49 protein-coding genes, 4 tRNA genes, 3 rRNA genes, 2 pseudogenes and 1 riboswitch (2 of these 59 cut by a window edge) are annotated in these 57671 nt (G+C 45.7%); of the genes and pseudogenes, 22 read left to right on the plus strand and 36 right to left on the minus strand.

The window, feature by feature from the left end:
- Nucleotides 1-992, plus strand: partial view of a glycoside hydrolase family 1 protein gene (locus P4S59_RS16030; protein WP_337168674.1) — the 3' portion only. The gene continues 373 nt to the left of window position 1, outside the view; the window shows 992 of its 1365 coding nt (coding positions 374-1365); its start codon lies beyond the left edge, outside the window; the stop codon is at nt 990-992.
- Between the two features lie 99 nt (nt 993-1091).
- On the opposite strand, the gene P4S59_RS16035 is transcribed toward P4S59_RS16030, so the two are convergent.
- Nucleotides 1092-3128 (minus strand): PhoX family protein, encoded by a 2037-nt coding sequence (locus P4S59_RS16035; protein ID WP_258642634.1) that lies wholly within the window; start codon nt 3126-3128, stop codon nt 1092-1094.
- A 266-nt stretch (nt 3129-3394) separates the two neighbouring features.
- Here P4S59_RS16035 and P4S59_RS16040 point away from each other — a divergent pair, with 266 nt between their 5' ends.
- Nucleotides 3395-3733, plus strand: a complete 339-nt coding sequence (locus tag P4S59_RS16040) for a YggL family protein (RefSeq protein ID WP_005393599.1) — start codon at nt 3395-3397, stop codon at nt 3731-3733.
- Nucleotides 3734-4364: 631 nt separating this feature from the next.
- Here P4S59_RS16040 and P4S59_RS16045 read toward each other — a convergent pair.
- Nucleotides 4365-5231: a helix-turn-helix transcriptional regulator gene (locus tag P4S59_RS16045; RefSeq protein WP_109168829.1), complete on the minus strand. Its 867-nt coding sequence runs from the start codon at nt 5229-5231 to the stop codon at nt 4365-4367.
- 167 nt (nt 5232-5398) lie between these two features.
- On the opposite strand from P4S59_RS16045, the gene P4S59_RS16050 reads away from it, so the two are divergent.
- The 4 genes from P4S59_RS16050 to P4S59_RS16065 all read left to right on the plus strand — a co-directional run bounded on the left by P4S59_RS16050 (nt 5399) and on the right by P4S59_RS16065 (nt 8780).
- Entirely contained in the window at nt 5399-5644 is a 246-nt protein-coding gene (locus P4S59_RS16050) for a hypothetical protein (RefSeq protein WP_337168675.1), read from the plus strand.
- Nucleotides 5645-6173: 529 nt separating this feature from the next.
- On the plus strand, nt 6174-7082 hold the full coding sequence (locus P4S59_RS16055; RefSeq protein WP_065645588.1) for a LysR family transcriptional regulator: 909 nt from the start codon (nt 6174-6176) through the stop codon (nt 7080-7082).
- Between the two features lie 301 nt (nt 7083-7383).
- The gene (gene rimK, locus P4S59_RS16060; RefSeq protein WP_005393586.1) at nt 7384-8289 is read left to right on the plus strand and encodes a 30S ribosomal protein S6--L-glutamate ligase; all 906 of its coding nucleotides are present in this window, start codon (nt 7384-7386) and stop codon (nt 8287-8289) included.
- Between the two features lie 62 nt (nt 8290-8351).
- A complete protein-coding gene (locus P4S59_RS16065; RefSeq protein WP_005393584.1) occupies nt 8352-8780 on the plus strand; it encodes an ATP-dependent zinc protease family protein in 429 nt (142 codons plus the stop codon).
- 56 nt (nt 8781-8836) lie between these two features.
- On the opposite strand, the gene P4S59_RS16070 is transcribed toward P4S59_RS16065, so the two are convergent.
- Nucleotides 8837-9571, minus strand: a complete 735-nt coding sequence (locus P4S59_RS16070) for an MBL fold metallo-hydrolase (protein ID WP_337169191.1) — start codon at nt 9569-9571, stop codon at nt 8837-8839.
- A 323-nt stretch (nt 9572-9894) separates the two neighbouring features.
- On the opposite strand from P4S59_RS16070, the gene speA reads away from it, so the two are divergent.
- The 4 genes from speA to P4S59_RS16090 all read left to right on the plus strand — a co-directional run bounded on the left by speA (nt 9895) and on the right by P4S59_RS16090 (nt 16819).
- Entirely contained in the window at nt 9895-11805 is a 1911-nt protein-coding gene (gene speA / locus P4S59_RS16075) for an arginine decarboxylase (protein ID WP_258646842.1), read from the plus strand.
- Nucleotide 11806: 1 nt separating this feature from the next.
- On the plus strand, nt 11807-12727 hold the full coding sequence (gene speB, locus P4S59_RS16080) for an agmatinase (protein WP_005393578.1): 921 nt from the start codon (nt 11807-11809) through the stop codon (nt 12725-12727).
- 410 nt (nt 12728-13137) lie between these two features.
- Entirely contained in the window at nt 13138-14343 is a 1206-nt protein-coding gene (emrD, locus tag P4S59_RS16085) for a multidrug efflux MFS transporter EmrD (protein ID WP_005393574.1), read from the plus strand.
- A gap of 310 nt (nt 14344-14653) precedes the next feature.
- Nucleotides 14654-16819 carry a S9 family peptidase gene (locus P4S59_RS16090; RefSeq protein ID WP_337168676.1) on the plus strand — a complete coding sequence of 722 codons (2166 nt, stop codon included), beginning with the start codon at nt 14654-14656 and terminating at the stop codon, nt 16817-16819.
- Between the two features lie 218 nt (nt 16820-17037).
- Here P4S59_RS16090 and P4S59_RS16095 read toward each other — a convergent pair whose 3' ends face one another.
- From P4S59_RS16095 to P4S59_RS16140, 10 genes and pseudogenes are all read right to left on the minus strand, one after another.
- Nucleotides 17038-18060 (minus strand): porin, encoded by a 1023-nt coding sequence (locus P4S59_RS16095; RefSeq protein ID WP_256950178.1) that lies wholly within the window; start codon nt 18058-18060, stop codon nt 17038-17040.
- A gap of 215 nt (nt 18061-18275) precedes the next feature.
- Nucleotides 18276-19145 carry a metal ABC transporter solute-binding protein, Zn/Mn family gene (locus tag P4S59_RS16100; RefSeq protein ID WP_104972217.1) on the minus strand — a complete coding sequence of 290 codons (870 nt, stop codon included), beginning with the start codon at nt 19143-19145 and terminating at the stop codon, nt 18276-18278.
- 22 nt (nt 19146-19167) lie between these two features.
- Entirely contained in the window at nt 19168-20043 is an 876-nt protein-coding gene (locus P4S59_RS16105) for a metal ABC transporter permease (protein ID WP_104972216.1), read from the minus strand.
- Nucleotides 20043-20771, minus strand: coding sequence for a metal ABC transporter ATP-binding protein (locus P4S59_RS16110; RefSeq protein ID WP_053807975.1), 729 nt, complete (start codon nt 20769-20771; stop codon nt 20043-20045). Before P4S59_RS16110 ends, P4S59_RS16105 begins: the two co-directional genes overlap by 1 nt.
- The gene (locus P4S59_RS16115; protein WP_256950177.1) at nt 20771-21697 is read right to left on the minus strand and encodes a metal ABC transporter solute-binding protein, Zn/Mn family; all 927 of its coding nucleotides are present in this window, start codon (nt 21695-21697) and stop codon (nt 20771-20773) included. The genes P4S59_RS16110 and P4S59_RS16115 overlap by 1 nt, the downstream gene beginning before the upstream one ends.
- A 22-nt stretch (nt 21698-21719) precedes the next feature.
- Complete coding sequence (locus tag P4S59_RS16120) at nt 21720-22274, minus strand: DUF6162 family protein (RefSeq protein ID WP_046873903.1); 555 nt, start codon at nt 22272-22274, stop codon at nt 21720-21722.
- A pseudogene (locus tag P4S59_RS16125) lies at nt 22271-22590 on the minus strand (hypothetical protein). The gene P4S59_RS16120 and the pseudogene P4S59_RS16125 overlap by 4 nt, the downstream one beginning before the upstream one ends.
- Nucleotides 22591-22632: 42 nt before the next feature.
- Nucleotides 22633-23463 carry a DUF4198 domain-containing protein gene (locus tag P4S59_RS16130; RefSeq protein ID WP_256950176.1) on the minus strand — a complete coding sequence of 277 codons (831 nt, stop codon included), beginning with the start codon at nt 23461-23463 and terminating at the stop codon, nt 22633-22635.
- A gap of 15 nt (nt 23464-23478) precedes the next feature.
- Nucleotides 23479-24018: a DUF2271 domain-containing protein gene (locus tag P4S59_RS16135; RefSeq protein ID WP_006741224.1), complete on the minus strand. Its 540-nt coding sequence runs from the start codon at nt 24016-24018 to the stop codon at nt 23479-23481.
- A gap of 21 nt (nt 24019-24039) precedes the next feature.
- Complete coding sequence (locus P4S59_RS16140) at nt 24040-24669, minus strand: PepSY-associated TM helix domain-containing protein (RefSeq protein ID WP_256950174.1); 630 nt, start codon at nt 24667-24669, stop codon at nt 24040-24042.
- A 379-nt stretch (nt 24670-25048) separates the two neighbouring features.
- Here P4S59_RS16140 and P4S59_RS16145 point away from each other — a divergent pair, with 379 nt between their 5' ends.
- On the plus strand, nt 25049-25537 hold the full coding sequence (locus tag P4S59_RS16145) for a hypothetical protein (RefSeq protein WP_139060114.1): 489 nt from the start codon (nt 25049-25051) through the stop codon (nt 25535-25537).
- A 67-nt stretch (nt 25538-25604) separates the two neighbouring features.
- Here the strand turns inward: P4S59_RS16145 and P4S59_RS16150 are convergent, their stop codons facing one another.
- The 10 genes from P4S59_RS16150 to P4S59_RS16195 form a co-directional block, all read right to left on the minus strand.
- Nucleotides 25605-26777 carry a tetratricopeptide repeat protein gene (locus P4S59_RS16150; RefSeq protein WP_337168677.1) on the minus strand — a complete coding sequence of 391 codons (1173 nt, stop codon included), beginning with the start codon at nt 26775-26777 and terminating at the stop codon, nt 25605-25607.
- Entirely contained in the window at nt 26774-27394 is a 621-nt protein-coding gene (locus P4S59_RS16155; protein WP_006741220.1) for an energy transducer TonB, read from the minus strand. The genes P4S59_RS16150 and P4S59_RS16155 overlap by 4 nt, the downstream gene beginning before the upstream one ends.
- A complete protein-coding gene (locus P4S59_RS16160; protein ID WP_005374257.1) occupies nt 27394-27798 on the minus strand; it encodes an ExbD/TolR family protein in 405 nt (134 codons plus the stop codon). The genes P4S59_RS16155 and P4S59_RS16160 overlap by 1 nt, the downstream gene beginning before the upstream one ends.
- Nucleotides 27795-28349: a MotA/TolQ/ExbB proton channel family protein gene (locus P4S59_RS16165; RefSeq protein WP_006741219.1), complete on the minus strand. Its 555-nt coding sequence runs from the start codon at nt 28347-28349 to the stop codon at nt 27795-27797. The genes P4S59_RS16160 and P4S59_RS16165 overlap by 4 nt, the downstream gene beginning before the upstream one ends.
- The gene (locus tag P4S59_RS16170) at nt 28349-29716 is read right to left on the minus strand and encodes a MotA/TolQ/ExbB proton channel family protein (protein WP_048624654.1); all 1368 of its coding nucleotides are present in this window, start codon (nt 29714-29716) and stop codon (nt 28349-28351) included. Before P4S59_RS16170 ends, P4S59_RS16165 begins: the two co-directional genes overlap by 1 nt.
- Nucleotides 29717-30484: a DUF3450 domain-containing protein gene (locus tag P4S59_RS16175; protein ID WP_256893946.1), complete on the minus strand. Its 768-nt coding sequence runs from the start codon at nt 30482-30484 to the stop codon at nt 29717-29719.
- A gap of 74 nt (nt 30485-30558) precedes the next feature.
- Nucleotides 30559-32658 carry a TonB-dependent siderophore receptor gene (locus tag P4S59_RS16180; RefSeq protein WP_139060112.1) on the minus strand — a complete coding sequence of 700 codons (2100 nt, stop codon included), beginning with the start codon at nt 32656-32658 and terminating at the stop codon, nt 30559-30561.
- Nucleotides 32659-32865: 207 nt separating this feature from the next.
- Nucleotides 32866-34239, minus strand: a complete 1374-nt coding sequence (locus tag P4S59_RS16185; protein WP_337168678.1) for a histidine kinase sensor domain-containing protein — start codon at nt 34237-34239, stop codon at nt 32866-32868.
- On the minus strand, nt 34239-34904 hold the full coding sequence (locus P4S59_RS16190; protein ID WP_046873911.1) for a response regulator transcription factor: 666 nt from the start codon (nt 34902-34904) through the stop codon (nt 34239-34241). The genes P4S59_RS16185 and P4S59_RS16190 overlap by 1 nt, the downstream gene beginning before the upstream one ends.
- Nucleotides 34905-35051: 147 nt before the next feature.
- A complete protein-coding gene (locus P4S59_RS16195; protein WP_005393528.1) occupies nt 35052-36005 on the minus strand; it encodes a lactate/malate family dehydrogenase in 954 nt (317 codons plus the stop codon).
- A gap of 239 nt (nt 36006-36244) precedes the next feature.
- Between P4S59_RS16195 and P4S59_RS16200 the strand changes: the two genes are divergently transcribed.
- Complete coding sequence (locus tag P4S59_RS16200; protein ID WP_337168679.1) at nt 36245-36955, plus strand: glycerophosphodiester phosphodiesterase family protein; 711 nt, start codon at nt 36245-36247, stop codon at nt 36953-36955.
- Between the two features lie 35 nt (nt 36956-36990).
- On the opposite strand, the gene P4S59_RS16205 is transcribed toward P4S59_RS16200, so the two are convergent.
- On the minus strand, nt 36991-37473 hold the full coding sequence (locus P4S59_RS16205) for a L,D-transpeptidase family protein (RefSeq protein ID WP_048624649.1): 483 nt from the start codon (nt 37471-37473) through the stop codon (nt 36991-36993).
- Between the two features lie 289 nt (nt 37474-37762).
- Between P4S59_RS16205 and P4S59_RS16210 the strand changes: the two genes are divergently transcribed.
- Complete coding sequence (locus P4S59_RS16210) at nt 37763-38758, plus strand: 2-hydroxyacid dehydrogenase (RefSeq protein ID WP_054866878.1); 996 nt, start codon at nt 37763-37765, stop codon at nt 38756-38758.
- A gap of 85 nt (nt 38759-38843) precedes the next feature.
- Complete coding sequence (locus P4S59_RS16215; RefSeq protein WP_005374274.1) at nt 38844-39200, plus strand: YibL family ribosome-associated protein; 357 nt, start codon at nt 38844-38846, stop codon at nt 39198-39200.
- A 163-nt stretch (nt 39201-39363) separates the two neighbouring features.
- Here P4S59_RS16215 and P4S59_RS16220 read toward each other — a convergent pair whose 3' ends face one another.
- The 10 genes from P4S59_RS16220 to P4S59_RS16265 form a co-directional block, all read right to left on the minus strand.
- Nucleotides 39364-40395, minus strand: coding sequence for a cytosolic protein (locus P4S59_RS16220; protein WP_074189713.1), 1032 nt, complete (start codon nt 40393-40395; stop codon nt 39364-39366).
- 103 nt (nt 40396-40498) lie between these two features.
- A complete protein-coding gene (locus tag P4S59_RS16225; RefSeq protein WP_337168680.1) occupies nt 40499-41260 on the minus strand; it encodes a cytosolic protein in 762 nt (253 codons plus the stop codon).
- A 277-nt stretch (nt 41261-41537) separates the two neighbouring features.
- Nucleotides 41538-41628: transfer RNA gene (locus tag P4S59_RS16230), tRNA-Ser, on the minus strand.
- Nucleotides 41629-41729: 101 nt separating this feature from the next.
- Nucleotides 41730-41846 (minus strand): 5S ribosomal RNA (gene rrf, locus P4S59_RS16235).
- Nucleotides 41847-41939: 93 nt separating this feature from the next.
- A 23S ribosomal RNA gene (locus P4S59_RS16240) occupies nt 41940-44828 on the minus strand.
- A gap of 351 nt (nt 44829-45179) precedes the next feature.
- Nucleotides 45180-45255 (minus strand) — tRNA-Val (locus tag P4S59_RS16245).
- A 28-nt stretch (nt 45256-45283) separates the two neighbouring features.
- Nucleotides 45284-45359, minus strand: a tRNA-Lys gene (locus tag P4S59_RS16250).
- Nucleotides 45360-45361: 2 nt separating this feature from the next.
- A tRNA-Glu gene (locus tag P4S59_RS16255) sits at nt 45362-45437 on the minus strand.
- Nucleotides 45438-45527: 90 nt separating this feature from the next.
- Nucleotides 45528-47079 (minus strand): 16S ribosomal RNA (locus P4S59_RS16260).
- Together the 16S, 23S and 5S rRNA genes with 4 tRNA genes alongside form the textbook arrangement of a ribosomal RNA operon.
- Before the next feature lie 482 nt (nt 47080-47561).
- A complete protein-coding gene (locus P4S59_RS16265) occupies nt 47562-48086 on the minus strand; it encodes a DUF3087 domain-containing protein (RefSeq protein ID WP_005391841.1) in 525 nt (174 codons plus the stop codon).
- A 160-nt stretch (nt 48087-48246) separates the two neighbouring features.
- Between P4S59_RS16265 and trmY the strand changes: the two genes are divergently transcribed.
- On the plus strand, nt 48247-48846 hold the full coding sequence (gene trmY / locus P4S59_RS16270; protein WP_005459965.1) for a tRNA (pseudouridine(54)-N(1))-methyltransferase TrmY: 600 nt from the start codon (nt 48247-48249) through the stop codon (nt 48844-48846).
- An 80-nt stretch (nt 48847-48926) separates the two neighbouring features.
- On the opposite strand, the gene P4S59_RS16275 is transcribed toward trmY, so the two are convergent.
- Together P4S59_RS16275 and P4S59_RS16280 are read right to left on the minus strand one after the other, a co-directional pair.
- Nucleotides 48927-50270, minus strand: a complete 1344-nt coding sequence (locus P4S59_RS16275; RefSeq protein WP_258507681.1) for a TldD/PmbA family protein — start codon at nt 50268-50270, stop codon at nt 48927-48929.
- The gene (locus P4S59_RS16280; protein ID WP_337168681.1) at nt 50270-51655 is read right to left on the minus strand and encodes a TldD/PmbA family protein; all 1386 of its coding nucleotides are present in this window, start codon (nt 51653-51655) and stop codon (nt 50270-50272) included. The genes P4S59_RS16275 and P4S59_RS16280 overlap by 1 nt, the downstream gene beginning before the upstream one ends.
- Nucleotides 51656-51967: 312 nt before the next feature.
- Nucleotides 51968-52075, plus strand: a riboswitch (TPP riboswitch).
- Between the two features lie 96 nt (nt 52076-52171).
- On the opposite strand from P4S59_RS16280, the pseudogene thiD reads away from it, so the two are divergent.
- The 7 genes and pseudogenes from thiD to thiE all read left to right on the plus strand — a co-directional run.
- Nucleotides 52172-53031, plus strand: a pseudogene (thiD, locus tag P4S59_RS16285) (bifunctional hydroxymethylpyrimidine kinase/phosphomethylpyrimidine kinase).
- Nucleotides 53021-53779: an ABC transporter ATP-binding protein gene (locus P4S59_RS16290; protein ID WP_248380525.1), complete on the plus strand. Its 759-nt coding sequence runs from the start codon at nt 53021-53023 to the stop codon at nt 53777-53779. Before thiD ends, P4S59_RS16290 begins: the two are co-directional and overlap by 11 nt.
- Nucleotides 53772-54572, plus strand: a complete 801-nt coding sequence (locus P4S59_RS16295; RefSeq protein ID WP_074190220.1) for an ABC transporter permease — start codon at nt 53772-53774, stop codon at nt 54570-54572. Before P4S59_RS16290 ends, P4S59_RS16295 begins: the two co-directional genes overlap by 8 nt.
- Before the next feature lie 22 nt (nt 54573-54594).
- A complete protein-coding gene (locus tag P4S59_RS16300) occupies nt 54595-55545 on the plus strand; it encodes an ABC transporter substrate-binding protein (RefSeq protein ID WP_256950577.1) in 951 nt (316 codons plus the stop codon).
- An 18-nt stretch (nt 55546-55563) separates the two neighbouring features.
- Nucleotides 55564-56226 (plus strand): thiaminase II, encoded by a 663-nt coding sequence (gene tenA, locus P4S59_RS16305; protein ID WP_006740999.1) that lies wholly within the window; start codon nt 55564-55566, stop codon nt 56224-56226.
- A gap of 18 nt (nt 56227-56244) precedes the next feature.
- On the plus strand, nt 56245-57036 hold the full coding sequence (thiM, locus tag P4S59_RS16310; protein ID WP_005482855.1) for a hydroxyethylthiazole kinase: 792 nt from the start codon (nt 56245-56247) through the stop codon (nt 57034-57036).
- A 63-nt stretch (nt 57037-57099) separates the two neighbouring features.
- Nucleotides 57100-57671: the 5' portion of a thiamine phosphate synthase gene (gene thiE, locus P4S59_RS16315; protein WP_005459945.1), read on the plus strand. 43 nt of this gene lie beyond the right edge of the window; 572 of the gene's 615 nt are visible here — the first part of the coding sequence; the start codon lies at nt 57100-57102; its stop codon lies off the right edge, out of view.

Below are 57671 nucleotides of genomic sequence, written 5' to 3' on the forward strand. Positions count from 1 at the left end.
TTGAGAATTATGGTGGTTGGGGCGATCGTCGAGTGATCGAGTTTTTCGAGCGTTACGCTCGCACCGTGCTTGAACGCTACAAAGACAAAGTGAAGCTGTGGCTTACCTTTAACGAAATCAACATGTCACTTCATGCGCCATTTACGGGAGTGGGCTTGCAAGAAGACGCCAGTGAACAAGACATCTATCAAGCGATTCACCACCAGCTTGTAGCAAACGCGAAAGCGGTAAAACTGTGTCAGCAAATCGTACCAAACGGCAAGATTGGTAACATGCTGCTTGGCGCAATCAACTACCCATACACCTGCAACCCTGATGATGTGCTTGCTGCTATGCATGAAAATAATAAGTGGTTGTTCTTCGGTGATGTGCAGACTCGTGGTCAGTACCCAGGCTACATGAAACGTTACTTCCGTGAAAACGGCATTGAAATACAAATGGAAGCTGGCGACTTAGAAGAAATTGCATCGGCAAGTGTCGATTTTATTTCCTTCAGCTACTACGCAAGTGGCTGTGCGAGTGCCGATCCGAAACAGAAAGAAGTGGGTAACATCGTCGATAGCGTACCAAATCCATACCTTGAAAAGAGCCAATGGGGCTGGTTGATCGATCCAAAAGGCCTGCGCGTTTTGCTTAACTTCCTTCACGATCGTTACCAAAAGCCGCTATTTATCGTCGAGAATGGCTTAGGCGCTCGTGATGAATTCGATGAAAACGGGGAAATCCAAGACGATTATCGAATCTCATACCTTAATGATCATTTGGTTCAAGCACACGAAGCGATTCTTGATGGCGTTGAGTTGATGGGCTTCAACAGCTGGGGGCCAATCGACTTGGTGGCTAACTCAACAGCCGAAATGAGCAAGCGTTACGGTTATATTTATGTCGATCGTCATGATGATGGGCGAGGAACGCTAGAGCGTAAACGCAAGAAGAGCTTCTACTGGTATCAAGACGTGATTCGTACTTCAGGCGGTTCATTGAAAAGCTAAGCCTGTTGTCTGGATATAAAGTGCGACTGGGCATTCGCCTAAACAATCAAGCCCTGCATTTGCAGGGCTTGAATTTTAAGGTGTTAATGCATTTAGAGATTAAACTGCAATCTCTCCACCGTCTTCACGTCGAATGACAACCGTCGCAGCTCGTGGACGCACAGAAACACCAGCAGGCGTTTCTTCGGCGGCATCTTCACTGTATGGCCAGTTGCCTGGGTGCTGAATATTCACAAACAATGATTTGTAATCAGGGCTGATAGTAAAGCCTGTCACTTCACAACCATTTGGTCCGACAAAGAAACGTTTAAGCTCCGCTTGGTTATCCGCACCAATCACTGCTTGGTCACCATTCTCATCTGTTAGCTTAGATGGCACAACGGCCAACATTTGATCATTAGTGTAAGACGTAACTTCATCTGCGCCGTTATCGGTCTGAATCCACAAAATACCACGGCCATCAAACGCTAATCCGTCAGGGCTAGCAAACTGGTTTAGCTCATTCAGGCCAGAACGGTTGGTATCTGCATCACCATTTGCTGGCGAACCAAAGACAAAAATATCCCAAGTAAAGTCTGTAGCTGAAGCCCCTTCATCCCAACGAATAACGTGACCAAACTTATTATTCAAACGTGGGTTCGCAGGATTGGTTTCATCTGTACGGCGCGTATTGTTCGTCAATGTTAAGTAAACCGAACCTGTGAATGGATCAACCGTACACCACTCTGGGCGATCCATTGGGGTTGCCCCAACGAGGTCAGCCGCGCCTGCCGTATTAATGATAATTTCAGCCAATGAGTTAAAGTGCTCCGCTAACGTACCACCAGATTTTGTTACGCTATCAAGCGTCAACGGCAACCAAGTACCTGTACTGTCTTCATTGAAACGCGCAACATACAGTGTGCCTTCGTCCATATACTTATCGCCTGTCGCTAGGCGGTTTTCCGAGTTTGCATCTGCAGGGTCCCACGCTGCCGCAGATTCAAATTTGTATAGGTACTCAAAGCGAGAGTCGTGACCAGAGTAGAATACCACTGGTTTGCCTTCTTCAAGCTTACCAAAAGTACAGCCTTCGTGACGGAAACGACCTAGTGCAGTACGCTTCTTCGCACGCGAGTTTTGCGTGTAAGGGTCTATTTCGACGATGTAACCATGACCATTGGCTTCATTACGGTAATCATCCATTGCACTTGCTCCTGTTGGAGCCACATTAAAGCGAGAGAACTCATCGAGACGCTCTTCTGCATTTCCTGCAAGTGTTTCCCACAAGTAGCGTGTGCTTTGGTCATCAACACCAATGCGATCTTGTTCTTCTGTACGAGTCCCGGCGTTAACAAAGTAACCTGGCCAGTTCTCTTCACACGTTAAGTACGTGCCCCACGGCGTATAGCCGTTGCCACAGTTGTTTAACGTACCACGTGCTTGGCTGCCATCTGGCGAGAAACGAGTGACGGTTAGTGACGTGTGCGCGACTGGGCCAGATAAGTCCATTGCTGTCGCACCAGTGTAACGGCGGTTTAGTGGATCGGTATCAACCAACTTCCACATGTTGTCTTCCAGTTGAATTCGAACCACTGACACACCGTGCGCATTAATCTCTTTACGCACTTCATCTACAATGGTACGTACGCCATTTTCAACCGTCGGACCGTTTGGATGCAGTGCTGATGTATCAATGTACTCGTGGTTGATGCAAAGCAGACCGTCGGTCGTACTGTCATTTAATGGGAAAAAGTGCATGCCATCATGGTGCATGCCCAACGCGTTAAGTTGGTCTGAGCTGGTATTGCTGCCATCATTTTTCCACGCGCTGCCTTGAGCATTCAGCGGTGTACCCCAAGGTACCAGTACTTGTGCGGTGTAGCCTTGTGGAATTGAAACGGCATCAGTGAGTGAGCCAGGGATAGATTCAAAGTTAAGAACGGCTTTAGATACGCCCGAGCCACTGCTTACTGTACTTCCTGAGTCAGACGAATTACAACCAGCCAATCCGAAAGCACCAAACGCTGTCATCGCACTGATACCTAAACCACCTTTTAGAATGCTGCGTCGAGATAGGCTCGCTTCTAATACTTCTTCAAATGGTTTGTTTTCACTTTGGTTATAACGCGTCGCGTCAAAGGTTTCCTTGCTCATTTTTACTTTCCCGATCTTATAGTTTAATTAATAAATAAGTGATTAGTTGAACGGCAAGAAGTTTGGAGAAGAAAAATGACAAAAGTGCTTAAAACATATGAAACTTGTGTTTCAGCAGTGCAGCAAACTCAGCAGCGTTACCAATTGAGCAATTAAGTTTTGGTCACATAATCACCAACTGTATCGCTTCATTCTGATTTTACTTGGGCTAAAGTGTGATAGAAGGTATAAGGTGTACGAATTCAAATCATCTACGAGAGATAATCATGAAATTAGACAAGATCGATAACAAGAGCCGTCGTATCCGTAAAAAGCTGTTCTTAGGTGAGTTCGCAATCCTAGGTTTCGAGATCAGCTGTGAAACAGACATCAACGACTTCGACCGTTACGATGCATTCGTTGATGACTTTATAGACTACATTGATGGGCTTGGCCTTTGCTTCGGCGGCGGTGGTCTAGAACTGTTTGAAGGCTTCCTATGCTCTACTGACCGTTACGGCAGTGCTACTGAAGAGCAAAAAGCACAAGTTATTGCATGGTTAGAAGCACGTCCAGAAGTGAAAAGCGCAAAAGCTGGCGACTTGGTTGACGCAAACTACCTGTAAGTTACAGAGTCATACTGACAATAATAAAAAGCTGGTCTCCGGACTGGCTTTTTTACTTTTGGAAGTGTGTGATAGTAAAAGTAGAGTGCTGGGAGGTTGTGCGGAGTGAATGTGATTGTGGCGTTTTTGAGCTGGCAATCAGCGGGAAACGGCGTTCCCCTGCCAGCTCGTGCCTTTAGGTATCATTAACTATGATTTTTTAGCTGGTGCGTCTTTCGTGTCTTTCCAGTATTGAATACGCACACGATGTAGCTGAGCTCTTCTAGTCTTTTTCATAGTAAAATCCCTCATCTTATATAAGTAACGCTCCTTATGGAGCTTATTGTCTAAGGTCGAATCCCCTTCAATCTATAAGGGAACCAATTATTTAACCGTGACCAATTTCACAACATAATGATAATTACCGATTTCTTGCAGTCATCTTTGGCTAGTAAACGGCGTATTATCTCTCTGACACGGTTAACTTACTCACCAGATATGACAGAAAAATGGCAATCAAGTTCCCTATATTATCTGTCACTGAATCTTAATAATGATTCCTGAAAAATTTTGCAAGTAAGATATCAATTGCCCATCACTTTCAGCCGAGTAACTCTTTTCGCGTTCGTGATCGCAGTTGTGTGCAACCCAATTACGGCTGGATTCGCTGCTGATATTGCTGGCGGTACTCGCGTGGCGTAAGCCCTTTATACGTTTTGAAGTGACGATTAAACAGGGCTTGGTTTCGATACCCAACTCTCTCAAACACAATTCCAATCGGCAAAGGCGTTGATTGCAGCAAATCTGCGGCATGATTGATCCGCAATTTCATTAGGCGTTGGCTAAACGGCTCTTTAAAGTGCTTTTGAAACAATCTTGTGACCGCACTTTCACTCAGCGATAAGTAGTTCGCCAAGTCTGCGAGCGTCACCTTAGTTGCAAAGTGCTGTTCGAGATACGCGTTGACACTTGCCACTCGTTCTCTTTCCTGTAATTCGTGTTCACTCATCGATAAGTAAGAGTGAGTCATCAGTGTTTTCGCCCCTTCATCGTGAGCAATCAAAGACAAAACATGGAGAAATCTCGAGAGTTGCTCCATTGCAGGAAACGTCATGAGCTCATGCAGAAGATCCACAACGTGCTGAGCTGTCCGCTCAGAAAACATCACACCTTTGTTGGCCGCTTTTAAAAGCGGATCAAGCTTTCTAAGCTCTGCGCAATAGAACATCAAATTGGCAATCCACTCACGCTTAAACCAAATCACATGAGTCTCGCACTTGCTTTCGACCAATGTGGAGTGAATAGAGTGAGGCACACCAGGCGCGATCAATAGCATTTGGTTGTGAGTCACTTCTAATTCGTGATGACCAATATGCAAACTACCAGTGAAGTGGCGATGGATGACTAATTCAAACACATCATCGTGAAAATGGAGATCGTACTCTTTTTCTGGCTCATCAATGCGACGATAGCGCCAAGAAAAACCTGGTCTTTGTGGTACTTTTTCGATGTGTGCCATTGGCTACTCCACAAAATAGTATTGTTTCACGCTCAAATAATATCAGTATTGCCAGCTTAATCTTCATCACGCCGAAATAGTATTGATATTAAGCGGCATACTATCAACTTTGTGTCGTCACGCTCCTTATTGTTGCCTTGAAAGACAAGATAACTAAGGAGGCTTTCATGAGTCACTTCACTGTCAAGCTACGCCAAGCCCTGCACAAAACACGTGATGAATGGGCAACATTCGCCATCAAAGAAATGGAAATTCCACCTGACACTATCGCCAAATTTTATGGCTACAAATCGAGTTGTGATCTTGAGCAAATTCTTAAACAGGATGAAAACGACGCCAATTCGGACATTTGCTCGACATCTTGTGCGAGATCTCTTACAAGCAATGTAAGCAAAACGACCATCATTGACTAAGACAAAATCGAAAAACTAACATAAGACATTGAAAATTATCAGTTATTTCATTTCAAACAATATTCGCTGCCAAAGTTTTTTTACCTAGCTAATTGAGAGTAATCAGCAAAACATCAATACTGATTGTGTCGACAGGATGTTGGCGGGAACAGGAAAAAAACCTAATGGACTAGGTATCTTCAGGATGAAGATTTGGTAGCTTAGGATGAGTTATCAGCAAGGATGTAGTTAAGCTCTAGGATAGAGTTCGCCCGTCAGGATGATAGGCAAGAATGGACACCGCTAGGAAGGCGATGAACAAGGAACTCGGTTAAAGGACTTAACCACAATCAAGGATAGATGCAGGGAGCACCTATAGTAGCCGGATTGCTGCGAAAAAGAATAAGCCCCGTCTGGGAAACCAGGCGGGGTTTTATTTTGTCTGCTATTTATTATTCGCGAGGCACCCGATTCTCTTGCGTCGATTTACTTCGTGCCGTGCTATCATTTTCTCTACGTCTTTCAGCAAGCTCACAGCAAATCTCACATTATGCTTAATCCTGTTTGGTTACATACATTTAAGACATTGATTGAAGTCGGTCATTTCACACAAACGGCAGAAAAACTTTTTATGACCCAACCTGGTGTCAGCCAACACATCAAAAAGTTAGAGCAAAGTTGTCAGCATGCGCTGATCAAACGTGAAAACAAAAGCTTCGAATTAACAGAGCAAGGTCGGATTGTTTACGCCTACGCGCTGGAGTTAGAAGAAAGAGAGAAAGCGTTGCTCGAAGAACTCAGTTTTGATGATGCATTTTCAGGTCACTGTAAACTGGCCTGTTCTGGCGCAATGGCATTGATGCTGTATGGCCCTCTTTTAGAAAAGCAAAAACAGCACCCAGGCTTATCGCTGCATTTAGAAGCCGCACCCAATCACTCGATTCTCAATGCAATAACGGAAGGGAGCATTGATATTGGTATCGTAACTGATGTTCCTCACAAAGGTTTATTTCACAGTGAAAGAATTGGTAAGGAGCAGTTGTGCTTAGTCCTACCTAATCAATACCGCGAAAAGCAGATAACACCACAACTCTTGCACGACTGTGGTGTCATTGCCCATCCTGATGCCAAGCACTACATGACGCTGTTTTTTGACCAATGCGCGGAACAAGAGCTCCAAGAAATTAAGATGAGCGATTTACCATTATCCGGCTACGTGAATCAATTAAGCCAAATTTTACTACCTGTGAGTAAAGGACTCGGCTTCACCGTGCTGCCTCAAAGTGCTGTCGACAACTTCCCACAAAAAGATACCTTGCACATCGCACAACTGAAAAACACCGTGTGTGAAGAGTTATTTTTAGTTCGCAAACGCAGTCGTGTTCTGCCACTGCGCTATCAAACAATTAAAGATGTGTTATTGGACGTCATCACAAACTCAAAACAAACTACAGAATAGCCTAACGTTTTAAACTCGTTGTAATCCGTTTGCTTAAAAAAGCCCACAGACAACTTCCAGCTTACAACGCTGGGAATGCCCGATGATTCAACAAATTATTTTTGTCGTAACGACGAGTTTTTTTCGTTTTCTTCTCGCGAGAAAAAAACCTAAGGTGCGCACCTCTAACGAAGTGGTTGTCCAACCACACATCTAAATCGTTGAAGTCAGTAGGTAATATCACCTAAATATCACATACCTGCTGCATTCTATACTCTATACTTATATTTTTAATTTGGTACTGACTTACTAAGGAATTGCCATGCGTATTGCTATTCTCTCTCGTAATGAGAATTTATATTCAACCATGCGCCTAAAACAGGCAGGTGAAGAGCGTGGACATCAAGTAGACGTCATCGATACTCTGCACTGTTATATGGACATTACGAGCAACAACCCTAAGATCCGCTATAAGGGTGAAGAATTGCCACAATACGACGCTGTGATTCCTCGCATCGGTGCATCCATCACATTCTACGGTACCGCGGTTGTACGTCAGTTTGAAATGATGGGCACATTTTGTGTCAACGAATCGGTCGCAATCAGTCGTTCTCGTGACAAATTACGCTCGTTGCAACTGTTATCGCGTAAAGGCATCGGCTTGCCGCGCACTGGCTTTGCTCACCACCCTGATAACATTCAGGACGTGATCAAAAATGTTGGTGGCGCACCTCTAGTCATTAAATTGCTAGAAGGAACTCAAGGCATCGGTGTTGTGCTTGCTGAAACCAACAAAGCAGCAGAAAGCGTGATCGAAGCATTCATGGGGTTGAAAGCAAATATCATGGTGCAAGAGTTCATCGAAGAAGCTAAAGGCGCAGACATACGTTGCTTTGTTGTCGGTAATAAAGTGATTGCAGCGATGAAGCGCCAAGCGAAAGAAGGCGAGTTCCGCTCTAACTTACATCGCGGCGGCTCTGCACAGTTAGTGCGACTAAGCAAAGAAGAACGCGCTACTGCGATTAACGCGGCAAAAGTCATGGGGTTAAACCTATGCGGTGTAGATATCCTTCAATCTAAAAACGGCCCAGTGGTAATGGAAGTGAATTCTTCACCAGGTCTTGAAGGTATCGAGCTCGCTACAGAAAAAGACGTTGCTGGTATGATTTTCGACTTTATCGAGAAAAACGCAAAACCACACGCAAACCGTACTCGTGGTAAAGGTTGATAATTGTTTGAGTGAGAGCCTGCTTAGTAGGCTCTCGTATTACTCATCGCTAGGATGACACTATGAATCAGAAAATGATCATTGGGAACGCCGAAGCTATTTGCTTACCTGAGTTAGGGATTACTCACCTTGAAGCGCGCATTGATACGGGCGCACAAACATCTTCATTGCATGTAGATAACATTGATTGCTTTGAAAAAGATGGTCAGTCTTACGTTGCATTCGATCTGCACCCGGATGTTTATCATTTAGAACAAGTGGTTCGCTGCACAGCGAAGCTAAAGGCAAACCGTAAAGTGAAATCTTCAAACGGTACCTTTGAGCATCGCTGCGTTATCACCACCATGCTGCGCATGGGTGACAAACAATGGCCAATCGACATTACGTTGACCAACCGTGAAAAAATGACTTACATGATGCTGTTAGGTCGTCAGGGCATGGCAGACAAAGTGCTGGTAGACCCTAGCCAATCTCATTTATTGGCATCTTAACCCCGTAGCTTTAGATGAGTGATCGAACGTTTTTGTTGAGCATCACTCGTCTGGCTTTATCTTCGTCTACTTCCTGCGAATAGCGCAAACAACAAGCCCTTAGCTTTAACCTTTGTTACGCGCCAATGGGTCATCGGCTTAGTCGGCGCAGTATGCAGAATGTGCTGATACGCTTTTTCATCAAAAGTCACCTCTCCCCCATGCGCCAAAAGCAAACATTGCGGATTCATCTCAAACACACGCTTTAATGATTGGCGATATTGGTTTGGATGAAATATGGGAAACGGCGCAATCAGGTGTTTCTTAACCTGCACCATCAAATCCGCCACATACAATACATCTTGTTCAGAATGATAAACCGACAAATCTCTATCGGTATGTCCCTGCGTTTCTAGTACCTGCCAATCATCAAACCCCGGAATACACTCACCATCGATGAGTTCGATATCGGGCTTTAGCTTGCGCGAATACCACAGGTTTTGCTTTGGTTTACGCATCCGGTTCGCCATCCAGCGCGCTAACATCAAATCGGTCAAATGCATTAGCCAACCGTCTACACCGCTATACCACTGGCTCTCTCGCTTTGCGGCCAATAGCTTACATCCAGTTAAATCACGCAGTTTGTGCGCGCCACCAGCGTGGTCTGGATGCATGTGAGTTACAACGACCAACTTTAGGTCAGAAAAAGGACGATGGAGTTGATGTTCAATAAAATCTTTAAGGTGAGGAATGTCTGCTCGACTTGCACCATCAAGCAACATTAATTTATCGGGATATTCGGCGAGATACATGGTCTGAATGTATCCCTGAATTCTGTGCAGCTGCAAAATATGTCCTTATTTGAGTGAGATTTTTCATGACCGCTTCCATGCTGGTCAGACCAACTATAACAGCTGAATGGACGCACTGGTAAACAAATGTTCACATCAACGCACGACAAGAAATCATAATCGAGATGATAGATTTTAATCATTAGACTCAGCGGCACTTTTATCCGTTAATGCGCGCACACGGAGTTCGTGTCAGGGTATGAGGTTAATGCCTCATGATTTGCTTTTTTGTACTTTTCCTTCTAATTAATTAAGGACTTAAGTACATTTTTGTGAGAATCGAGTTGGAAAAAGCAACTAAATTAGACCGCATCCGCGCGGACTACAACGTTCACTACTGGAGCCAAGGTTTCTACGGTATTGATGACCAAGGCGAGGTTTACGTATCACCTCGTAGTGATCGTGCACATCAAATCCCTTTCAGTGCCATTGTAAACGAGCTAGAAGCGAAGCAGTTAAATCTGCCTGTATTAGTGCGCTTCCCGCAAATCGTGCACCAACGTGTGCATGGAATTTGCCACGCTTTCAACCAAGCAATTGAAGAATACCAATATCCAAACAAATACCTGTTGGTGTACCCAATTAAAGTAAACCAACAACGTGAAGTGGTGGATGAAATTCTAGCGAGCCAAGCTCAACTAGAAACCAAGCAGCTTGGCCTTGAAGCGGGTAGCAAGCCAGAATTGTTGGCAGTACTTGCATTGGCTCAACAAGGCAGCTCCGTGATCGTGTGTAACGGCTACAAAGACCGTGAGTATGTGCGTCTTGCACTGATCGGTGAAAAGCTAGGCCACAAAGTATTCATCGTACTAGAGAAGCTTTCTGAGCTGGATCTGGTGCTAGAAGAAGCGAAAAGCTTGGGCGTAAAACCGCGCCTTGGTTTGCGCATTCGCCTCGCCTCTCAAGGTGCGGGGAAATGGCAAGCAAGTGGCGGTGAAAAATCGAAGTTTGGTTTGTCTGCATCGCAAGTGCTCAGCGTTATTGAGCGTCTGAAACGCGAAGGCAACCTAGATGCGATGCAATTGGTTCACTTCCACCTTGGCTCACAGATGGCAAACATCCGTGACGTACGTAATGGTGTGAATGAGTCTGCACGTTTCTACTGCGAACTGCGCGCACTGGGTGCAAACATCGAATACTTCGATGTGGGCGGCGGTTTGGCAGTCGACTACGACGGCACACGCAGCCAATCATCGAACTCGATGAACTACGGCCTTGCAGAGTATGCACGTAATATCGTCAACACAGTGGGCGACGTGTGTCAGCAATACGAACAACCGATGCCAGTGATCATTTCTGAATCCGGTCGTTCACTAACAGCACACCACGCTGTGTTGATTTCTAACGTAATTGGTACAGAAACATACCAACCGGAAGAAGTGCATGAACTTGGCGCAGATGCTCCACTATTGCTACAAAACATGTGGCGAAACTGGGAGAACTTACAAGATGGTACAGACGCTCGTGCGTTAATTGAGATCTACAACGATACCCAAAGTGATTTGGCAGAGGTACACTCTCAATTCGCAACTGGCGTGCTTAACTTGGAGCAACGTGCGTGGGCAGAACAACTGTCACTGCGCATTTACTTCGAACTAAGCCGCAAGATGAGCACTAAAAATCGCTTCCACCGTCCGATTCTGGACGAGTTGAGCGAACGTCTTGCAGATAAGTTCTTCGTGAACTTCTCTCTCTTCCAATCTCTACCAGATGCTTGGGGTATTGATCAGGTGTTCCCTGTTCTGCCACTTTCTGGTCTTGGCGATGCGGAAGAGCGTCGTGCGGTAATGTTGGACATCACCTGTGATTCTGATGGCGCGATCGATCACTACGTTGATGGTCAAGGCATCGAGAGCACGCTACCTGTACCGGCTTGGAGCAAAGACAAACCGTACCTAATGGGCTTTTTCCTAGTAGGCGCATACCAAGAAATCCTTGGTGACATGCACAACCTATTTGGTGACACCCACAGTGCAGTAGTCAATGTTGATGAACACGGTCAATTTGAGATCAGTTACATCAATGAAGGTGATAGTGTAGAAGACATGATGCGCTACGTTCATATCGACGTGGATGCGATTCGTGACAATTACAAACAATTGGTTTCCCAAAGAGTTGAAGCCAATGAACAAGCACAAATCCTAGCAGAACTAGAACAAGGTCTAGCGGGATACACCTATTTAGAGGACTTCTGATATGAATGATTTGTTTACTAAAACCGATTATTCGCTTTACTCCAACTCTATGTCGTTTTTACGTCTACCGTACATTCGTAATCCGGTATCGGCAGACGCAGACGTTGTGGTGCTAGGGGTTCCTCTGGACATGGCTACATCTGGTCGTCCAGGCGCACGCATGGGGCCAGATGCGATTCGCCGTGCCTCAGTCAACTTGGCATGGGAAGGTAAGAAGTTCCCGTGGGACTTCAACGTATTGGATAAGCTGAAAGTGATCGACGCGGGTGACCTCGTGTTCGATTGCGGTGATGCGGAAGATTTCACTTACCGTCTAGAGGCGGCAACCAGTGAAATTCTAAAAAGCGGTAAAACCATGTTGGGATTGGGCGGTGACCACTTCATCACACTGCCTATCCTGCGTGCCTACGCGAAGCATCATGGTCAAATGGCTCTGATTCACTTTGATGCTCATACGGATACCTACGCAAATGGCAGCTCATACGACCACGGTACGATGTTCTACCATGCGCCGAAAGAAGGTTTGATCTCTGCGAAGAACTCCGTACAAATCGGTATTCGTACTGAATACAAACAGCAGGATCACGGCTTTAATGTGATTAATGCGATGCAAGCGAATGACATGTCGGTGAACGAGATCTTAGAAGAGATTCGTCGCACCGTCGCAGACAAGCCAGTGTATGTTACTTTTGACATCGACTGCTTGGATCCAGCCTTCGCACCAGGAACAGGTACACCCGTTTGTGGTGGCTTGAACTCAGACAAAGCACTGAAGATCATTCGTGGCTTAGCCGGTATGAATATTGTGGGTATGGATGTTGTAGAAGTATCGCCTCCGTACGACCACAGTGATGTTACCGCATTAGCGGGAGCAACCATCGCGCTAGAAATGCTTTACGCATACGCATCTGGCCGCGAATAAACATAATCATTTCTAAGGGAGCTTCGGCTCCTTTTTGTTCATGGTGCCTTCTCCAGTCTTTTCTTCGTTCGAACCATGTCTTGCTCTGGCTAACCAAAACAATTCTTCTCCCCTCGATTTTAACCATAAAAACCAATGACCTATAAGTAGGTTTACATTCACAACAAATAAGAGATTTAACGTAATTCAACAAAGAAAAGCAGCCTATTTCCGAATGCAAATTAAGATTAGTTTTTCTAATGCATATTATAGATTTTTATCTTGCTCAACTTCACACTTTTCGATTGCTAATTGTACACGCAAAGACTAATATCTCGCGCAAATAGCCCCGTAACACCAAAAGTCTGTTGGCACTCTGCATTAGAGCGCTAAGGGTTTTTACGTCTTAAATTTTTTGGAGAGATACGCAAATGTCTGCTTCGTTTCCATTAGCGAAACTTACCTTTTTAATCGCAATATTGACTGCCGTGGGTCAAATGACCCAAACAATGTACGTGCCTTCAATCGGTCATATGGCGGGTGAGTTTTTGGTGTCTGCGTCATCACTTCAAGCTGTGATGGCTTGTTACCTGATTCCATATGGCTTATCGCAATTCGTGTACGGTACGTTATCGGACCGCTTAGGTCGCAAGCCAATCATCATAGCAGGCCTACTTATCTACATCGTAGGTACATTGGTGGCGCTCTTTGCACACCAATTTGAATGGTTCTTGATTGGTAGTTTCATCCAAGGTTTAGGTATTGGCTGCGGTGGTGCGATGTCACGTACTCTGACTCGCGACTGCTTTGAAGGTTCTGAGCTACACAGAGCAAATAGCTTAATCAGCATGTGTGTGATTTTCTCACCATTGTTGGCTCCCGTACTTGGCGGCTACTTAACCGAAGCGTTTGGCTGGCGCTCTAGCTACCTATTCTTAGCGCTGTTTGGCATTGCAGTGGTGATTACCATGATGACCAGCATGATGGAGACTCTACCAAAAGAGAAACGCAAGTTCGAACCAGTAGCCAAAAGCTACAAACACGTTTTGTCTGACCGCCGCTTCCAAGGCTTTTTGATCTGCCTAGTTGCGACGTTTGCTGGCGTAGGTGTGTTCGAGGCAGCAGCTGGGGTATTGCTAGGTGGTGTATTGGCATTACCAGCAACAACGGTAAGTTTACTGTTTATCTTACCGATCCCGGGTTACTTGGTGGGTGCCGGCTTATCTAGCTACATCGCGCAGCGTCGCTCTGAGCGTCGTGCTTTAAATGTGGGCTTGGTATCTATTTTTGTTGGCTCTGCTATTGTGCTCATCCCTGGCTTGTTTGGTTTAACCACGGCGTTAACGCTGGTTGGTGGCGCAACCGTGTACTTTTTGGGTGCGGGTATCCTATTCCCAGCCGCAACAACCGGAGCAATTGCGCCATTCCCATATCATGCAGGAACAGCTGGCGCGACATTGGGTGGCATGCAAAACTTGGGAGCAGGTATTGCGACCTTGCTTGCATCACTATTTCCAGCGCATAACCAGATGCCACTAGGTGTTTTGATGATGGCAATGTCGGTAATTGCAATGCTTGGGCTCATGTGGGTAAATCGAGCGCACAACCACTCAAACGAAGTGCCGCAAGTCATCTGATCATTATCGACTAACGTTCAAAATCCAAAAGGGACACACTAAACTAGTGTGTCCCTTTTTTCATATCACACTATATCGATTTACCGATGAGAATGATTTAACTTTCGAATTGATATTTGTTAAAAATGACAGCTACTTACACAATGTGTTTTCAGCTCCCTTCAAATTGAGTAGCCAACTCGGAAATATTGAGGATTCTCACTTTTTGGCATACCTCATAACAAAGAATGGACAACTGAAAACCACTAACGAAATGAAAGCCCAGCCCTCAGGATGAGGCCACTTGGGTGTATAATAAGGACAAAAACAGATGCGTTTCACTTTAACTACGTTGGCCGTCTCGGTCGCGCTTGTCGCCGGATGCAGCAATCAAGGAACTCCCAGCATGACTCAATACTCCCAATCACAGATCGTTGCTCAACAAACTCAAGCTCCGGTTGCGAAAAAAGTCCCTCACGCGATGACTATTCATGGTGATACTCGCGTTGATAACTACTACTGGATGCGTGACGACGAACGTAAAGATCCGGAAATTTTGCAGCACCTAGAGCAAGAAAATCAGTATGCGGAAACCGTTCTCAAGCACACTGAAGCTCTTCAAAATGAACTATTTGAAGAAATTAAAGGTCGCATAGCAAAAGACGACAACTCCGTTCCTGTGCGTAAAGGCAACTACTTCTACTCAAGTGAAGTGACCGGAGATAACGAATACGAAGTTCACCTTCGAGCTAAAGACTTTGCAGGCAAAGACAAGCAAGTCATTTTAGATGTCAATGAACTTGCAAAAGAACATGAGTTCTTCAGTATTGGCGGCTTGTACGTTAGTCCGAATGAAAACTTACTAGCGTATGGCGAAGATACATTAAGCCGCCGCGTTTACACTCTTAAGATCAAAGATCTGAAAACAGGCAATTACCTACAAGATGAAATCGAAGGCGCCTCAAGCGCGATTGCATGGCAGAACGATAACAACGCCTTTTACTACATCAAAAAAGATCCACAGACCTTGCTGGGCTACCAAGTGTATCGTCATGTTTTAGGCACGCCACAAAGCAGTGATGAGTTGATTTTTGAAGAAACCGACAGCGCCTATTACACCTCACTAAGCAAAAGCAAAGATGGCGAAGATATTTATATCTGGCATTCCAGTACAGAAACCAGCGGCGTCTCCATCATCGATGCGAACAACCCTAAAGCAAAGGCGAAGCCTTTTTATCCTCGTGAAAATGGCATTGAATACAGCATTTCTAAGCTAGGCGATTGGTATTACATTTATACCAACTATCAAGCCGTGAACTTCCGTTTGATGAAAGTTAAGCAAGAAGAGATGCACGATCGCTCTAAGTGGCAAGACGTGATTGCCGCAGACGACAACACTCAACTTGTCGACTTCGAGTTATTCGATGATCACATCGTCTATGAGCAGCGCTCTAACGGCCTAGCAAGCGTCACTGTACGTCAGCTTTCAACAGGAAAAGAATTCCCCCTCACATTTAATGACGATGCGTTTGCTGCCTATTTGACAGGTAACCTAGAGCTGGATAACGAGAAAGTTCGTATTTATTACAGCAGTTTAACCACTCCAGGAACCTACTACGATTTCGATCTAAAAACGGGCGGGTCAGAAATCATGAAGCAAACACCTGTACTTGGTGATTTTAATCCTGACAATTACCAATCAGAACGCATCATGGTCACAGCCCGTGACGGTAAAGAAGTACCCGTTTCTTTGGTGTATCGTAAAGACTTATTTAAGAAAGATGGTACGAATCCACTCTACCAATATGGTTATGGGTCTTATGGCGCAACCATTGAGCCAACTTTCCGCTCGACACGTTTGAGTCTATTGGATCGCGGCTTTGTTTACGCCATTGCTCATATTCGTGGATCTGAAATGCTTGGCCGCCCTTGGTATGAAGACGGTAAAAAACTAACCAAGCAAAACACATTCAACGACTTTATTGATGTGACTAAAGGTTTGGTTGAACAAGGCTACGGCGCGAAAGATAAAGTCTTCGCTGTTGGTGGCTCTGCAGGAGGTCTCTTAATGGGGGCTATCATCAACCAAGCACCAGAACTGTACCGCGGTATCGGTGCACATGTTCCGTTTGTGGACGTGGTAACCACCATGCTCGATGAATCGATTCCATTGACCACCAATGAGTATGATGAATGGGGTAACCCAAATAACAAAACATACTATGACTATATGTTGAGTTACTCGCCTTACGACAACATCAAGGCGCAAAACTACCCGAACATGTTGGTAACGACTGGCTTGCACGACTCTCAAGTACAGTACTTTGAACCAATGAAGTGGGTCGCCAAACTTCGTGAAATGAAGACAGACGATAACGTCTTGTTGTTCAAAACCGATATGGAAGCCGGACACGGCGGCGCATCTGGTCGATTTAAGCGCTTAAAAGAAGATGCGCTAGAGTATGCCTTCTTCCTCGATTTACTCGATAAAAAATAAGCGTATTAATAGAACTGCATCTCTTCTAACAACAAAAATGCCCGCAAGTTGCGGGCATTTTTTATAGACGCACTCTCTAAACAAAGAGTGGGGTTACCTAAGCACAGAATGACTAGCGTCTCTTATAGCCAAAGGATAGCAGAAAGAAAAACGCCTACTCACAACGAGTAGGCGTTAACACAATAAATGTGTTTAGGCAGTAGAAACTGGCCTATTTATTAGAAGTAGTAACGAGCACCTAGAGTCCAGTAGTCGTTCTCTTCATTGTTGTAGTCGTTACCTAGATCAAACTGGTAAGCTGCAAACGTTACGAAAGCAGGAGTTACAGCGTACTCTGCTTGTAGCGCAGTTTCGCTTGAAACTGTCTTATTGTCTTCTTCGTCTTCTACGCCTTCGTAGTTAACGCTGAATGTCCAATCGTTTACGCCGTATGCCAAAAGAGCTTCAAGTTGAGAAGTGTCTTTACGCATTTGGTAGAAGTACTCGTTCATACCGTATACTACTGCTGCGTATAGACCTGAACCGTACTGACCGTAGTTTACAGAGAATAAGTGTGATTCAGCTGTCTTAGTACCTAGAGTCGCGTTTTTAACATCACCGCCGCTGTATACGTAGCCAAGACCGAAGCCCGCAACAGAACCGCTTAGTGCGATTTGACCACGATCTTCAAATACTGTTTCAGGCTTAATTTGATCTGTTACTTTGTATTCGCTAGTTTGCTTACCCTGCCAACCTAGACCAAGGTTGAAAGCAAAACCTTCACCAAATTCAAAACCTTTACGGTAGCTAAGCATTTTATCAGCACGAGCTGAACCTAGGCTACCGTGGTTGCTGTACAAGAAATCGTTCGCAAACGCGATTGGTAGATCCGCAACGCCAGCTACATCGTAGTACGGTGACCATTGAGTACCCGCAACAAGGCGACCGTACTGCTCATGAGTTGCACCGATGTAACCTAGACGCGTAGAAAATGACTGATCACCACCGTCAAGGTAGTTAAGTGCCCATTCGCCTTTAGCGTCGATAGTGATACCATTGCCAATGTCTTTCTTGCCCGCAACATTGATACGTGGAGACACTTGGTGAACTTTTACTTCTTCTTCGAAATACTCACCCACGCCAACTGAAACGTGACCGCCGATCGATAAAGATGTACCATCGCTGTTATAAACTTCTGCTGCGAAGGCCTGTGAACCACATGCTAGTGCCGCCACTGCAACGGCTAGAGTTTTCATTTTCATTGTTAACATCCGTATAGTTGTTTGTACCGGTTCGCTTAGAGACAGATTAAATCCGAATCAATCGCAACGAACACATAACAAAGTAGTAATGAAATAGAAATGAAACAAACACTTTCTTATGCAACCAGTGGTATTAATGCTCACGTTTTGAGCTAAGTCACAAAAAAATAGGGAACTTTTCATTCCCCATCATAAAATCTGTGGCTTTTTACGTGTCACATCTCCCAACGTGCGAGTGGCTTCTCAGTTTTGATACCCTTACTGCCCCAGCGGTCAATAACATCAATTTGCAGTATACGACTCGGTTTAATAAGCGATGTCAAGGTTTTCGACGGTCGTTTATCCGTCACTAACCATAGCGTTTTATCTTGTTCAAACTGAGCTTTTAAAGATAATTTGTCTTCTTCTGTCCACTCGAGTTCTGGCTTAAATTCGCGCCCAACCACAAACAATTGGTTGCCAGAGGCAAAGTCCTCTAGTGACTCACTCATCAGTACCACTGAATCGATGCCTTTATCGAAGATCTCTGCCTGTTGTTGGTTGAGCAGTTCACGCACATTGAGCATAAAAGCCTGTTGATTCGTTTGAATCGCCTTTTGGTGCTCAGGATATACACGTTGTAGATCCTCTCCAACAATGCCCGCCATTCGGATTAAGTTTGTAGGGTTCAGCCACGCGTACTTCGATGTTGACCCGTTTTCCAATGTCAGTACTGCAACTCCTTGAGCTCTAGGAGAAATGGCCTGCGATGCATCGATTTCAATCAAGTGAATGTTGCCCTGTCGAGCGTAAACATAAGTCGGGTCTTGTTTCCAAATCGCACCAAGAGTAATAGCAACCGTCGCGGCTTGACCCGCTTGCTTAACTTGCTCTGTACCTTTATTTGCGAACCAGTTCTCAAGACGCTCAACGCCGTAACGCTTTGGAGGCAGATACTGAGTCTCTATCCCTGTACCTTTCATGAGTTGCTCAGACAACATGTACGTGACGGGAGTGCTGGTTAAAATGTCTTTGGCGCTTGCCAACGATGGAAGTGTCGTCGCTATAACCAAACCAAAAGTTATCGCTAATTTTTTTATCTTCATGTTCATTACTTTATAAAAAGGGTTACGCTTTTTGGATAATTCGGTAAACCGTTGCTGTTAGGAAAAAGGCCGCAGAAACAATGATGATGGATGCGCCTGATGGCACTGGTAGCTCAAGCTCCATCGGCAGTATGGTTCCGACTAAACACGCAATGGTTGCCAATAAAGAAGAAAGGAGAACGAAAGTGCCCATGCGTTTAGTCAATAACCTAGCCGTTGCACCAGGAATCAGTAGCAATGCACCAACCAATACCGCGCCAATAATCTTTACCGCGGCGATAGTGACCAAGGTGATCATCATGACAAATAAGTAATCATAAAAGCTGGTATTAAAGCCGCGTACACGTGCAATATCCGGGCTGATACAAGTCAGCAAAATGCGGTTAAACGTTGGAATAAGAAGCAGTAATATGATCAAACAACTGATCGCTAAAATAAGGATATCGTTGTCCGTCACAGTCAAGATCGAGCCAAACAACACGTTCTCCAACATGTGAATGTTGATCTTACGAGCAACGTACATTAACAGCGCAGCACCAACCGCTAACGCTAGCGCAAGAAAAACCCCAACCAGTGTGTCGTAAGGTACATTCGTACGATTACGAACAAAGTGAAGCAACAGCGCAAAAATCATACAAAAGCTAAACAATCCGATGATCGGATTCTCTGGCGGCTCACCGAGCAACACACCAATCGCGATTCCGGTAAGCGCAGCGTGCCCAACCGCTTCAGAGAAAAAAGCCAGTCGCTTGGCGATGACTAATGTCCCAAGACCACCAAGTAATGGTCCTAATATCAACGCAGCCACAATTGCGTTCACCATGAAGGCATAAGAAAAGCTATCGCTTAACCATCCAGCTTCAACGCCGCTAACCGCTAACTCTCGTAACCAATCCATTATGCAGCCTCCACTTTTGCTGTGTAGTGCTTAAATAATGTTTCTATACGATCAGGGCTTAGCACATCTGAATGGTGACCTGACGCCACAATTTGACGATTTACGACATGGACCTGAGCATCTAAACGGCGCACTGCGGTCACGTCATGGTGTACTGCCAGTACCGTTTTGCCTTCTCCAACGACTTCATGAATCAAACCTTCAAGATACCGAACACCTTGCTCGTCCATACCAGTTGTAGGTTCATCTAAAACCAATAAATTGGGCTCATCCAGTAAAGCTTGCGCAAACAAAACACGCTGTTGCTCACCGCCAGAGAGTTGCCCCATACGACGATCGCAACGCGTTGCCATGCCCACGCGATCCAGCTGGGCCAGGGCATGTTGAGTTTGTTTAGTTTTACGTCGCCAAAATAGAGGGATACGGGTTTGATTAAGCAGCACAAAATCCATCACGGTTAACGGGAGGCTTGCCTCGAACATCGCCTTTTGTGGTACATATCCTATCTTACCCGATGCAGCTGATTGCTCTGGCCAATTGAGTGCAATGTTTCCTGAAAATGGTGTTAGCCCAAGTATCGAACGAAGCAAAGAGGTTTTCCCACCACCATTCGGCCCCATGATAACGTGGCATTTAGCGCTCTCGAATTCAGCGCTGATGTTCTGCAAAATAATATTGTCGGCGTATTTTAGGCCCACGTTACTTAAGGAAACGGAAGGTCCAGTCATTACGCCTTTTCCCCTGCTCGCTTGCTCGCAACAAACTTCATTGCCTCAATGAGCGTTTCCACGTTATCTCGCATCTCAAGTTCGACTTTATCAGCCTCATACTCACCGTGAGTCATGTGAGAAAAGCGATAAAGCTGCACCCCAGTCGCCTCTTCGATGGTATCAACAAAACGGTTCGGCATGTTGAGCTCATAAAACAGCACATCAATGCCCGATTCACGAATTTTCTCAATCGTTTCCTGCAACTGACTGGCACTTGGTTCAACGCCATGAGCAGGCTCAATGACAGCTGCGACGTCAACACCAAACTCCTGAAGGATATAGCCGTAAGCATTATGGGTTGTCGCCACCTTCATACCAGCTGTGTCCAACTCACCAAGAGACAACATTGCATCACGCTTCATCAGGCGGAAAGTTTTCGCATATTTACGAGCATTTTGGCGATAAAAAGTAGCGTTGTCTGGGTCCAGTTTACTTAGCTCACTCGCGATGGTGTAAACCTTTTGAATAGTGGTCGATAGACCAACAAAGGTGTGAGGGTTCACTGCTCCTTGACCAACAGACTGCCCCATAGCGGGCAATAAAGGCACTTCTTTGTTCGCTTCGATAACCACGAGATCATCACGCTGAGAGGCTTTGATCACTTTCAGTGCAAAATCGTCATGACCAATACCATTGATCACTATCGCATCCATTTTATTCAAACGCTTAAGATCATTGGGTTGCGGTAAATAGTTATGAGGGTTAAAACCAGCATCGACCAGAGGAATGATGTTCGCCTTGTCATCAACAACAGCTTTGACATAGCTGTAATAAGGTTGAAGCGTAATACCAATACTGAGTTTATCGGCAGCAAAGCCAGTAGAAGACACCGTCAATAACACGGTGGCTGTAAGAATACGACGTAAAAGAGAGCGTTTGATCATAGTAGTTATCAATTATGTTGTCTTAATGGGCGTGAGAATGGGAAGAAGAGGAATCTGACAGAACGATTTGTTGCCAGCCATGCTGGCGGCGTTTTGCTAGATCGCTTAGTACCTCCGCATTTAACGATCGGCTAGAATCACTAAACCAAATATCAGCTTGAGAGCCACGGCTATCCAGAAGCATAGAGGCAGAACCTTGGGCATTTTTCTTCATGCCAATGTAGACTCCGTCATCGATTCGTTTCCACTGATGAGACCCTTTGCGCTTCCAATTTTGGTCTTTTACGAAAGGAGCAATCCAAAGCGCCTCCATGTCAGAGACCTCAGGCCAAGTTCCAGTTTCTAGCTGCAAATCACGAATCTCTTCATGAGCAAGCTTAAGTTCAGCGATCAAACCCAACTCGTTTTGATGTAAGTCCGTGATTAAAACTTGATGAGCCTGTATGTCTGGCTTTTCAGTCGCGACCTGATGGTAGGGCATAAGTATGGCTGCAGAACCGAGAATCGCTGCGATAGTCAGTGCGACCCACTTTCCTTCTCGGTTACCATCATCGGGACGAACTTTCTGTACACTCATTTCTCTTTCAGCTCAACGATATCCACTTCCACCGGGCTTTCATGTCCGGCATCAAATACCAAATAGAAATCTGTTTCAGGGTGAGTAAATTCTGCTATGGAACGCTTATCTGTTTTCTCTTTGGCGATCAGATTGTCGTCGTAATCGTACATTTCGACATCGTAGTCGACCGCTGTCGATCCATCCGAGTAGCCCGCTTCACAAATCACTTTATCTTGCGCCAAGTGACAACTCATCAGAGGGAAGTGTGCAGCAGCGTGAAAAGAAGCAAATCCAGAAAAAGCAAAGCAGCTTTGAGAAGAGAAGTGTTATTCATGATGATTCCAAAATGGCCCAGCGATTGCTGAGCCTAATTCGATTAGTTAAGTTGAGTTTCAAACGTAAGGTGAACATTGGCACTCGCTTTATCCGCCAATGGATTATCTTTTAATTCACCTTTGTAGTTCGCTTTCATTAAGTAGCGCCCTGCGACCTCTGGCGTGAAGATCACTTTGCCATCTTCATCACTCACCACATCGATTTGTTCTTGATGGTTTCGGTACATGGTGCCTTCACGTGTGATCTCCGCTGTGACGCCCTCTTGTGGCTCACCATTGAAGAAAAACTGGAAAGTGACTGGTTCACCTTCAATGATATCCGATGGATGCGTGACCGGCTTCATCTCCAGCATTTTGCCTTCAATCTCCAACGCTTTGTCCGTTGGCATACCAACCGTAATGTAGCTTTCTGCTCGGGTGTAGCTCAGTTGTGTAACCACATCACGCGCCTGTTTTGGAAGTACATCATGACGCTCAGCTTTGTTTGCTCGCGCCCATTTCACCGTATCACGACGACCCGCTTTGTATTGGGTGTAGTAGCTCGGCTGATTATTGATCGCGACTTTGTGCGTGCCTTCTTCCGTAAAAAAGAAATCAAACATAGAACGACGTTTGCCACGAACAACAAAGTTAGGACGCTCAGAACGGCCATCCGGCATCACCACGAACGCTTGGTCACTACCCGCAGGCTTATCAAAAACAAACGTCCCGTGAGAAGCAGTAACATCAAATGTCAGCCAGTCACCGCCTTCTTTTGAAACCGTAAAGTGAGAAGGCAGAACCCAACGTGGATGCGCTTGTGCGGTGGTTGTTGCAGCCAATCCCATTGCCATTACACTCGCCAATGCCACTGCTTTGATTTTGGTTTTCATTGTTGTGTCCTTTAATCACTTAACTTGATAATTGACGGTGATGACACCCGTCTCTTGAGTTGGTTTAAGCTCATAGCGCACTTCACTGTCCGCTAGCGTTATTTTTTGACGTAAGTAGTTACGCCCACCGTGTTCACGAACGACTTCGACGTACAATGTGTAATTTCCCTGCTCCAAACGCTTTCCTGCATCATTGGTTCCGTCCCAGACAAAACGGTACTGTCCAGCAGGGCGCGTTGCAGACGTCACCGCATCAACAAGTTCACGATCATAACGACCCGCTTTTCTCCACCAGCTGCGCAGGTCTTTTAGCCATTCGTCTTTTCCTACCCATAGCTGAATGGTTTTAACCGGTTTACGCTGGTCGTTTTCAACCCAAACCGCCACATAAGGGCGTGCGTACATTGAAGTGTCTATCTTTGGAAGTTCGAATTCGAAATCGATCTTCGCGTTATCTGGTAGAGGAGCCGCAGAAAGAGAGAAAGGAGCAAAAGCCGCGATCAAAGCGGCTTTACAAAAGTGATTACGGCGGAAAAATCTTCCTGTGTTCAACATAAGTGTTCTCTAAAAAAGCTGTTATGGAACAGCAAAAAAATAAATCACGAGCGACAGTAACGTACCAAAGCTCATCCATTGCATTGACGTTCTAAGCGTCTTCTTCTTAGGCAGTAATAAGCACACACCTGTTAGAACAAAAAACACCATCAAAAGCGCAGTGACGTCGATAAACCACTTCCAAATCCCACCACTGTTGCGTCCTTTATGTAGATCGTTCAGCAGCGCAACAATACCGTAGTGCGTCGTTTCAACCTCTGCCGCACCGGTGGTCATATCAATAAAGACCGTAGCGTTATAACCTGGGCCTTTAAAATCCATAGACAGCTCTCCGAGTAACAACTCACCTTGCTCAACTTCGGTATACACATCTAGTGCGGAGGGAGTGCCGCGAAGCTCGGTTTCTTTAGTCAAGAAAGCCACCAGCCCTTCACGATTAGGTTGAAAGGTATCTGAATGTGAGAATAGAACTGAGTGTGGAACCGTAAGAGTATGTTGTTGAATGATAGGTTCACTGCGTTCAAATAATTCGGGGCGATTGAGGGTAATTCCAGTTATTGCAAAAAACAGCGTAACTAAGAGAAGAGCCATCGAAATATAGATATGTAGGCGGCGAGCCCAAGTTTGAACACCTTTGCTTTTAAGCAACATAGAAACAATCATCACCAATAAATGTGGGGCATAATTTAGGTGATAATCATTCGTATTGGCATTTAATTTACATTGTTTACCTTTTCAATTCAGCTTGGCTGGCGCATGTTGTAACTATTTGAGCCAATGTGAGTTAACGATTGCTTACCCTCTAGATAATAACCCTATCAATTTTAATGACTCAAAATTTAATGATATTTCCAATACTAAAAAGTGGGATAGACTCCACCAAAATGCGCCTTTATGTATATTTAATGAAAAACTTAAAAGCTATCGATAAGCTAGATTAAAAAGGTAAGCTAAGAAGTTAGTGTTGGGTTAGATAGAGAAGATTTTCTGATGCTAGCCAAACGTTATGGTGCAGTTCAGAAGGAAAAATATGAACAAGAATGTTGTAATAATTCTCTTATCACTTTTCTCAAGTGTCACTTTCGCAAGTGAAAAGTTTGAAGCCAGTTTGTTTAACAACGTAAGCCAATCTATCGATAATTATGGTGCGAAAATAAAGCAGTGCGAATCTATGGCAGACCAGAATGCACCTGACAAACAAACCCTAGAGTATTCAAAGAAACATATAGAAGCATTAACTCCTGTTCTGCCGTTTTTAAGCGAGAAAGCTTTTGAGGCTTGTGTATTAAAAGAGAAGCAAGAGCTAGCATATTATCTATTAATAGCAAAAAATAACGCTTCAAGAACCTCAACATTAAAGCTTGTAGAATCGACTGAAAGCCTAACTTTTCATATCGAACCTACATCGAGAGAAAAGTTTGAAACACTGAGCAAGGTACATCAAGAATATATAGAGAAAAGCCCTTTTTTCTCCCGACCATTTGATGCATTAGCTTTTTATGAAAAGCTCATACAATAAATAGCCTTTATGACTTTAGACAAAAAAATACCCGAGACTGAGCTCGGGTATTTAATAAAAATGTTCGCTATGAGTTTTGCGTCGATTCTACTTTGCGTAGCTGTGATAGATACTTAACCCAACTTTTTGCCTGATTCGACGGTTTAATCTCATTCGCTCTTTTGGCATTAGCGAGTGCATCGTCAAACCGCTTAAGTTTGTAATAAGCGCGAGTTTTGATAAGTGCGACATCCGCTTTACGACCGCTGACCTTATCGAGCGCGGCAAGGGCATCTTTATAGTGGCCTTCTTGCACCAATAATTGAGAATAGTTCCAGTAATACTGTCGGTCTAACTGAGCAGCAACACGCCAACTATCGATAGACTCTTCCCACTCTTTTGCCATTTGCCAATACGTCGCTTGCTGAGCTTTCAGTTTACTATTCGAGTTTACATCCTCTAGCTCGTTCATCACTAACGCAGCTCTCTCAGGAATACCTCGTTTCACGTACAATTGTGACAGCAGCTTTAAGTCATCTTGGCTAAGTTGTAACCCTTTCAGTTTTGCCAACGCCAAAGAGTCCAGAGCACGTTTGTTGTCATCAACACGCAGGTAAAGAGCAACAAGCTGACGCCACCATTCAATTCGCTCAGGTTCAATCGCGATCAAGCGTTTGATGGTCGAGATTGCCGGCTTCCACTTTTTCAGTTCTAGCTCAGCAGAAAGCTTTATCGACAATGCGCCAAGCTTGTCTGGCTGATCAAACTTCTCATAACGAGCCATTGCTGAAAGCACTTTCTGCCACTGACTCAGTTGATAATGAGATTGGGAAATACGCAGCCATAGCTCATGCGCTTTTTGACCTTTAGGAATGTTTTTGCTCAAGGCATAGTAATGAGGTAACGCCTTAGAAAAGCGTTGCTCGTTCAGCAGTATATCTGCCAACATTTTTCGGGTTTGCCATGCTTGCTCATCTTGTAGCAAACCACTATTGACTGCCAACTCAAGTTGCTTAATTGCTGCTTGAGTTTGCTCATTCTGCCAGTAAAAAATACCCAACATTCGAGCGACATAAGCTTGGTCATATCCACGAGAAAGCTCCATAGCTTCAAGAGATGAAATCGCTTCTTTTAGTTTCTCCTCTTGAGCCAAGTTGTGTGCTCGTTGAACTCTCGCGGCAGTGTATTGGCTTAACTCACTGGCAATGGTTGAAAGTGCACTCAGGCTTAATACCGTACCGATTAGGAATTTTTTCATCATTTGGCTAACTTGAACTCCACTTTAGCGGTTTGTCCATACTGCTCAATTGACACACCATCCTCAACTTTTGGCTGATACTTCCATTTTTTAAGCGCACGGATTGCTTCCCTTTCGAACATACGCTGTGGCTCAGCCTCGATCACTTCAATATCTTTTGGTCGTCCTGTTGCATCGATCGTGAAACGCATAATGACATAGCCTTCAACTCTACGTTTCAGCGCCTTACTTGGATAACGAGGATCAACACGATACAACGGCAGTGCTTGTTGGTTGCCCATTGTTCCCTTCAAGTTTGGCGCGCTGATCGCGATACCTTCAAGAGCAGTGTTCAAACCTAAAGCACTGACTGGCGTCATCTGGCTCATTGGCTCCATTTGAGTGTCAGCTTGAGACAGATCCATTGGCTCCGGCGCTTGGGGTGGTTCTGGTTGCTCCGGCACTGAACGTTGACGACGCTGCACGTCTGCTTCATTCTCTACCATCACCATATCAAAACGAACCGCTTCCGAAGCTTCTGGCGCTCGCTGGTTGCCTTTATCAACCATCCACGCCATAAAGCTAAACAGGCTCACAGAAATTAACAATGATGCTGGTAGTGCAAGTAACAGCCTGCCCATTAAGGTTTCTCCGCCGCCAATGCGATGTTTTTCACGCCCGCCGCTTTTGCAGCGTCCATCACTTTCACGACAGTGCCATTATAAGCATGCTCGTCAGCTTGGATAACTAACGAAGCATCAGGCTGATCAAGTAACAAGTGCTCAATAGAGGCCTCAACACGCTCAATATCAACCACTCGTTTGTCGATGTACACGTCATTTGCTGCCGTTACTGCGATAAAAATGCCCGCATCTTTTTGGCTTACCACATTAGAAGCCTGAGGGCGGTTCACTTCTACACCGGATTCACGTACAAACGAACTGGTCACAATGAAGAAGATCAACATGATGAAGACGATATCAAGCATCGACGTTAAATCGACTTGAGCTTCATCTTGTTGGTTAGGTCTGCGTCCGAGTCTCACTTTTGACTCCTTAAAGATTGTTCTAACTGGATAGCTTTTCGTTCACACACTTTGCTAAGGCGAGCATGAATAAACATGCCCGCCAGCGCTGCTACCATACCCGCCATGGTTGGCAGCGTAGCAAGTGAGATACCAGAAGCCATCAATTTCGGATTGCTGCTGCCTTGCGATGCCATTACGTCAAACACCGTAATCATGCCCGTCACCGTCCCTAACAACCCTAACATTGGGCAAACCGCCACAAGTAGTTTAATAGTCGATAGGTTTTGGCGCAGTTCGATTTGCGCTTTTGCAATCCATCCTTCACGGATTTGATGCGCGTACCAAGAGTGGTGCTCTGATCTTGCTTGCCACTGCTCACAAAGCTGTTTCTTTACCCCAGGGAAAACCGTTGTGAGATAAATAACTCGCTCCATAACCAACAGCCAGCACACCGCCACGACGGCAGCCAGCCACCATAGGATTTGACCACCTTGCTGCATAAAGCTCATCAAGGTTGTGGCCCAATCCTCACTGATCAAACCCAATGTGTTGAGTAGGATCTGCTCCATTACGCTGCGTTCTCCGCTAAGGTGTTAGAGTGACTTTTGTTGCTCGGCATATCTCGCTCAGCTTGTTCTGCAACTAAACCGATACCTTGCTTTTCTAAGATACTGCGAATATTTTCTGCTTGAGAGCTCAATACGTTGTGCGCCAATAACAATGGCATGGCTGAAACAAGGCCAAGTACAGTAGTTACAAGCGCCATCGAAATACCACCCGCCATTACTTTCGGATCACCATTACCAAATTGAGTGATGACTTGGAAGGTTTCGATCATACCCGTTACGGTGCCCAGTAGACCAAGCATAGGGGCCAGCGCAGCAAGAAGCTTCAGCATCGATAACCCTTTTTCTAGGTGGGTTTGCTCATCAACAACGGCTTCCAAAAGACGTAGCTCTAACGCTTCTACGCTGCGATGCTTGTCTTTCTGATACACCGCAAGCACACGACCCAAAGGGTTGTCTCCTGGCTGTGCTGGAGTTTTCAGTTGCTTCATGATTTTCTGGCGCGAAATCATCAGAGATGCACCACGTACGAGAGCAATCAATAGGCCGATAGCTAATAAACCAAGGATGATTTTACCGACAACGCCGCCTGCATTTAGGCGATCAGCCAAAGTCGGTGAGTTTGCGAGCTGCTCAAGAAGAATGCCGCGTGACGGGTCAATGACAAGCGCATCAATGTCACCAGAGGAAATAGTATTCGCTGTTGGACCGCTTTCAGGCTGACGAAGATAGTTTACCGCATCTCCGCGTTGACCATTCCACTTAACGTAGCCAGTGTCATCCAGCAGCGCCATAGAACCAAGACGAACACCATTAACCGTTTGTTCACGACCTTCGCCATTTAGCAGTGTGAAAGAGACGTTTGCCATCTCACCACTTGCTTTGATTTGTTCTTCCATGCTGCGCCACATCGCCTGAAGTTGGGTCAACGTTGGCAGTGATTTAGCTGCAACAATTGCATCGATATCTTTCTGATATGAGTTTGCATCAACACCCGTTACTGAGCTCTTGAGCTCTGACTCTAGCTCTTTTGCGTTCTGGCGAACGACGCCAAATAGCTCACCTAAGCTCCCGGTTTCTAGACGTAGCTTTTCTTCTAGCTGCGCCAGTTCCGCTTCGTTTTCACCGAAAGTAACACTTAATGAGTCCGCTTCTTCTTGAAGAGCCGCTCGCTCTGCGGCCAATTTATTCTTTATAGCCTGTAGCTCTTGCTCTGTTTTCTTAAAACCTGATTCGCGCGCGACATTGTGCGATTGCTGTTGACGATTTTCTTGCTGCGCCTTTTGTAACAACGCATCACTAGCAAAAGTTGTATGAGGCATTAATGCGGCTGTCGAGATTAATGCAACCGATAACCATTTTTTCATCATTTATTTGCCCTCCGCAGCGGTTAACGACACTGGCAGAGTTAACATACTCGGCGCGATCTGTTTATTCGCCATAGCGAACGCTTTATCTAGCTCTGATTTTTGCTCAGAACCCACTTGTTGCCATGCTTGTTGTTGCTGTGACCAGCTCCAGAATGTCTCACCAGATAAGCTACGTGCTACCAAAGACAAACGCCCTAAATAGAGAATGTCCGCCTCCAAAGCTTCATTGTCACCCAGGTTAATCTTGCCTTGGTAAACGCCAAGCTTGGTGCCGTAATCCATTTCAATTTGGTACGCTTCTAAAATACGACGAAACTTCTCTGCATCCGCAACGTCTGCACGCGTCATCATGGAATCCAGCTTTGCTATTCGCTCCTCACGTTGCGCTTTGCGTATAGGCTTGTCGTTAGCGACGAGCACTTTTAAGCCCTCAAGCATGTGATACATCAAAGGCACGACACCTTGACGAGTTTGAGCAATCTGCTCAATTTGCTCGTTCAAGCTATCAACTTCTTGATTTTGGCTCTCAACAAGGCTTGCAAGATGATCGCGATAAATCTTCAAGTTACCGACTTCCTCTTGCAGCTGCTCAATTTCAGCTTCTAGAGTAAGTGATTTTTCTGCGCTTGCATCAATACGTTTTTGGCTTACCGCCGACGACTGGTTTGTTTTACTCTGCACAGCTTGTGCATCGTTTAAGTTCGCCGCGTGAGCGGGAATCAAAACCGATGATATCAACAGAGCGATACTTGATTTCATTAGATTCATACGAGTTATATTTCTGTGTTCCAAAAACGACCAAAGGGGAAGACTACCCTTCCCCTTTAATAATCAAATTGTTATCAGTACTTGAACTGGATTGTTGCCATGTAGTTGCGGTCTTCTCCAACCACAACCCCACTCGCACCTTTTTGCTCGCTATTCGTGCTACCACCACCTGCGAAGTAGTCGGTATCGAATAAGTTCTCTACATTGAATCGAGCAATGATATCCAAGTTTTCATCGTACTTATGTTTGTATGACACGCCCATATCAACGCGAGCGTAGCCATCTTTCTTGAAGGTGTTCTTTGCATCACCGTAGCGATCACCTTCATAAATCAAACCAAGGTTTAGGTTCGTATTGTCTTGAACCTTGTAGCTAGACCATAGACTTGCCGAGAACTCTGGCACATCTACAGGGCGGTTACCCTCGAATTTTTTATCCGCTTTCGTCAACTCTGCATCCAAATACATTGCAGAAGCGGTTAGCGACAACTCAGGGGTCACAAAACCTTGGGCCATTAGCTCAGCACCTTTGTGTACTTGCTCACCACCTTGAGTTTTCTTATGTAGAACCTTATTACTAGCATCTTTACCACTTTCAACATCTAGCGACATGTTCTCTAATGTGATATCAAACACAGCACCTGATACAAATAAGCGCTGATCAAACAGTTCCCACTTCGTACCGATTTCATAAGAAATTCCGCGCTCTGCATCTAGCTTCTCGCCATCGTTCACGTAAGTTTTGCCACGACCACTGCTGACTTCACCTTGCGGCATAAAGCTTTCAGAGTACTGAACGTAAACCGAGCCATTCGTCGCGGGGTGGAAAATTACACCAAATTTTGGAGAAACCTGGTTTTCAGTCAGGTCATCATCACGCTTTTCGTCATAACGAACACCTGCAAGCACTTGCCAGTAATCATTAATCGTCATCATGTTTTGCGCGTAGATACCCCAAGTGTCGTGCTCGCTTGTGGACTGTTTAACTTTCCCAGAGTAGCCAGGACGAGGCACTGACTGACCGGCTTCTATACTTATAGGGTTGTAATACTTTTGGAAACGGTCATAGGTATACTCTAGATAGTTCGCGCCTACCAAAAACGTGTTATCTGTACCAAACAGAGAAAAGTCCGTCGTCACATCTATATATGCAGTATCAAACACCCAATTATCTTTGCGTTCGTTACCAGAATGGTCGATCTTAGTATCTTGGTCATAAGTATCGAAACCAGGGTAAGACTCTACATCAAAACGCTTAAAGTCTTGACGGTTGTAACCCGCTTTTACGTTTACATTGTCAGTCACTTGAGCATTAATATCGATGCCATAGTTTTCTACATCGTTATCAATTTCAGACCACTGCGCATCCCAGATATACTTATCACCGCGAACCGCTTTGCCATCAATAATGTATGCACCAGAATCCACGCTACCATCGTCTTTCGTGCGATCGTAATGCGCTGACACCATAAAGTTGTCGGTGATGTCGTACTCAACCACTAGGCCCGCAACCGTACGATCCGTTTCTGGCTCGGTACCATCGCCGTAGCTGCGCCAAGAGCCGTAGCTTTCTTTGGCAAAAATTGCGCGCGCGCGCAGTGTCTCTGCATCATTTAGCGCGCCACTCACATCAAGCACCGTGCGTGAGTGATCATTCGAACCTAGATCTTGACTCAAACTAGCTTGTGTTTGAGTTGTTGGTTTTTTCGAAACCATGTTTACCAAGCCACCCGGCTCAGATTTACCGTATAGCAAGCCTGATGGACCTTTAAGCACTTCAACACGCTCTAAAAGCTCAATTGGCTGACGGTAGTGTGACCAGTGTTGACGGCCATCACGAAGAAAACCGTCTGAACTGCTAAGTTCAAAACCACGTAGAGAGAAACGTTCGCGGTTACGGCTTGTACCACCCGCGCTAACACTTGCATCGTTACGTAGCACTTCACCAAGTGTACTTGCACGCTGCTCATCAATTACCGTTTCATCGATAACCGCTACTTGTCCTGGCGTTTCCAGCTGCGTCATTTCCATGCGCATTGCTGTACTGTTTGTATCCGCCTTGTAGCCGAACTCTCGACCTTCTACAACTACATGTTCGTCTGTTTGAACGTCCGCCACTGCAGGTGTTGCTAACACCGCACCGATCACTAGCGCCAAATGGCTCTTAGTAAACATATCCTTTCACTCCGATTATTATTTTTCGGGTCACATGCTTGTTGAATGCGATTCCCTCTTAATTATTTCGCGGGTGAATATAAGTGATAAGTATTACCATTTGCATTAAATTTACATTCTTTGCATTTGCAAACTTTTGTAAAGTACTCTCTGATGATGAGCCACAATAACGTGATAGATATCACAGTTAATAAGACTTAACCATACTTACTGCTTGAACACCAAAGTAACACTCAGACCTCCTTGTTCACGATTTTTCGCCGTAACGGATCCACCCATAATGCGCATGGACTCTTTGACAATCGCGAGACCTAAACCATAGCCGCCAAGCTTCTTATCTCTTGATGCATCTAAGCGAGTAAACGGGTCAAAAATATCGACCAACTTGTTCTCTGGAATACCTGGCCCATTGTCGGATACAGACATGGAAATCAATTGCTGCCCATCTTTGACATGATTAGCCAGAGAAACTTCTATCTGAGATGCTTGCCCTGAATACTTGACGGCATTTCCAACAAGGTTATTCAAACAACGAATGATGAGCGTTTCTTCGCAAAAAGCTTTGGCGCATATTGCTTCTGAACGGAATGACAATGTTTGTTCTGGTTTTAAATCGATTTTGCACCGCTCTACTTGCGGTGCGAGCAACACCTCTAAATCACGGCGTTTCGCACCTTTGTCGAAACGCGCATTTTCCAAGCGACTGAACTCCAAGATATCGCTTATCAAATGGTTTAGCTCTTTAGCTTCGTCTTCTAGCCTGGTCACCAAGCTTTGCTCGTTCTCCCCAACTCGCTTCCGCAAAAGGTGTAGAACTAAATTCTGTCTTGCTAACGGCGTTCGGAGCTCGTGGGAGACATCTCTTATAAGCAATCGCTGCTTTTCGGCAAGAGAATGAATTTGCTGTGTCATGTGGTCGAAGTCTTGCGCCAGCTCGTTAAACTCGCGCGTATTCGATTTTAACTCTTTCACCACACTGACATTAAAGTCGCCGTTAGATAGCTTTTTGCTTGCTTCTCTTAAGCGATCAAGCGGCTGTTGTAAGTTGCGTGCCATTAGCAATGAGAACAACGCCAAAATAACTACCGCAATCACCACTTTGAGAATAGAGAAATATAAAATGAAGTCATGTGCGGGATGCAGTCGATGTGGCAGTTGAATCACCAAGCTATTATCTTTAACCAAAGGGACATTGATAATCGGGCGATTTACCTTTCCCTCAAGTTGATCATCAATACTTCTTTTAAATTGAAGTTTGAACTCGAAGTGTGGATGCATTAAACGGTGAGTGACGGGTTGCTGGTGCTCATTCAGCACAAACAGATAAAAGTTTTGCGCGTTCGCCCAGTCAGCAAGTTCATCCATGTCTCCGTGCTCAATCAGCACATTGGCTTGATGTGCAAGATCGAGCATTTCTTCTCGCACACTGTCCGGCACTTTTAGCATGGCTTTCACGAGAGCTTGCTCCGCCATTGCTTGTACGACCAAAATACTTATCACAATTGCAGTCATATAACTAAACAACTTAAACGCTAAGCTGTCTTTACGTTTCGCGATAAAAGGTGGGCACGTGAGCTTCATTAATTGTTTACAGCCTCTAGGTAGCTGTAACCTTTGCCACGGAAGGTTTTGATATGTTGCTTAGAGAGCCCTGCTTCTACTAGCTTGCGACGTATATTACTGATGTGCATATCAAGATTGCGGTCAAAAGGGCTTAGCTCTTTCTTTAATACTTCGGTTTGGAGTTCCGCTTTTGAAATCACCACACCTTGGTTTTTGACTAGATAGCTCAGTAACTCGGCTTCCGTGCTTGTGAGTGGTAAGCTATTGAGCTGATCACTGATCGTTTGAACGGTACTGCACATCGCCTGACGTTGGCGCTCTAAACCAACACGACGAAGAATCGCTTTGATGCGCATCAGAAGCTCAGCAACATTAAAAGGCTTTCCTATGTACTGATCGGCTCCCGCTTGGTAGCCATCAAGCATCGAGTTTTCATCATTAAGAGCAGTAAGCATTAGAATAGGTGTCGCGAAGCGTTGACAGATTCTACGGGCAACTTGCATGCCGTTAAGGTTTGGTAACATGACATCAAGCAGTACAAGATCTACCGGCGTTTTTTCCATATATTGCAAAGCACTTTCACCGCAATGTACAGAAGAGACAATATAGCCCTCCTCTTGCAAAACTGCTTCTAATAGCTCACACAAAGGAACGTCATCATCCACTATCAAAACTCGAGACATTACCACTCACCATTCAAATAAAAATGGTTCGCATTCTATTACTCATTTACAAATTAAACAACTACACACCCTAGGGCTTTAGTACAAATAGCTCTATAGCAGTAGACCGGAGTGCTAAGCTAACTATCACCTGATAATGAGGGTAGATCAGGGCTTTAGCTTCGTCTCCTTAGCGACATTTTCGACGATGTGTTTTAAGTGGGCGCTGATCGTTTTTAATGTGACAAGCTCCTCTTCAGTGAAGGGATGCATCAGAACTGAATTTGCTCCGTTTTTTCCAATAACCGTAGGTAGGCTGAGAACAACATCATGCAAACCATATTGCCCCGACATCATCGTACCGACGGGCAACACCGATCGTTCGTTAATCGTCACGGCTTGAATGATTCGAAAGACACTGGCGGCAATGCCATGAACGGTGTTCTGCTTACGCCGAAAGATTTCGTATCCCGCCTGTTTCACCGCCTCAAGAAGTGCGTGCGGATCAATTCTCTCAATGTTATGGGTATCGCAGTAATAGTCGGCCGGTTGCCCAGCGATAGAAATTAAGCTCTTAGGAGTAAAGCAATGGCTACCATGCTCTCCTAATACATAACCAAACACGTTCTTCGGGTCTAGGTCTACACGGCCAGCAACAATACTCATTAAACGAGCGGTATCAACTACACAGCCACTGCTAATAACTTTACTCGGCTCAAAACCGGTGTTGGTGACAATAAAGTGCGCCACGATATCGCATGGGTTTGACACAACAATCAACACCGCATTTGGCGCTACACGTTCTATTTGACGCGCAATATCAACTCCAATTTGAGCATTAACCTCAGCAATATCCAAACGAGTTTGTCCTTGTTTAATCTGCGTACCAGCGGTGATAACAACAAGAGAGGCTTCGAGTAAATCTAAGTAATCATCCGACGGCATAATGCGTGTGTTTTTTGAAAAAGTCAGTGCCATCGTGTGACGAAAATCAAACACTTCACCCTCGGCACGTTCTAAATTTTTATCAAGTAGAACAAGCTCACTAAAACCACCCAGAGTGAGTAAGTAATTACATACTCCCACACCAACAGCTCCTGCACCAATAACACCGATCTTCATATTTCTCTCTCCCGATAACCATGATGCACTCGCAACTACCTTGCTCTTTAAAAATGAGCGGCAGGAGAATAAAAGTCCAACTTTGGTTCATGATTCGACAGGAGTTCTTCCAACGACCTACCTTGACGAATGGGCGATTTGGCTTTTATTAAGACGATCTGACAACATGCACCTTGAGGTATATCTTCAAAGCAAAAAACGAGTACAATCTGCTCAACACAAAGCAGAAGATGAAGAACATGGAAACATTAGTAATTGGTCATCGTGGTGTTGCTGGCTCATACCCAGAAAATACAAAAGTGAGCGTTCAGGCCGCCATTGACCTCGGATTAAATTGGGTTGAAGTTGATGTACAACCGACCAAAGATAATGTTTTAGTGGTTTGCCATGATCACACCATAAATCGATGCAGTAATGGACAAGGGCGTGTCGATGAACTGACTCTGGAAGAGTTAAAGGCGTTGGATTTTGGTAGCTGGTTCAGCGCAGATTTTTCAGGTGAGAAAATCATGACATTAGATGAGCTGCTCACTTTAGCTACTGAGCACAAGCTTAACTTGAATATTGAAGTTAAGGTAGATCGCCACCCAGCAGAAGAAGTGGCACAAGCTCTCGCCAACGTACTAGCAAAAAGTCCCATGCAGCAAGAGAAGGTACTACTCTCCAGTTTTAGTCATGATGTCATTAGAGCGCTGCATAAATACTGCAATGAGTATCGATTAGGTGTATTGAGTGAATTCTTAACGAGAAAAGATAAACGCCTTTTGGAAGAAGTTAACGCCTATAGCTGCAACCTAAACATTAACTGGGTTCGCTCGCGCCAAATAAACAAACTCCAGCAGGCGGGTTACAAAGTGATGTGTTATACAGTGAACAGTCCAAACAAACTGAAGTACCTACCTCAGTTAGACGGTATATTCAGTGATCATCCACAACGCTTTATGCCATAGCACATACCACCTTGAGCTTTAGAGGCACCATTTCGTTACCACTCAATCTGAATTGGTGTCCCCATCTCTACAAGCTGGATAAATTCATCCATCTCTTCATTGGTAATCGCAATACACCCATTGGTCCAATCAAAGCTTTGGATATAAATCGGCAACTGACTCTCACCGTTTTTTAAACCATGAATTTTGATGTTCCCTCCTGGGGACACACCTCGGCGCTTCGCTTCCAACGTATCAATCGCATCAGGGTAGCTAATATGCACAGAACGATAAAAAGCCGAGTCTTCTATGACGTAATCTAAGGTGTATTCGCCCTCAGGTGTACGATTGTCTCCCTCTTCTTGTTTATGCCCTTTAGGGTTCGCTCCTAAAGCAATGCGGTATTCTTTTAGTATTGTGCCTTGTTCCATTAAATACATTCGACGCTTTGACTTGTCGACTTTAACAAAATCTACAGCTGCATGGACGCCAGAAGCCAACACACAACACAAGAACATAGAGCACCATTTCACTGACATTGCCGGAACGCCTAACCTAACTAAAGTGAACAAGAAAAGAGCGATTATGCTAGTCAGTTAGCGCCCGTAAAGCAAACAGTATCTAGGGTAGAACCTGTATTACCCCAGGAGCTAAAGGGATGAACGCACAAGTGCAGAATCGTAAGATAATACTCATTGAAAGGCGTGATCGTTATCGTTGTTTGATATGGCAAAAGTTAAAGAGAAGATTTCTCTATTCATTCCGCCTAAGTTGCATTACTTTATAAGTATATTTATTTATAAAGTCCGCACTTTTTGAGAGGGAACCATGATTAATATTGCTTTTTTTAGTGCAAAATCCTACGACGAGGCCTCTTTTAATAAAATTAAAAATAACCGAAATTTTGAATTCCACTATCACGACTTCCGGCTAACCGAAAAAACCGCCAAAATGGCACATGGTTGCGATGTCGTGTGTGCTTTCGTCAATGATGACCTTTCAGCTCCCGTTCTTAAACAGCTTTCTCTAGGCGGAACTAAGCTTATTGCCATGCGCTGCGCGGGTTTTGATAAAGTTGATCTACAAGCCGCTAAAGAACTTGGCTTACAAGTGGTTCGAGTTCCTGCTTACTCACCAGAAGCGGTGGCTGAACACACAGTCGGTTTGATGATGTGCCTAAATCGTCGCCTTCACAAAGCCTACCAACGTACACGTGACGCCAACTTCTCGCTAGAGGGCCTAGTTGGCTTTAACTTTTACGGGAAAACCGTTGGTGTCATTGGTACAGGTAAGATTGGTATCGCGACGATGCGTATCTTCAAAGGGCTTGGCATGGAGCTGCTTTGCTATGACCCTTACGAAAATCCATTAGCACTAGAAATGGGAGCGCGTTACTGTTCGCTTGAAGAAATCTACGCTAATGCGGATATTATCTCTCTCCATTGTCCAATGAGTGAAGAAAACTATCACCTATTGAACGAAAAAGCCTTCGCGCAAATGAAAGATGGTGTGATGATCATTAACACTAGTCGAGGCGAGTTGCTGGATTCACTAGCGGCGATAGAAGCCTTGAAACAAGGTAAGATTGGCGCGCTTGGTCTAGACGTGTATGACAATGAAAAAGACTTGTTCTTCCAAGATAAATCTAACGATGTCATCGTAGACGATGTTTTCCGTCGCTTATCGGCTTGTCATAACGTGCTGTTTACTGGCCACCAAGCATTCTTGACTCACGAAGCACTTAATAATATTGCCTCAGTTACGCTCGATAACGTCGAAGCCTTTTTCTCTGGTAACGTATCGGGCAATGAACTGATTAACTAAAGCCAGACAATCGAGAAGTATAGTAGAGCGTGTGATCTCAGCTATGCTATACTTCTCGACTATTTAAAATTTGAGCCAAATTACCATGAGCATAAAAACTGATATTCAAAAGCTGCACAACCGTTTAGATACATGCCAACGTAAACTTGATGCGGCACGTTCTCGTGGTGATCACGAAATGATTACAAAGTTCACGGATGAAGTAGAACAGCTAACCAAAAAGCTTAACCAGTTAAAGCATAAGCAAAACTATGAGCTGAACAAAGAACGTAAAAGCTTACTTGATATGCCATTCTCTCGTGAAATCACCAAAGCAGAACAAGCGGACATCGGCAAACTGAAAAAACGCGTACGCGGCTTAGTAATCGTTCACCCACTAACAAAAGTTGGTAAAGAGCTTCGCCTCGATGTCATGACAGGCTTTGCGCCAAAAGAGTTTTAAACTCATATTAATACTCGTTGAGCCTAAGCATTTGCTTGGGCTTTTTATTTTGTACTGCTTCATTAAATGTCATCGAAATATCAACCCATAAGCTCCTAAAAAGGCCAGCGACAAAAGCCACGGACCTATTTTCAACCAATACCGTCTGCATTACATCTCAACGCTACGACAGTTGCTGCAACTTGTGCTCCACAACGGGGTCATTCGGAACTAGCTGCTGAGCCACTTCCAAAAGTTGTACTGCATCTTGCGGATTGTCATGCTCATGCTTCATCGCAATATCAACAAGTGGCTGAATATCGATTTGCGCTTGATGCTCCTTCACATGTTCTTTCTTTTCTTCAATTAGCACATTATGAGCGGTACTCAGTAGGCTCAAACGATGTTGTGAACTCGCATTCGCCTTGTTAAGACACTGATAGTAATCTTCTTTTAATCGCAGCGTTTTAGTCTGATGACGAAACTGCGCTATATCTATCTTCTGATAACGTATAAAGTCTACAGCCACTTGCTTATAAAAACCGAATTTATTCAAATACGTCGCGTGTGTACCATGTCCCATACCGAAGACTCTCAAGTGAGTGAGCTCTGGGTAGCGTTTGGCGTGAAGACGGTCGATTTCATTGGTTGGATCATAAATGATGTAACCTTTTGCATCTCCAAGGTCGAGGTCGTGGTACTTTCCTTCCCAATCAAATTGTTGGGCAAGTTCAGTACTTGGCCTGTCATCCCATGGCACTAGCACTTTGTTTTTTGTACTGACCGGGTGAAACATCAATACTTGATCCAACTTTAATAGATTGGAAAAAGCGCCAATAGCAAAACCACCGCGGCTAAGGCCATAACCTAAACGGCATTCAAAAGGCTCAAGTAATGTCGATAACTGCTCTAGAAAGAAAATCAAATTACGGCTGCGAAACCAGTTACTTTTCCCAAGGTGCTGAAAAGAAATAATATTTACTTTTTGTTTCTGGGCTAATCGATAGCCCCAAGGCGCAAAGTCTGAGTGTAAGTCCTGTACTTGTAGATTCGTACCAGCAGGGGAAAAGGTGAACAACAGCGGTTTATTTCGGTCGACAAACTCATACTTAACAAACACATCATCAAGTAAGTCCTCCCCGGACATCGGTAGCCTGGTTTGCTGTTCTTCACGAGAAAGAGCCAGCCATTCATCCAACCAGTACAGTAACTTCATTAATCCTCCATCTAAATTGCGCCTAGCAATTGTGTTAAAAATCTAGTTTTTAGTGTGTGATCATATCCCCCTGGTTACAGGGGACTCTGATATCAGTCCTCTTTTAAAACAAAGCGTGAATTTGCTTATTAAATTGGTCAATATCTATGGTTTGATGACGAACAAACTCCTTCGCCACCAGATTAAAAAATTCTAATTTATCTAATTGTGTGGATTGAGTGCCGTGCCCCATACCGACGACTTTTAAATGAGTTAGCTCTGGGTAACGTTCAGCATGAAGACGATCAATACGATTGGTGGGGTCATAAATAATGTAACCTTTGGCATTGCCCAAATCTCGATCATGGTAGCCGCTTTCCCAATCGAACTGTTGAGCAAGCTCAGTGCTGGGCCGATCATCCCATGGCACTAACGCTTTATTTTTTGTGCTAACAGGATAAAACAACAAAAGATGCTCCAACTTCAGTAAGTCAGCGAATGCGCCAATAGCAAAACCACCTCGGCTCTGCCCATAACCCAAACGACATTTGAAGGGATTTAGCAACTCCGACAACTGCTCCAGAAAGAAAATTAAATTCCGGCTACGGAACCAATTACTTTTACCTAAATGTTGAAAGGCAATAATATTTATTTGTTGTTGTATTCCGAGGTCGTAACCCCAAGGAGAAAAATCCGGAGTTAAGTCTTGTACCTGAGCATCAGTACCGGAAGGAGAAAATGTGAACAACAATAGCTTGTTAAGATCGACGAATTCATACTTCACAAAAACATCATCAAGTAAATCGTAGCCAGAAATTGGTAAAGCAGCATTTTGCTCTTTTTGAGTAAGCGCTTGCCATTCATCTAACCAGTAAAGTAGCTTCATTTTTTCTCCAAGTACATCAGCAGTATTTAGACTGAAACTCTATCAAAATGCTTTTAAGCATCCCACGTTGAGACTTAACAAAGCTCTACTTAAAGCCTAAATGACCTATGAAAATGTCTTCGATTGAAGATATTACTGCGTAAACTAAACCCAAAGTGAGTACGCTAAAGAACTTAGAGAAAGGGCCGGAGAAAAGCCAATTAGACGTTTTCGATAACAGCTGTTAAAAAACAGCAGATACAAAAAAACCGCTGTAAGAACAGCGGTTTTTTAAAGGTGGCGGAGAGATAGGGATTTGAACCCTAGATACGCTATTAACGTATGCCGGTTTTCAAGACCGGTGCTTTCAACCACTCAGCCATCTCTCCACAAATTGTCACTAAAACTTAGTCTTATACTATCGATGCTAATTTTTAGTTTTGCCTTCAGTTATCTTAATTAAAAAGAAAACTTGAAAGCGATATTTAAAGCCTGGCGATGTCCTACTCTCACATGGGGAAGCCCCACACTACCATCGGCGCTATTTCGTTTCACTTCTGAGTTCGGCATGGAAGTCAGGTGGGTCCAAAACGCTATGGTCGCCAAGCAAATTCTTTAATCTGGAAAGCTGTTTCTTAATTCTCGTTCTTACACATTCAATGTTCTTTCATTGAGTCCATCAAAACCCCTTGGGTGTTGTATGGTTAAGCCTCACGGGCAATTAGTACAGGTTAGCTCAACGCCTCACAACGCTTACACACCCTGCCTATCAACGTCGTAGTCTACGACAACCCTTTAGGATACTTAAAGTATCAGGGAGAACTCATCTCAAGGCTCGCTTCCCGCTTAGATGCTTTCAGCGGTTATCGATCCCGAACTTAGCTACCGGGCAATGCGTCTGGCGACACAACCCGAACACCAGAGGTTCGTCCACTCCGGTCCTCTCGTACTAGGAGCAGCCCCTTTCAATTCTCCAACGCCCACGGCAGATAGGGACCGAACTGTCTCACGACGTTCTAAACCCAGCTCGCGTACCACTTTAAATGGCGAACAGCCATACCCTTGGGACCGACTTCAGCCCCAGGATGTGATGAGCCGACATCGAGGTGCCAAACACCGCCGTCGATATGAACTCTTGGGCGGTATCAGCCTGTTATCCCCGGAGTACCTTTTATCCGTTGAGCGATGGCCCTTCCATTCAGAACCACCGGATCACTATGACCTGCTTTCGCACCTGCTCGAATTGTCATTCTCGCAGTCAAGCGGGCTTATGCCATTGCACTAACCTCACGATGTCCAACCGTGATTAGCCCACCTTCGTGCTCCTCCGTTACGCTTTGGGAGGAGACCGCCCCAGTCAAACTACCCACCAGGCACTGTCCGCAACCCCGATAAGGGGTCGACGTTAGAACATCAACACTACAAGGGTGGTATTTCAAGGACGGCTCCACGCAATCTAGCGACTGCGCTTCAAAGCCTCCCACCTATCCTACACATGTAGGGTCAATGTTCAGTGCCAAGCTGTAGTAAAGGTTCACGGGGTCTTTCCGTCTAGCCGCGGGTACACTGCATCTTCACAGCGATTTCAATTTCACTGAGTCTCGGGTGGAGACAGCGTGGCCATCATTACGCCATTCGTGCAGGTCGGAACTTACCCGACAAGGAATTTCGCTACCTTAGGACCGTTATAGTTACGGCCGCCGTTTACCGGGGCTTCGATCAAGAGCTTCGACCGAAGTCTAACCCCATCAATTAACCTTCCGGCACCGGGCAGGCGTCACACCGTATACGTCATCTTACGATTTTGCACAGTGCTGTGTTTTTAATAAACAGTTGCAGCCACCTGGTATCTGCGACTCTCAATAGCTCCATCCGCGAGGGACTTCACCGTCGAGAGCGTACCTTCTCCCGAAGTTACGGTACCATTTTGCCTAGTTCCTTCACCCGAGTTCTCTCAAGCGCCTTGGTATTCTCTACCCGACCACCTGTGTCGGTTTGGGGTACGATTCCTTACAATCTGAAGCTTAGAGGCTTTTCCTGGAAGCATGGCATCAATGACTTCACATCCGTAGATGCTCGACGTCGTGTCTCAGCCTTAAAGAGAGCCGGATTTACCTAACTCTCAAGCCTACGCACTTGAACCTGGACAACCGTCGCCAGGCCCACCTAGCCTTCTCCGTCCCCCCATCGCAATTGTAAGAAGTACGGGAATATTAACCCGTTTCCCATCGACTACGCCTTTCGGCCTCGCCTTAGGGGTCGACTTACCCTGCCCCGATTAACGTTGGACAGGAACCCTTGGTCTTCCGGCGAGGAAGTTTTTCACCCCCTTTATCGTTACTCATGTCAGCATTCGCACTTCTGATACGTCCAGCATGCGTTACCACACACCTTCAACCGCTTACAGAACGCTCCCCTACCCAATACTCAAAGAGTATTGCCGCAGCTTCGGTTTACTACTTAGCCCCGTTACATCTTCCGCGCAGGCCGACTCGACCAGTGAGCTATTACGCTTTCTTTAAATGATGGCTGCTTCTAAGCCAACATCCTGGCTGTCTGAGCCTTCCCACATCGTTTCCCACTTAGTAGTAATTTGGGACCTTAGCTGGCGGTCTGGGTTGTTTCCCTCTCCACGACGGACGTTAGCACCCGCCGTGTGTCTCCCGGATAGTACTTACTGGTATTCGGAGTTTGCAAAGGGTTGGTAAGTCGGGATGACCCCCTAGCCTTAACAGTGCTCTACCCCCAGTAGTATTCGTCCGAGGCGCTACCTAAATAGCTTTCGGGGAGAACCAGCTATCTCCAGGTTTGATTGGCCTTTCACCCCTAGCCACAAGTCATCCGCTAATTTTTCAACATTAGTCGGTTCGGTCCTCCAGTTGATGTTACTCAACCTTCAACCTGCCCATGGCTAGATCACCTGGTTTCGGGTCTATATCCAGAGACTGAACGCCCAGTTAAGACTCGGTTTCCCTACGGCTCCCCTAGATGGTTAACCTTGCCACTGAATATAAGTCGCTGACCCATTATACAAAAGGTACGCAGTCACAGGACAAGCCTGCTCCTACTGCTTGTACGTACACGGTTTCAGGTTCTATTTCACTCCCCTCACAGGGGTTCTTTTCGCCTTTCCCTCACGGTACTGGTTCACTATCGGTCAGTCAGTAGTATTTAGCCTTGGAGGATGGTCCCCCCATATTCAGACAGGATATCACGTGTCCCGCCCTACTCGATTTCACTGAATATGCGTCGTCAGTTACGGGGCTATCACCCTGTATCGCCAAGCTTTCCAGCTTGTTCACCTGACGCCTATAAAGCTTAAGGGCTAGTCCAATTTCGCTCGCCGCTACTTTCGGAATCTCGGTTGATTTCTTTTCCTCGGGGTACTTAGATGTTTCAGTTCCCCCGGTTCGCCTCGTTATGCTATGTATTCACATAACGATACTTACTTATGTAAGTGGGTTTCCCCATTCGGAAATCCCAGACTCAAGTGGTTTTTACTACCTAATCTGGGCTTATCGCAAGTTAATACGTCCTTCATCGCCTCTGACTGCCAAGGCATCCACCGTGTACGCTTAGTCACTTAACCATACAACCCCAAAGGGTCTTACAATCAAATCACCAAAGTTGTCTCTCATTATTTGAATGAGCGAGAGACATTCGATTTTGCCGGACTCATCTCTTTACCTTCATTTTTAGAAAAAATGAAAACAAAAAGCCAAGAACACTTGAATGTGTTTTTTGGTGTTTATCTTTCGATAAACATTGAGAACTTTACAAACAATCTTAAAGATTGTTTTGTCAGCTTTCCAAATTGTTAAAGAGCTATGTTTCTTCACAAGGAAGTTACATTTTCTAAAGACTTTCAGAGTCAAAAATGCCAACCAGTATCAATTGCTTGTTCTGGTTTGGACGTTTTATTCCAAAAATACTTAGAGAATGGTGGGCGATACCGGGCTCGAACCAGTGACCCCCTGCTTGTAAGGCAGGTGCTCTCCCAACTGAGCTAATCGTCCACATTATTTTGATTTCCGTGGAAGGAAATGGTGGGTCGTGCAGGATTCGAACCTGCGACCAATTGATTAAAAGTCAACTGCTCTACCAACTGAGCTAACGACCCAATGGTATCCCGTAGGGGAGTCGAACCCCTGTTACCGCCGTGAAAGGGCGGTGTCCTAGGCCTCTAGACGAACGGGACACTAAGTTGAACATCTTGGGGGATGTTCTATCTCTTAAACTTCATAAACCGTATCAATCTGTGTGAACACTCATCGCAATAATCATCGTATAAGGAGGTGATCCAGCGCCAGGTTCCCCTAGCGCTACCTTGTTACGACTTCACCCCAGTCATGAACCACAAAGTGGTAAGCGTCCCCCCGAAGGTTAAACTACCTACTTCTTTTGCAGCCCACTCCCATGGTGTGACGGGCGGTGTGTACAAGGCCCGGGAACGTATTCACCGTGGCATTCTGATCCACGATTACTAGCGATTCCGACTTCATGGAGTCGAGTTGCAGACTCCAATCCGGACTACGACGCACTTTTTGGGATTCGCTCACTTTCGCAAGTTGGCCGCCCTCTGTATGCGCCATTGTAGCACGTGTGTAGCCCTACTCGTAAGGGCCATGATGACTTGACGTCGTCCCCACCTTCCTCCGGTTTATCACCGGCAGTCTCCCTGGAGTTCCCGACATTACTCGCTGGCAAACAAGGATAAGGGTTGCGCTCGTTGCGGGACTTAACCCAACATTTCACAACACGAGCTGACGACAGCCATGCAGCACCTGTCTCAGAGTTCCCGAAGGCACCAATCCATCTCTGGAAAGTTCTCTGGATGTCAAGAGTAGGTAAGGTTCTTCGCGTTGCATCGAATTAAACCACATGCTCCACCGCTTGTGCGGGCCCCCGTCAATTCATTTGAGTTTTAATCTTGCGACCGTACTCCCCAGGCGGTCTACTTAACGCGTTAGCTCCGAAAGCCACGGCTCAAGGCCACAACCTCCAAGTAGACATCGTTTACGGCGTGGACTACCAGGGTATCTAATCCTGTTTGCTCCCCACGCTTTCGCATCTGAGTGTCAGTATCTGTCCAGGGGGCCGCCTTCGCCACCGGTATTCCTTCAGATCTCTACGCATTTCACCGCTACACCTGAAATTCTACCCCCTCTACAGTACTCTAGTCTGCCAGTTTCAAATGCTATTCCGAGGTTGAGCCCCGGGCTTTCACATCTGACTTAACAAACCACCTGCATGCGCTTTACGCCCAGTAATTCCGATTAACGCTCGCACCCTCCGTATTACCGCGGCTGCTGGCACGGAGTTAGCCGGTGCTTCTTCTGTCGCTAACGTCAAACAACGCCGCTATTAACGACGCCGCCTTCCTCACGACTGAAAGTACTTTACAACCCGAAGGCCTTCTTCATACACGCGGCATGGCTGCATCAGGCTTGCGCCCATTGTGCAATATTCCCCACTGCTGCCTCCCGTAGGAGTCTGGACCGTGTCTCAGTTCCAGTGTGGCTGATCATCCTCTCAGACCAGCTAGGGATCGTCGCCTTGGTGAGCCCTTACCTCACCAACTAGCTAATCCCACCTAGGCATATCCTGACGCGAGAGGCCCGAAGGTCCCTCTCTTTGGCCCGTAGGCATCATGCGGTATTAGCCATCGTTTCCAATGGTTATCCCCCACATCAGGGCAATTTCCTAGGCATTACTCACCCGTCCGCCGCTCGACGCCGTTATCGTTCCCCGAAGGTTCAGATAACTCGTTTCCGCTCGACTTGCATGTGTTAGGCCTGCCGCCAGCGTTCAATCTGAGCCATGATCAAACTCTTCAATTTAAGATTTTGTCGGCTCAATGAATACTGAACATTACATAAAGTAATGTTTGAATTGACTGTGCTGAATCCGAAGATTCAATGGTCACTTCGTATCATTGAAACCTAATTTGAAACCCCTCTTTATTAAGAGAAATTTCTAATTGGATTATCATCAACGAGTGCCCACACAGATTGATAGGTCTATATTGTTAAAGAGCTTGCTTCGTAAGCTTTGCTATCGAAGCGGAGGCGTATTCTAAGGAATTAACTTTCAGTGTCAAACACTTTTTAAAATTAATTTTTAGAAGCTTTTCTTTCGCCTTGTTGCCAACCGCTTTTGCGTTTCCGCTTTGCCCTGACAACGGAGGCGCATTATAGGGAGATGATTTTTCTTGGCAACCCCTTTTTAGAAAAAAACTTAAAAAAAAGCATCGAGTGATTAAATCTCACTCAAACGCTTAATTTTAGCACTCAGTTGTTAACTTCAAGTAGCAAATGGGCAATCAGTATGTGTCTACCCAGCTCTCTTTAAAGCTGGTGATATCAAGATCCAGTGATTGCTCCGCTTCGATTTGCTCAATTGCCTCTAATTCTTTATTTACACTACTCATCGTCAATGTGTTGTTGTCTAACTCAAACACTTGTTGTTGCGTTGTGTAATAGAACTTAAGCGTAGTGAGCGCTTTTACATCGTCATTGCTCGCGGCTGCTTTAATGCTTTTTAGTTTACGAAATATTTTGTTGTGCAGTTGCTTGAGCTTCCAAACGTACAACACCTCTTCCATGTATGGCCGAGTTTTAATTTGATTCAATAAAGAGAGGGAAGTTGCGACTGCGAGAAGGACACCAATCAAATTCCAGTGAAAGTTTCCCGTTGATTGTTCAGGTACGACTTCAGTGTTGCCAAACAAAACAATAAGCAAGGTACTAAAGGCAAGAGATGAGATAGCGAGCAACGCAACAAAACCGCCAATCACCAAGTTTACTTTCTTTTTATAAATGTCTTTATTTATCTTTTTGATTTCCATATACCGCTCCTAACAGGGTTGCCTCCTATTCTAACCAGCACACTCCGCACGACAATCGAAGCTTTGTAAGTAAGTTCACATTTACTATTAAACTCGCATCCCTTCCCTGCTTGGGTATATACTTCCGCGCATTCACTCTTCCTATATAGAGGCTAAATTCATGCGCTCTTTTGTTTTACGAGCTCGCGCGGCGCCAACGACCAGCAAAGCACTATTAGAAGGTGTTGGTAACGAGGCGCATACCGAGATCCTTGCTCATACCATGATGAACACCATGTTCGTGGCACAATCTCACCGTGAAGATGTGGTTGTCCACTTGGTATTAGAGAGCACGAAGGATTACTCGCGCACGATTACCATTCGTTCAAACGACATTACCAATATTGGTGGTTTTCACGAGTCAACGTTGATCGCTGCCGTTGCCCGTGCGTTAGACGCATCTGTTGGTATGGGTAAAGAGCAGCTTCGTGAAGTTGAACCCGGTATTACGGTTCGTACAGTGAGCTTTGAACGCTTGGTGCAAGAACTGGCGGAAGACCACCAACTTTATATGTTGGACAAGAAAGGCGAATTTGTTCGTGACGCAGAAATTGGTGAAAATCCATGTTTCTTACTAACCGATCACATTCCGATGCCAAAGAAGTCGTTCAACAGCTTGAAGCGCCTAGGTACTGAGAAAATCAGCCTTGGGCCTAAGATGCTGTTTGCTTCTCAGTGTGTAGTACTGATCCACAACGAACTGGATATCCGCGAATTCTAGTTATTCGCGTACACGTTGCTAGATGATGAAAGAGGACTCGATTGAGTCCTCTTTTTTGTTTCTGATTTTCTATACCGCGCTTATTTGCCGCCAATACTCAAGCGAGCAAAACGCACATCTGGCGCGAAGAAAGTGCGGCTATCATTAATAAGCTGGGTATCACCCACAGCTTCTACTTCTTGCAGCATCTTGTAGAAGTTACCTGCAACTGTAATTCCGCGCACAGGTTGAACACGTTGACCATCACGGCACAAGAAACCACTCGCACCAAATGAGAAATCACCACTGACAGCATCTGCACCAGAGTGAACCCCTTGCAGCTCCACTAATTCTAGGTATTCACCTGCTTTGACTTCTGACGCACTGCTGTTGCCTGTCGCAATCACTTTGTGATTCGCTGATACGTCTAAGCTCGATTTTGCACCGCGAGCGGCACTTGCTGTCGAGACTGCGCCCAAGTAACTTGCGGTCTGGCTGTTGTGTAGCAAGGTTTTCAACTCACCATTAGCAATCATCACATTATCTTGAGTAGCGAAGCCTTCACTATCAAAACTCGCGATTGCCATACCATTTGGCATGTAAGCCGCATCGGTAAAGGTGATCAGTTCACTTGCAACGCTTTGACCAAGCTTGTCACCCAGTGGCGAGATGCCTTTCATCGCACTCACACCAGAAAACGCACTGCCGAATGCACCAAACAGGCTGCTTAAAGCATTGATGTGGAAAATGGCCGGATAGTTACCTGTCGCAACCGGAGCGCCTTCAAGAAGATCGCGAGCAAGGTTGTAACCGCCTTCTATACAATAAGCTGGATCCAACTCATCAAAACGGCGACCTAGCGACATTCTTCCCGCCATCGACTGTTTGCCGTCTTTTTCAAACAAGGTATACGCGTAACAAGTGAACGATCGCTCGAAATGTTGACATAACGTACCTTGAGTATTCGCGATGATGAGCTGAGTTTCACCGTCACTGTAACCATTGTATGGTGAGCTTGAAGCGTGAGGCAGAGCCACAACACCTTGCTCAAGCGCAAGGGACAGTTCAATTTTCTCATCGACCGATGTGGTATCGTCTTGCGCAATTTCTGCAATATCAGTGGTGATTTGGCTGTTCACGCAACTAATGCTCTGATGTTCATCTTGCTTGGAAAAGCGAGCACTTTGCAGCGCGTTTGTGAGCATCAAATCTAAACTTGGTTGCTCGAGTGATTCAGAATAACTTGTCGCGACACGAGCATCTTTAATAACTCGAACACCCAGCACTTGGCTTGAGCTAACTTTGTACTCATCCAGCTTGCCTTGGTTTGCTTTCAGAGAAAAGCTGCTGTTGCGGTTTACAATGACGTCCGCTTCTGCGCCTTGACGCTTTGCTTCTGATAGGACGTAATCAACCGCATTAAGAAGTTGTTGTTCTTGGCTCATTAGTTACCGCCTCCTACCAGAATATTATCTACTTTCAGTGTTGGCTGACCGACTGTTGTTGGTACTGAACCACTTACTGAACCACACATGCCCGGCGCAAGCGCCATGTCTTTGCCGACCATGCTGATTTCTTTCAGCACTTTTGGACCCGTGCTGATCAGTGTTGCTGTTTTCAGAGGCTTGGTGATTTTGCCATTTTCAATGAGGTAAGCTTCACGAACGGCAAAGTTGAACTCGCCCGTACCCGGTTGAACCGAGCCGCCGCCCATCTTCTTCGCATAGATACCACGCTCGATGCCTGCCAGCATGTCATCAAGTGAATGCTCGCCTTCTTCGATAAAGGTGTTACGCATCCGCGAGGTTGGTGCGAACTTGTAGTTCTGACGACGACCAGAACCCGTAGGCTCATAACCTGTCTTCATGCCACCCATTTTATCGACCATAAAGCTGGTTAGCTTACCGTCTTTGATCAATTGAGTTCGCTGAGTCTTCATGCCTTCGTCATCAACATGAATCGAGCCCCATTCGTTGGTCATGGTGCCATCATCGACAGCATTCACTGCAGTGTGAGCAACCATTTCGCCCATTTTGTCGTGGAATACGGACGCTTTCTTCGCAACCGAAGTGGTTTCGAGTAAGTGACCACACGCTTCATGGAAGATAACGCCGCCAAAGCCGTTACCAATTACCACTGGCATTTCACCCGATGGACAAGCATCCGCGCCAAGTTTCACTAACGCTTGCTGCGCGATAGTTTGACCCAGCTCTTTCGCATCTATCTGCTCACTGAACTCCCAACCGGCAAGAGCGCCAGGACCTTCCATACCAGAAGACTGCTCATTACCTTTTTGAGCAACGGTGTTACCCGCCACACGAATGTAGTGACGCGTATCGTCTACATGCAAACCTTCTGAGTTGAAGATAGACACTTGCTGCTCGCGCTGAAGCACACTACCAATGAACTGGCTGATGTACTCACTTTCTGCACGCGCAGCTTGGTCAACTTTCAATAGAAACGCGATTTTTGAATCTAAGTTGGCATCCTGACTTAACGGCATGCGGCAACCGTGTTGGATTGGGTAGCGGTTCAAATTTAAAGAACCTGCTAACGCGATTTGTTCACGCTTGTCTTTTGCCGCAAGCAATGAGGTTACGCGTTTTAGCTCGGCTTCGTCCGTGCTATTGGTGTATCCATAAAGCACTTTGTGACCGAAGAAGAGGCGAATACCGATACCAAAATCGATACCCGAGTTAACCTTATCCACTTCACCAGATGCGATCTGGACGGTGTTAGTTTGATGATGTTCAACGAATAGTTCAGCGAAATCAGCCCCTAAAAAGAGAGCATGATCGATCACTGACTTCGCTGTTGCAGAATTAAGCATGAAGTCTCCTTGCTCGATGATCGTCTTAGCCTTCCTAATTAACTGTCGAAAAGTTCAACAAAGTTAAATTGGCAACGCGTTAAATTTTAACAGTTTTTTAACCTTGTTTTATGCTAATCCTTGCTTAGCGAGACCACGATTATTTATTAAATATTCCAGGTTCAGTTCTTTCACCAGAGCGTTGCACTAGTAAATTCCACACGACGAACCATTTAGATGCTTACTCTATCACTCACCTCGCATAATTGAATACTCAATAATAATTACTCTCAAAAAACGTATCCCTTCTACAAGGGTCCTGCTATCATCCGAGCGAAATAGTCGGGGGGCCACGCGATAAGCGTTGGCTGAGATCGAGATTCGAGACCCGTTGAACCTGATTCAGTTAGCACTGACGTAGGGAACTATGCGCACTTTGCCTTTCGCCGCTCCTCTTTGGCGAGCGAAACGATCGAACAATCGATCTATCCACAACGGTCAAAGTCAGTTCCTATACGTCTTGTAGTAGGAGCGACCATGACGCAGCAATCACAGCCATCTTTACACCAGGCACAATCACCTATAACCACCCCTGTTGTCTTAACCATCGCAGGCTCCGACAGCGGCGGCGGCGCAGGCATCCAAGCCGATATCAAAGCGATGTCCGCAACTGGCAGCTTTGCTTGCTCGGTAATCACGGCGATTACTTCGCAAAATACCCAAGGCGTTTCTGCGATTTTCCCCATTCCTCTCGACCATGTAGAGAGCCAACTTGATGCAGTATTTACCGACCTCAACATCGTTGCAGTCAAAGTGGGCATGCTAGCCGACTCCAACATCATCAAAGTTGTTGCAGACAAAATTAAACAATACCAGCCAAAACACCTCGTGATTGACCCTGTAATGGTGGCCACCAGCGGCGATTTACTGCTTGAGCAATCAGCAATCAGCACATTAAAAGAAGAGTTAATTCCACTGGCAAACATCATCACTCCTAACCTGCCAGAGGGTGCCGCACTGACGGGTAAGCCAGTGCCTCAATCAGAATCTGAAATGAACGATATGATTACCGACCTTCGTGCGCTTGGCGCCAAAGCTATTCTGCTCAAAGGCGGTCACCTTGAAGAAAATGAAAACAGCAACGATTTGCTGATCATGCAAGACAGTGCCGAGTTAATTAGCGCCAAGCGATTTCCAACCAAAAACACCCATGGCACAGGCTGTACACTGTCTTCCGCCATTGCGTCTTACCTTGGTCAAGGCAACAACCTGCACAAAGCGGTTCACCTTGGTAAGCAGTACATCAGCCAAGCTATCGCACACGCTGATGAATTGGAAGTGGGGAAAGGTCACGGGCCAGTGAATCACTTTTTTCGGGTCATACTTATGTTCGCTAACGCGATTGGCATTCAGCTTTCCGACGCCAGTTTGCAATACAAAGACAGCCAAACACCGACTTTAGCGGGAGTGAACATGACCATTCCTGTCGGTCAATGGACGGTATTACTCGGACGAAGTGGCTGCGGGAAAACCACAATATTGCGTTACTTAGCTGGTTTACTGGATGACCAAGTTGACTGGCATGGCGAACTCATCACAACCGATGGCGCTGCACTGCATGACCGTATCGCTTATATGGCTCAGCAGGATTTATTGCTACCGTGGCTTAACGTGCTGGATAACGTCTGCCTCAGCTCGCGCTTTTCTCACACCAACTCAAATCCAGCGGATGAGAAACAACGCGCTCTCAACTTGTTAGAGCACGTTGGGTTGGCAGATTACGCTTACGCCAAACCCGCTCAACTCTCCGGAGGTATGCGACAGCGCGTAGCCCTTGCTCGCACTCTGATGCAAGACAAACCTTTGGTTTTGATGGATGAACCTTTCTCGGCATTGGACGCCGTGACTCGCCACAAATTGCAAACTCTCTCTGCCGAGCTACTAAAAGACAAAACCGTTGTCTTGATTACACACGATCCGCAAGAAGCAGTGCGATTGGCGCATCAACTCTATGTGTTACAAGGCACGCCTGCTCAAGCGCAGCACTTGGTTGTTCCGGACGCCAAGCCACCAAGATCTCTCGATGGAGAATGCGCAACTCTACAACAAGCGATTTTGAATCAATTGGAGAAAGACTATGAGTGATATGACTCAGTACAACTCCGTTTCGGCGCGTATCAGTAAAAAGGAACGCGTGACTCATCCGGCATTGCGTCTGCTAATCAGCGCAGCCGTGATCTTAGGTTTGTGGCAACTCATTGTAGTGGTGTTTGACATGCCAAGCTTCATCTTGCCTTCGCCGATTGAAGTATTGGATAGATTAGTCACTCGATACGACGTGCTACTCAAACACACTTGGGTTACCGCGCAAGAGATCCTACTTGGCCTCGCACTCGGCTTATCAATGGGTTTGCTGTTCGCATTACAAATGCTGATGTTCGAGCCGCTCAAACGCTGGCTATTGCCGATTCTTATCGCTAGCCAAGCCATTCCAGTATTTGCTATCGCGCCCGTGTTGATGCTTTGGCTGGGTTACGGCATTGCATCGAAAGTAGTTATGGCGGCCATCATCATCTTTTTCCCTGTAACAACTTGTTGTTACGACGGACTGCGCAACACCCCCACCGGCTATCTCGATCTTGCCAAAACCATGGGCGCATCGAAATGGCAATTACTGCGCCATATTCAACTCCCTGCCGCCCTACCAACGTTAGCGTCTGGTATTCGTGTTGCCGTAGTTATTGCGCCGATTGGTGCCGTGGTAGGTGAATGGGTTGGTTCAAGTGAGGGCCTAGGCTATCTGATGCTGCAAGCCAACGCTCGCATGATCATCGATGAGATGTTCGCGGCGCTGTTTATTCTCGCCGCACTGTCTATCACACTCTATTTCACCACTGACAAATTACTGAAAAAAGCCATTCCCTGGGAAAACAAATAGGGAAAGAAAAAGGAAGACCCCCGTGAATAAAAACAAACTAATGAGCGCTGTTGCTCTGCTCGCATCAATTGTTTCAACTAACGTACTTGCTGCCGAAAAAGAGCTTACTTTAATGCTGGATTGGTTCGTTAACCCGAACCATGGCCCTATAGTGATTGCACAAGAACGAGGCTACTTTAAACAGCAAGGTTTGAAGGTAGATATCCAAGAACCCGCCGACCCAAGCACACCACCTAAACTAGTTGCAGCTGGCAAAGTCGATATGGCGATTTCATACCAACCTAGCCTGACCATCGACGTAGCGGCTGGCTTGCCATTAATTCGCTCTGCGACCTTAATTGCAACTCCCCTCAACACGTTGATGGTGTTGGATAACGGTAAGAACGATAACCTTGGCGACCTTAAAGGCAAGAAAATCGGTATTGCTATCGCAGGTAACGAAGAGGCGACAATCGGCACCATGCTTGCGCAGGAGAACGTGAAGTTTTCTGACGTGCAAATCATCAACGTCGGTTGGGCTCTCTCTTCCTCTCTCGCATCCGGTAAAGTAGACGCTATTTGGGGCGGCTTGCGTAACTTCGAAACCAACCAACTTGCGCTAGAAGGCTACAAAGCCAAAGCCTTCTTCCCAGAAGAGCACGGCGTACCAGCGTATGACGAACTGGTGTTTGTGGCGAATGCAAAAACCTACGACAAAGCCGCTATCAAAGCGTTCAACAAAGCGCTGGAGCAAGCGACCACTTACATCGTCAACCATCCTAAAGAGTCTTGGAAAGAGTTTGTCGCTTACTCGCCAGACACACTAAACAACGAGCTCAACCAACGCGCTTGGAATGACACGTTAACTCGTTTCGCGCTTCGCCCATCAGCAGTCGATCTAAAACGCTATGACGACTACGCCGAGTTCATGTATTCACAAAAAATCATCGAAACGCTACCAAAAGCGAAAGATTACGTACCGAACTTTGACTAATTACGAGACAGCCCCATTATGAAATACCAAGATTTGATCGACGCTTGCCGCCAAGATTGGCAAGAATACACCGAGCATGCCTTCGTGCAGCAATTGGCCAAAGGCACTCTGGCTCAACCTTGTTTTCTGCATTACTTAAAGCAAGATTTCTTATTCCTAAAACAGTACGCACGAGCTTATGCGCTGGCAATCTACAAAGCGCGTACGTTAGACGATATGCGCCGCGCACTACCAAGCGTACATGCGCTTTTAGATTCAGAGATTGCCCACCATGTTACCTACTGCGGTCAGTGGGGATTAACGGAATCTGATCTCGAAAACGAGCCGGAAGACTTTGGCACGGTGGCTTACACGCGCTACGTATTGGATGCGGGAATGACGGGCGACTTAGTTGACTTATATGCCGCGCTCGCCCCTTGCTCCATCGGCTACGCCGTCATTGGTAAAATGCTGATTGAAGATGAAAACACGGTATTCGAAGGCAATCCTTACGCAAGTTGGATTAACTTGTACGGCGGTGAAGAGTTCCAATCTGGCGTGGCAAGTGGGGCCGAACACTTTAACCAGCTACTGGCTGAAATCGACATCCACAGCCAGCGCGGTCAAAACCTGATTCAGGTCTTCAAAACCGCAACGCGTATGGAAGTGGCGTTTTGGCAACAAGGTCTAAACGCGCAATAAGGTTAATTGGAGAATCTCATGTTAATAGAACAAATCACTCAAGCATTAACCGCAGTGCGTCAGCAAAAGCCTTTAGTCGTGAACATTACCAACTACGTGGTGATGAACAACACGGCGAACGCTTTGTTGGCTATCGGTGCTTCGCCAATCATGGCGCATTCAAAGCAAGAAATGGCAGAAATGATGTCGTTTGCTGGCGCTTTGGTGATCAACATCGGCACCCTAGACAGCGTTTGGACGCCGCGCATGAGCTATGCCGTCGAGCAAGCCAACTCGAACGGTAAAATCGTTGTGCTCGACCCTGTCGGTTGCGGTGCAAGTTCACTACGTACCGAAACCTCGCGCGAAATCGCCCGCCTTGCAAACAAGTTAATCATTCGTGGTAATGCGTCCGAAATCATTGCTCTCGCTGGTGAGCAAGCGCAAAGCAAAGGTGTAGATGCACTCGACAGTAGTGATGCAGCCCTTGGGGCGGCTCACTTCTTGGTTAAAGAGTACGGAGCGAGCGTGGTGATCTCCGGCGAAACTGACTACATCGTGACAAAAGAGCAAACCGTCCAGTTGAATAATGGTCACGAGATGATGCCATACGTAACGGGCATGGGCTGCACACTGACGGCACTGACTGGCGCTTTCGCAGCAATCGGCGACGAAACGGGCCTTGCTGCGGCAGCGGTGCTTGGCGTTGTGGGTGAAATTGCGGCTGAGCAAGCGCGAGGGCCAGGTAGCTTGCAAATGCATCTTTTGGATGAGCTTTACCAACTGGACGAAGAAACACTGGCAACACGTCTTAAATTACAAGTGAGATAAATCACTTCTCAATGCTTTAAACGCCTCTCACTCCAAAGACAGTGGGAGGCAAAAGGAAACATAATGAACGCCTATCGTTTGTATTTGGTCACCGACGACCAACAAGATTTATCCACTCTCAAACACGTTGTAAGAAAGGCGGTAGAAGGTGGGGTCACCATGGTACAGGTGCGCGAAAAACATGGTGACGTTCGTGCATTTATTGAACGAGCTCAAGCCGTGAAGACGATCCTTGAAGGCACTGGCGTCCCGTTAATCATCAATGATCGTGTTGATGTTGCCCTTGCCGTCGATGCCGATGGTGTTCACCTCGGACAGTCAGACATGCCAGCAGAGATCGCTCGTCAATTGATTGGCCCAAACAAGATTCTCGGCTTATCGATTGAGACTGAAGATCAACTGGCAGAGGCGGATTCTCTGCCCATTGATTACATCGGCTTGAGTGCCATCTTCGCTACACCAACCAAAACCAACACCAAAAAACACTGGGGTATTGAAGGTTTGAAAATGGCGCTGAACACCACGTCCTTACCAATCGTCGCGATTGGTGGCATCAACGAAACCAACATTCCTGCTCTGAGTGCGACAGGTGTGCATGGTTTGGCTTTGGTTTCTGCCATTTGTCATGCAGAAAA

This window comes from Vibrio sp. M60_M70 (assembly GCF_037162085.1).
GTDB lineage: Bacteria > Pseudomonadota > Gammaproteobacteria > Enterobacterales > Vibrionaceae > Vibrio > Vibrio diabolicus.

Excerpts from the sequence above, each read along its gene's own strand:
- speB (WP_005393578.1), top strand. The coding sequence starts at position 11,807 with ATGAATGATTTGTTTACTAAAACCGATTATTCGCTTTACTCCAACTCT.
- P4S59_RS16165 (WP_006741219.1), bottom strand. The coding sequence starts at position 28,349 with ATGGAGCAGATCCTACTCAACACATTGGGTTTGATCAGTGAGGATTGG.
- P4S59_RS16115 (WP_256950177.1), bottom strand. The coding sequence starts at position 21,697 with ATGATCAAACGCTCTCTTTTACGTCGTATTCTTACAGCCACCGTGTTA.
- P4S59_RS16220 (WP_074189713.1), bottom strand. The coding sequence starts at position 40,395 with ATGAAGTTACTGTACTGGTTGGATGAATGGCTGGCTCTTTCTCGTGAA.
- P4S59_RS16280 (WP_337168681.1), bottom strand. The coding sequence starts at position 51,655 with ATGCTTAATTCTGCAACAGCGAAGTCAGTGATCGATCATGCTCTCTTT.
- P4S59_RS16070 (WP_337169191.1), bottom strand. The coding sequence starts at position 9,571 with ATGTATCTCGCCGAATATCCCGATAAATTAATGTTGCTTGATGGTGCA.
- P4S59_RS16145 (WP_139060114.1), top strand. The coding sequence starts at position 25,049 with ATGAACAAGAATGTTGTAATAATTCTCTTATCACTTTTCTCAAGTGTC.
- trmY (WP_005459965.1), top strand. The coding sequence starts at position 48,247 with ATGCGCTCTTTTGTTTTACGAGCTCGCGCGGCGCCAACGACCAGCAAA.
- P4S59_RS16090 (WP_337168676.1), top strand. The coding sequence starts at position 14,654 with ATGCGTTTCACTTTAACTACGTTGGCCGTCTCGGTCGCGCTTGTCGCC.
- P4S59_RS16180 (WP_139060112.1), bottom strand. The coding sequence starts at position 32,658 with ATGTTTACTAAGAGCCATTTGGCGCTAGTGATCGGTGCGGTGTTAGCA.
- P4S59_RS16105 (WP_104972216.1), bottom strand. The coding sequence starts at position 20,043 with ATGGATTGGTTACGAGAGTTAGCGGTTAGCGGCGTTGAAGCTGGATGG.
- P4S59_RS16095 (WP_256950178.1), bottom strand. The coding sequence starts at position 18,060 with ATGAAAATGAAAACTCTAGCCGTTGCAGTGGCGGCACTAGCATGTGGT.
- P4S59_RS16275 (WP_258507681.1), bottom strand. The coding sequence starts at position 50,270 with ATGAGCCAAGAACAACAACTTCTTAATGCGGTTGATTACGTCCTATCA.
- P4S59_RS16155 (WP_006741220.1), bottom strand. The coding sequence starts at position 27,394 with ATGGGCAGGCTGTTACTTGCACTACCAGCATCATTGTTAATTTCTGTG.
- P4S59_RS16040 (WP_005393599.1), top strand. The coding sequence starts at position 3,395 with ATGAAATTAGACAAGATCGATAACAAGAGCCGTCGTATCCGTAAAAAG.
- thiM (WP_005482855.1), top strand. The coding sequence starts at position 56,245 with ATGTTAATAGAACAAATCACTCAAGCATTAACCGCAGTGCGTCAGCAA.
- P4S59_RS16265 (WP_005391841.1), bottom strand. The coding sequence starts at position 48,086 with ATGGAAATCAAAAAGATAAATAAAGACATTTATAAAAAGAAAGTAAAC.
- P4S59_RS16100 (WP_104972217.1), bottom strand. The coding sequence starts at position 19,145 with ATGAAGATAAAAAAATTAGCGATAACTTTTGGTTTGGTTATAGCGACG.
- P4S59_RS16195 (WP_005393528.1), bottom strand. The coding sequence starts at position 36,005 with ATGAAGATCGGTGTTATTGGTGCAGGAGCTGTTGGTGTGGGAGTATGT.
- P4S59_RS16035 (WP_258642634.1), bottom strand. The coding sequence starts at position 3,128 with ATGAGCAAGGAAACCTTTGACGCGACGCGTTATAACCAAAGTGAAAAC.
- P4S59_RS16215 (WP_005374274.1), top strand. The coding sequence starts at position 38,844 with ATGAGCATAAAAACTGATATTCAAAAGCTGCACAACCGTTTAGATACA.
- P4S59_RS16110 (WP_053807975.1), bottom strand. The coding sequence starts at position 20,771 with ATGACTGGACCTTCCGTTTCCTTAAGTAACGTGGGCCTAAAATACGCC.
- emrD (WP_005393574.1), top strand. The coding sequence starts at position 13,138 with ATGTCTGCTTCGTTTCCATTAGCGAAACTTACCTTTTTAATCGCAATA.
- tenA (WP_006740999.1), top strand. The coding sequence starts at position 55,564 with ATGAAATACCAAGATTTGATCGACGCTTGCCGCCAAGATTGGCAAGAA.
- P4S59_RS16050 (WP_337168675.1), top strand. The coding sequence starts at position 5,399 with ATGAGTCACTTCACTGTCAAGCTACGCCAAGCCCTGCACAAAACACGT.
- rimK (WP_005393586.1), top strand. The coding sequence starts at position 7,384 with ATGCGTATTGCTATTCTCTCTCGTAATGAGAATTTATATTCAACCATG.
- P4S59_RS16065 (WP_005393584.1), top strand. The coding sequence starts at position 8,352 with ATGAATCAGAAAATGATCATTGGGAACGCCGAAGCTATTTGCTTACCT.
- P4S59_RS16210 (WP_054866878.1), top strand. The coding sequence starts at position 37,763 with ATGATTAATATTGCTTTTTTTAGTGCAAAATCCTACGACGAGGCCTCT.
- P4S59_RS16175 (WP_256893946.1), bottom strand. The coding sequence starts at position 30,484 with ATGAATCTAATGAAATCAAGTATCGCTCTGTTGATATCATCGGTTTTG.
- P4S59_RS16055 (WP_065645588.1), top strand. The coding sequence starts at position 6,174 with ATGCTTAATCCTGTTTGGTTACATACATTTAAGACATTGATTGAAGTC.
- P4S59_RS16290 (WP_248380525.1), top strand. The coding sequence starts at position 53,021 with ATGTTCGCTAACGCGATTGGCATTCAGCTTTCCGACGCCAGTTTGCAA.
- P4S59_RS16185 (WP_337168678.1), bottom strand. The coding sequence starts at position 34,239 with ATGAAGCTCACGTGCCCACCTTTTATCGCGAAACGTAAAGACAGCTTA.
- P4S59_RS16045 (WP_109168829.1), bottom strand. The coding sequence starts at position 5,231 with ATGGCACACATCGAAAAAGTACCACAAAGACCAGGTTTTTCTTGGCGC.
- P4S59_RS16120 (WP_046873903.1), bottom strand. The coding sequence starts at position 22,274 with ATGAGTGTACAGAAAGTTCGTCCCGATGATGGTAACCGAGAAGGAAAG.
- P4S59_RS16170 (WP_048624654.1), bottom strand. The coding sequence starts at position 29,716 with ATGATGAAAAAATGGTTATCGGTTGCATTAATCTCGACAGCCGCATTA.
- P4S59_RS16135 (WP_006741224.1), bottom strand. The coding sequence starts at position 24,018 with ATGTTGAACACAGGAAGATTTTTCCGCCGTAATCACTTTTGTAAAGCC.
- P4S59_RS16130 (WP_256950176.1), bottom strand. The coding sequence starts at position 23,463 with ATGAAAACCAAAATCAAAGCAGTGGCATTGGCGAGTGTAATGGCAATG.
- P4S59_RS16225 (WP_337168680.1), bottom strand. The coding sequence starts at position 41,260 with ATGAAGCTACTTTACTGGTTAGATGAATGGCAAGCGCTTACTCAAAAA.
- P4S59_RS16295 (WP_074190220.1), top strand. The coding sequence starts at position 53,772 with ATGAGTGATATGACTCAGTACAACTCCGTTTCGGCGCGTATCAGTAAA.
- P4S59_RS16150 (WP_337168677.1), bottom strand. The coding sequence starts at position 26,777 with ATGATGAAAAAATTCCTAATCGGTACGGTATTAAGCCTGAGTGCACTT.
- P4S59_RS16190 (WP_046873911.1), bottom strand. The coding sequence starts at position 34,904 with ATGTCTCGAGTTTTGATAGTGGATGATGACGTTCCTTTGTGTGAGCTA.
- P4S59_RS16205 (WP_048624649.1), bottom strand. The coding sequence starts at position 37,473 with ATGTCAGTGAAATGGTGCTCTATGTTCTTGTGTTGTGTGTTGGCTTCT.
- P4S59_RS16200 (WP_337168679.1), top strand. The coding sequence starts at position 36,245 with ATGGAAACATTAGTAATTGGTCATCGTGGTGTTGCTGGCTCATACCCA.
- P4S59_RS16140 (WP_256950174.1), bottom strand. The coding sequence starts at position 24,669 with ATGTTGCTTAAAAGCAAAGGTGTTCAAACTTGGGCTCGCCGCCTACAT.